This window comes from Comamonas odontotermitis (assembly GCF_040396735.1).
GTDB lineage: Bacteria > Pseudomonadota > Gammaproteobacteria > Burkholderiales > Burkholderiaceae_C > Comamonas > Comamonas odontotermitis_C.
Map to the genome: position 1 here is coordinate 114,129 of NZ_JBEBNZ010000006.1, position 56,434 is coordinate 170,562.

Below are 56,434 nucleotides of genomic sequence, written 5' to 3' on the forward strand. Positions count from 1 at the left end.
CCAGCACGATGCCAGCCTGGGCGAAATCGGCCTCATCAGCAGCGTGACGCACGCCTTCTGCCACGCCTGCAACCGCGCCCGCCTGTCCACCGAGGGGCGCCTGTTCCTCTGCCTCTTTGCCAGCGAAGGCTGGGATCTGCGCAGCCTGCTGCGCGGCGGCGCGAGCGACGAAGACATTGCCGCTGCCATCGCCCACATCTGGGGCCAGCGCAACGACAACTACAGCGAGCAACGCAGCCTGCACCCCGAAATCGCCCAACTGCGCAAGCGGGTGGAGATGAGCTATATCGGCGGCTGACGAGGCTGCGGCAGGCAGGCCTGCCTATATTGCATCAATGCATCAGGGATTCACATCAGTGATTCCGGCTTTTCCCCGCGCTCGTAGACCACATGGGCACGGCCCACGATCAGCGGGTCGAGCTTGCCGATCTGCCCTGCATCCTTCTGGGCATAAGGCAGTTTGTGCAGCACGTAACGCAGGGCATTGAGCCGCGCGCGCTTCTTGCAGTTGCTCTTGATCACCGTCCAGGGGTTGTCGGCGGTGTCGGTCTCAAAGAACATGGCCTCCTTGGCACGGGTGTATTCGTCCCATTTGTCCAGGCTTGCCTTGTCAATGGGGCTGAGCTTCCATTGCTTGAGGGGGTGGGATTCGCGCTCCTTGAAGCGACGGCGCTGCTCTTCGCGGCTGACGCTGAACCAGAACTTGATGAGGTGCACACCCGACTGCACCAGATGGCGCTCGAACTCGGGCGCCTGGCGCACGAAATCCTGGTACTCGCGGTCCGAGCAAAAACCCATCACCCGCTCCACGCCGGCTCTGTTGTACCAGCTGCGGTCAAACAGCACGATCTCCCCCGCTGTGGGCAGGTGCTGCACATAGCGCTGAAAGTACCATTGCCCACGCTCGAACTCCGATGGTTTCTCCAGGGCCACCACGCGCGCGCCCCGGGGATTCAGATGCTCCATGAAGCGCTTGATGGCGCCCCCCTTGCCTGCGGCATCACGCCCTTCAAACAGGATTACCACGCGCTCACCCGTGGCCTTGACCCAGCCCTGCAGCTTGAGCAGTTCCACCTGCAAATTGAATTTTTCCTTCTCGTAGACCGAGCGGCGCAACAGGTTCTGGTAGGGATAGCCGCCATCGCGCCAGCCGGGGGCCAGCTCTTCGTCGGGGTTGGTCTTGCCGATGTTTCGTGTTCGTGCACCACTGAATGCACGCTGCAGCGCTTCCCGGTCGTCTGGCGACGCACCATCCATCAGTGCACGCAGGCTCTTGGCACGCTCAGCGGCGCTTTGCCCGGTCTTGTTGTCAGCGATGTGCAATGCGGCCGACACCAATTCCTGCTGCGCGCCGGTGGTTGCCTTGTGCTCGACATGGGCAGCGATAGCCTTGCTGTTCAGGGCGGGAGCCGTATCGCCCTGGGCGGCGGGCCGCACGTCACGGGACGGGCGCCGAGTGGAACGGGCGCTGCCTGTCGCTCTTGCATTGGCCCGGGCAGATGTGGTTTTGGGTACGGTCGGCGGAGTTGGTGTTTTTCGCACGGTCATCGAAGTAGCCTTTTGAATTGAAATTTTCTATTGAAAGACTGTAGAGAACCCGCACGCACGGCATGTGCATGGCAGGCTCCTGATCGATCATCGTGCGCAGCAGCGAAAACCTGCTTGAGCTACATCAAATAGCGCCGCGCATCGCCTGTTGCAGGCGAGAAAGCGCAATCCCGGCGCGCCTGGCTACAGGGCATGGGAGCGCAGCGGGTGAGCATTCCAGTCAATCCTGCAGCAGCCCCAGCCCCGTCAGATTGCCATGGCGATCCCTGATTTGCAGAGCTGAGCCCGGGCTATTGGGCCGCATGATCAAGTTTGCTTTCTGCCACACCACCTTGTCATCGTAAACATGCATCCATTGGCAGGAAACCAGATGGAGCAAGGGCTCCTTGGGCGCGCGTTCACACCATGCAGTCTCATCGGCGTTGGCGGCCCTGCTTCCAAGATCGCGCGTCAGCGATACGATGGTGTCGTCTGACAGCACCCATTGGCCGAGCAGGCTTTGAGAGCCCTCCGCATCGGGCTCCAGCTCCATGCGAACCAGGCGACGGGTAGGTTCACCAGGAAGATCCAGCTTTGCCACGGTATGGCTTTCTATCGAAAACCTGCCCACGGTTTCCACAAATTCCAGACGCATGCTGCCCGCGTCTGCCAGCAGGGTGGCAGCCTGCCCAGGCCCACCCAGGTAGCGCCCGCCAGCATACTGGCCAAGGGGCAAGGTGACCGGTGTCTTGGGGGCATCCACGCTCCCCATGTGGAAGGTGGGCTGACCGCCGGGCTGGTAGTTGAACACCTGGGCTATCGCGACACCATTCTGGAAATCCAGCGCAAAGCCGCGTCCCGGCTTTCCGTCAAGCTCGCTCTCCACCACCCAGGTGCCGCTGACGGGAACCTTGTTGCCCATGCGACAGCCTCCAAAGGGCTCTGCATAGACCACCGAATATGGAGGACACTCCGGAATGCTTGCGCCCGTATCCTTCTTCATGCCTGTCACCAGCCTGCCCAGCAAGGAATACCGCTGAACCACTCCGTTCTGGATCACGTCCACAAATCCCTGCAGACCACCAGCCGAAATGCGCAACTCTATGGCATTGACAGGCAAGCGCGGGCTCGACAGCGACCGCACTATCGGCTCGGAACAGCTGTACATGTCGGCACCCGTTCGCAGGCAGGAGAAATCAGCGTATGCGCCGCCCATCTCCAGATTGACCCCATGCGTCGGGCTCTTCATGTGCCTTCCGATCGAGCCTCGCCAGTAAAAAACCGGCTGCCCTGCACCATCCAAGGCCACGGTTTGAAAGCTGCGCACCCCGCTCTTGGGCGCCAGGTAGTCGTCTTCGAACTGCGCAGACCTCACCTCAAACCTTTGAATGGGCAAGACCTTTTCACCGGGCAGTTGAATGCTCCCATGGAGGCCGTTGGTGAAGGAGACCGTCACGTCTCCAGCAGATCCGGCCTCGACGGCATCCCTTGCTTCACTGCCAAAGCTGCGGCCACCCTGGTACTGCATCAACGGCGCAGTCACGCGGTTGCCGTCCATCTGCCCGGTCGCGGTGTAGAACGTGGCATCGCCATTCTTTTCATACCCAAACACTTGCATGAAGAAGGTGTTGCCCTGCACGTCAATCGCGAGGCCCCGGCCGGGTTTGCCGTTGAGCTCTTCGCTGATGACCCAGGTACCAGCCTGCGGGGTGAAATCCCGTGCGGCCCAACTGCTGGCCACCGGAACTACCAGGCCAAGGACGGCAATGGCGGCGCGCACACTGCGCCCCTTAATATTGGTCAATGCTTTCACGGTACTCCTGATCGTTCCCTGGGTCATCGCCGCAGTATAGGCGGCTATTGCTTTTTCGAGGCAAAATGATCTCCAGCGCCCATTCATCAACCGCTTCCAGCTCATCAATCCATAGCACAATGCCAGCCACCCCCTTGTCCATTCCCCGCGAGCAGATCACCGGGCTGGTTTTGTCCGGCGGCCAGGGCTCGCGCATGGGCGGGGTGGACAAAGGCCTGCAACTGCTGGCGGGCAGGCCATTGGCGGAATGGGCGGCCGAGCGGTTGGCGGCGCAGACGGGCCAGGTACTGGTCAATGCCAACCGGTATCTGCAAGCCTATGCAGCGTTGGGTCACACGGTGATAGCCGATCTGGCGCCTGCCGCCTCACCGGCTGCAAACGCCCTCGCCGAACCCTACCCCGGGCCGCTTGCCGGGTTTGCAGCAGGGTTGGATGCCTGCCGCACTCCCTGGCTGTTGACGGTGGCCTGCGACACACCGTTCTTCCCGGCCGATCTGGCAGCCGAGCTGGCGCAGGCGGCCGTGCGCGATCAGGTGCTGGTCGCGATGGCCTGCACTCGCAGCCCCGATGGCCACCGCCTGCCCCAGCCTACGTTCTGCCTGCTGCATGCCAGCCTGGCGGCGAGCGTGCGCAGCTTTGTGGATTCCGGTGGCCGCAAGGTCCGCCAGTGGGCGGCGCAGCACCCGATGGTGATGGTCGAGTTCAACGATACCGCCGCCTTCTACAACGCCAACACGCTGCAGGAGCTGGAGACGCTGGCCCGCCAATGCCCTGCCAACGGCGTGGAAGGATGATCCGAGTCCGGCATGGGCGCAAAGCTGATGCCCGTAATCCGCTATCAGTTGAATAGCAGCAAATATGCTTAACCTGGAGACCGCATGACTTTCGCTAACCAGCATCTGGCGCAGGAGCCCAGCCGCGCCGAAGTGGACACGCTGCCCGGCCACACCGTGATTGAGTTTGGCACCCCCTGGTGCCCGCACTGCCTGGGCGCACAACCGCTGATCGAAGCGGCACTCTCCCCACGCACCGATATCCGTCACATCAAGGTGGAGGACGGCCCGGGCAAGCCACTGGGGCGCAGCTATCGCATCAAGCTGTGGCCAACCCTGGTCGTGCTCAAAGACGGGCAGGAAGTGGCGCGCGTGGTGCGCCCCACCGATGCCGCCGCCATTGCAGCAGCCTTGGCACCACTGGGCGCAGCGCCTTGAGCCGCACCCTTCTCCAGCTACACAGGCTTGATTGAAAAGGCGGCGCTGGGCGCTGTTGGGTCTTCGGGCGACACGCCAAAATACATGACCCCGGCGCCGTGCAGTTGCACGGTCTCGCGGCGCACCACAGTAGCGGGGCTGCTGCCAAAGGTCAACCAAGTGCCGTAGCGGCTCAGATCGGTGAAGATCAGATTGCCGCCGCGCCAGTCGATGCGGCCATGCTGGCGGGAGACGCGGCGGTCCAGAACCACCCATTCCGAATCGGAGGAGCGTCCGATGAAAATCGGCATTTCCTGGGTTTCGAAGACCCTTTCGACCCCGCCGCTGGCCAGACGCAGCCGCACCTGCACCACGGTTTCCTGCCGCATGGGCAGCGAGGAGTCGTAGGCGGTGATCACTTCCTGGGCTTCGGCATCGCTCCACTGCACCTGGTAGAGCATGTGCTGCTCGGATTTGCCGCGCACTTCCATCCAACCCATGGGCACGAAGGTGGTGTCGGCGCGGGAGCCTGATTCCATGGTCGACGCGCTGGCCCAGATTTCGCGGTGGCTGGCCTTTTCACACAGGCGCGAAGCCATGTTGACCGAGTCTCCGTAGCAGTCGCCCTCCATCAGCACGACCTCACCGGTGCTCATGCCCACGCGCACATGGAACTTCTGCGTCGGGGGCAGCGAATCCCATTGGCCGTAATGGCGACGCATCAGCATGGTCATGGCGCTCACAGCCAGCCCGCTGCTGTTGAAAATGGCCAAAACCCCGTCACCCAAGGTTTTGACGACCCGTCCGCCCGCTTGCACGACGACTTGCTTGAATGCATCCGTCATGCCTGCGACCGCCCGCGCAGCCCGCTCATTGCCCAAGGTTTCGAACAAAGCAGTACTGCCCGAGATATCGATAAATACCACGGTGGCGACAGTTGTCATGGATAGTTCACGCGGATGCGGTCACCTCCTCCCTCGGAGCGCCTACACCCTCAAAGAATTGTTATTCCGCATATTACACCGCAAACCGGGGTCCATATCCAAGCTGATTCGCTCGCACAGCATCAACAAATCTATGCGGCACGCCATGCCTTGCGGCAAATCCGCTGCCGCCACTGCATGACGCAGTGCAGCAATGCGGCGATACCGCTACATATGGCCCCAATAGATCAGTGCGTCGCGCCCTTCCACACTGAGCGAGACCTGTGCCCCGACTGGCAGCACCACCTTCGTCGGCACATGGCCAAACGGCAGGTTGGTGAACACCGGGATGGCAAGCTGATCGCGTAGCCATTGCACCACGGTGGCCAGCTTGTAGCCCTTGTCGTGCGCGTTGAGCTGGTAGTCGCTGAACTGGCCCAGCACCACCGCCTTCTGCTGCGCCAGGACACCCGCATGCAGCAGGGTGATCAACATGCGCTCGACCTTGTAGGGCGTCTCTCCCACATCTTCAATAAACAACACCCCGTTCTTGATCTTGGGCAGGTACGGCGTGCCCGCCAGCGACGCCAGCATGGCCAGATTGCCGCCCCACAGCGTGGCTTTGGGGATGTAGGTTTCCGCATCCGCAGATGGGCCCTGCACAGTACCCGCGCGCTCTGCCAGCGTGCGCCACCCAGCGCCTTCGCCCTGGCCCATCAGGAGGTCTTCAAAGCAATCGAGCATGATGTCGTCCATGCCCGCTTCTGCGCCAATGTCGGCCACCAGCGACGGCCCTGCCCAGGTCACCGCCTTGGTTCGGACATACAGGGCCATCTGCAAGGCCGTGAAGTCGCTCAGGCCCACCCATTGCGTGCCGGCCTCGATGGAGCGGGCAATCTGCTCATAGTCGATGCGGTGCAGCAGGCGCGAGATGCCGTAGCCGCCGCGCGTCATCATCGTCACATCGGCGCCGCTGGCCGCTGCACGCGCAATGGCCGCCAGGCGCGTGTCGTCGTCTCCGGCAAACCGTGTCCAGGAGTCGAGGGCCGCAGGGTCCACCTCCACCGCATGCCCCAGCTCCTTGAGCCTTGCAACGCCGCGGCGAAAGCCCTTTTTGTCGCGCACCGCGCCCGAGGGGGAATAGATGTAGATGCTGCGCGGGCCAGCCTGGTGGTTGTGGTTGCAATGGGCATGGTCGCATGGGCCGTCATGGCCATGGTCATGCGAGTGGTTGTCGTGCTGATGCATGGTGCGCTGTCGATAAAAGCATGGCAGACAGATCTGCCTGGATCAGGGAAAGAAGCTCGCAGCGCACACAATAGCGTAAGCGCCGCACTGCCAAAGAGGCCTGCCTTCAAGGCAGCAGCCATAGGCTCGTTTCAAGAATGGCTCGCATTATGCGCTCAGGCCACCTGGCCCGGTTGCCAGAACGTGTTTACGATCTAAGGCAACTTGCCGCGCGCAGCGGGCCTCACCGGATCTGGATCAGGCTGAAAACGCCGTGTACGCCGCTCACACCCTCCGTGATGGCGATGGCGCGGTCTCGCAGGTCGGACGAGGCAAGGGTACCTTGCAGCGTCACCATGGCATTGCCGGTTTCCACCTGCAGCATGCGCAGATCATCGTTTTGGGTGGCGGCCAGCGCATCACTCACCGCAGCGGATATCGCATCGTCTTCCGCCAGCACCCGCTGGCGGCTGGCGGTCTGCTCCACCGCGGCATTCACCCGTGCCCCGGATCTGCGCAGCCGCTGGTGCAGGCCGTGTACCCATTGCGCCACCTGCTGGCCGGTACCCATGGCATCCGCCTCGACAAGCCCCCACGGCGCAGCAATGCCCAAGGCGATGACCACGCTCAGACAGGCCCCCACCCACCACAAGCGGGCGCGCCCGGATTGCCGTGTCGGATCAGCGTTGGGCAAACGGTGAGGCGGGGCCATTCGGTGCGGAGGCATACAGTAAAAATGAGAGCGGATCGGTAATGAAAGCGCATTGAGTGTAGATTGTTGGCGATCCTGGCGGTCTTGCCCAGCCTTGTCCAGCCAAATGCTGCAACTGAAACCCCGGCTACACATTTGTCCACGATTTCTTCATATGGGTTGCCTCGGCAAGGCTCGCACAACACCCGGCAGCGTCCCTGAATCCGTGGAACCCTGTCGCATAAATCCACGGCTTGCGGCAGGCCTGCCCGCCATAAGGCGACAATGCGCCATGCTCGCGCCGCTGCTTTACCGACTTTTTCCGTTCCTCTCCTGGCCCCGCCCCACCCTGCAACTGCTGCGGGGCGAAGCCATGGCCGGCATCACCGTCGGCCTGATGCTGCTGCCACAGGGTGTGGCCTATGCGCATCTGGCGGGGATGCCGCTGATCACCGGGATCTATGCCTCCATCATTCCGGCGGCGGTGGCCATCCTCTTTAGCCCATCACCGCGCCTGGGCGTGGGGCCCACGGCGCTGTCCGCCCTTTTGATCGGCGCTTCGCTCACCGGCATGGCCGAGCCGGGTTCTGCCCAGTGGGTGGTGCTGGCGGCCTGGATGGCGATTCTGTCGGGCCTGGTGCAGCTGTCGCTCGGGCTGGTGCGCGCGGGGTGGCTGCTCAACCTGGTGACCTCGCCGGTACTGGCCGGCTTCACCCAGGCGGCGGCCATTTTGATTCTGGCGTCGCAACTGCCCAGCCTGCTGGGCATGAAAAGCGACTGGGCCACCGTGTGGGACAACCCGTCGCTCGGGCTGTTCGACTGGCGCTCGATCCTGTTTGGCGTCCTGAGCATTGCAGGCCTCGTGCTGGCAAAGAAGTGGCGGCCCGCGTTTCCCTCAGCCATCTTCGTCATTGCCATCACCGGCATCGTCAGCTGGGCAGGCGGTTTTGCGGACAAAGGTGGCGCCGTGGTGGGCCATCTGCCGTCGGGGCTGCCGCACTTCGTCTGGCCCGGCCTGCTGGGCTGGGACGAATTTGGCCTTCTGGTGATGCCCGTGCTGGTGATATCGCTGGTGAGCGCTTTGGAGACTGCATCCAGCGCCCAGGTGGAGCACCAGCAGGCCGGAACCCGCTGGGACAGCAGCCAGGAGCTGATTGCGCAAGGCATGTCCAAGATGAGCGCCGGCCTGTTTGGCAGCTTTGCTACCAGTGCCTCCTTCTCGCGCTCGGCGGTCAATCTGCTGGCAGGCGCCAAGACGGGTTACTCCAACCTGTTTTCCATCCTGCTGGTGGTGATCGTGGTGCTGTGGTTCATTCCCGCGCTCTACCATGTGCCGCAGTCGGCGCTGGCGGCCATCGTGATGACGGCCGTCGCCAACCTGGTCAAGCCCCGGGCGATTCTGCGGCTCTTTGCGATCTCGCGCATCGAGGGCGGCATTGCCGTGGCCACCTTTGCCATCACCATCCTCACGGCGCCACGCATCTACTGGGGCGTGCTGGCAGGCATTCTGCTGAGCTCCTGCTACTTTCTGTACAACCGGCTGCACCCGCGCATTGTGGAAGTGGGCCTGCACCCTGATGGCAGCCTGCGCGACCGCCACCTGTGGCACCTGCCGACCTTGGCCCCCGATGTGCTGGCCCTGCGCATGGATTCGGAGCTGGATTTCGCATCTGCCGCCGCGCTGGAAACCCGCGCCGCCAATGACTGGGCCCGCCACCCCCAGTACAAGCAGTTGGCCCTGCTGGCCCAGCCCATGAACCAGATCGACATCACCGGCGTGGAAGCCTTTGTGCGGCTGGAGCGCATGGCCGCCAAGCGCGGCGGCCTGTTGCACATCGTGGGCATGAAGCTGCCTGTGGAGCAGCGCTTGAAGCGCGCCGGCCTGCTGCAGGACAACCCCCACCTGCGCCTGTACCGCACCGACGCCGAGTTTCTGCAGGCCCTGGCGCAACACACGGCCAACGCCACGATTGAGTATTCGATATAAGTAAAATAGGCGCCGTGCGCCCACCTGGAGGGCGCCCTTCGCTATTAATTTGATAGATTCCCCTGCCGTGCCCGACATTCTGAACATCTCCTGCTACAAGTTCGTTCCGCTGCCCGATGCGCAGCAGCTGCGCGAGCTGCTGGCCGAGCGTGCGGCGCAATGGGCGCTCAAGGGCACGGTACTGCTGGCGGAAGAAGGCATCAATTTCTTTCTGGCAGGCCCGGCCCAAGCCGTGCATGGCTGGGTGAGCGCACTGCGCACCGACGCGCGCTTTGCCGATGTGGCCCCCAAGGAGAGTTGGTCGAGCACCGTGCCTTTTCGCAAGATGCGCGTGGTGGTCAAGCCCGAAATCATCCGCATGGACTACCCCGCGATTCGCCCTGCCAATGGCCGCGCACCCGCCGTCAAGCCCGCAGACCTGCAGCGCTGGCTGGCCCAGGGGCACGATGATGCAGGCCGCCCCGTGGTGACGCTCGACACACGCAACGACTACGAAGTGGATGAAGGCGCATTCACAGGCGCGATTGACTGGCGCATCCGCAAGTTCACCGAGTTTCCAGCCCAGTTGCGCGCCCACAAGGCCGATCTGGCGGGCAAGACCGTGGTGAGCTATTGCACCGGCGGCATACGTTGCGAAAAAGCCGCAATCCTGATGCAGGACGAAGGCATCGAGAACGTCTACCAGCTCGAAGGCGGCATCCTGAAATACTTTGAGGAAACCGATGGCACCGGTTACCAGGGCAGCTGCTTTGTGTTCGACGAGCGCCGTGTCGTGGATGATTCACTACAAAAAACAGAGCTTAAAGCGCAAGTCTGACAAACGCTGCAAGCCACTTCATGCATCACCCATAACAAAAAACCCTTTGCGTGGTGCAAAGGGTTTTTTTGTGAAGCCGCCTCAAGCTGTGGGCGGTAAATCCATGGAATCCATCATGCGGCTCTGCGCTTGGCGTCCATGCTCCAGGCACCGGCGCCAAAGGCTGCAAAGGCCAGCAAGCCGCCCACGATGGCAATGTTCTTGTTGAACAGCAACTGCGTCACCATGCGTGCTTCGGCGGGTACCGACCAGTAGGCATGGAAGAAGAAGCTGGCCACCAGGGTGAAGAATGCCAGCAGCAGCGCGGCGTAGCGCGTGCCCCAGCCCAGCAGAATGGCCAGGCCACCCAGAATCTCGACACACAGGCCGATGCCCACGGCAATCTCGGGCATGGGCATGCCGGCAGAGGCGGCATAACCAACGGCGCCAGCAAAGCCCGTGAGCTTGCCAAAGCCCGGAATCACAAAGAACCAGGCCACCAGAATACGGCCCAGCAAGGCCAGCGGATTTTGCAATGCATTCATTTAACACTCCTCTGGCCTTGCCCACCCGCGGGCTGCGGGCGGGGCTGGCCTCGTTACAAGGTTTTTGGAAGGATCAAGCTTCCAGGTCAAACACCAGTACTTCGGCATTTTTGGCCTGGTCCAGCTTCACGGCCGTTTCCTGGTCCATGTAGGCCGCATCGCCAGTGTGCAACGGCGTGCCGTTGACGGCAACCTCTCCCTTGACCACGTACACATACGACTTGCGGCCCGGGGCAATGGCCACCTCGGCGGTTTCCGCGCCATCGAGCAAGCCTGCGTACATGCGGGCATCGGCCGTCATGGACAGCGAGCCGTCGGCACCATCGGGCGACACCACCAAGCGCAGCTTGCCGCGCTTTTCGGCGTCGGGGAACGTCTTTTGCGCATAGCTTGGAGCAATGCCCGTCTTGCTGGGCTCGATCCAGATCTGCAGAAAATGCGTTTCCGCGCCCTCGGCATGGTTGAACTCGCTGTGCTGCACGCCGGTGCCTGCGCTCATCCGCTGCACATCGCCCGGGGGCAGCCCTTCGATGTGGCCCATGCTGTCCTTGTGCGCCAGGTTGCCTTCGAGCACATAGCTGATGATCTCCATGTCGCGGTGGCCATGGGTGCCAAAGCCCGTGCCAGGGGCAACGCGGTCTTCGTTGATCACGCGCAGATTGCCCCAGCCCATGAAGCGGGGATCGTAGTAGCCTGCAAACGAGAAGCTGTGGTTGGAGCGGAGCCATCCATGGTCGGCATGGCCACGATCGGCAGATTTACGAACCATCAACATTTTTGATCTCCTTCTTGTGAAACACCGCTGAAATGCCGTGTTCATCACCATGTCCGTTACTGTAAAACTGCGCCATCCTCCTGTGGGACTGCGGGTTTGATGGCATCATTCAAAAAAACTGATGGTGCTTTCCCATCCGCCCCTCCCTACGCCGAAGGACCCTGACATGGCCGTACTGCGCGACCGCGATGTACTCACCCCCGATACCCTGGCACTGCTGCAGCTGGTGGCCGACACCGGCAGCTTTGCCGCCGCTGCCCGCAAGCTGGGCCTGGTGCCCAGCGCCCTCACCTACCGCATCCGCCAGGTGGAAGACGCCCTCGATGTGCTGCTGTTTGACCGCAGTGCTCGCCAGGCTCGCCCCACCGAAGCTGGCGAAGAACTGCTGCGCGAAGGCGCGCGCCTGCTGCAGGAAGTGGATGCCGTGGCCAACCGCGTACGCCGCGTGGCCACTGGCTGGGAGCCAGAGCTGCGCATTGCGGTGGACGGTGTCATCTCGCGCACCACCCTGCTGGAGCTGGTCGAGGCCTTTTACGCCATTGCGCCACCCACGCGCCTCAAGATCATCGACAGCATCCTGGCGGGCACGCTCGAATCCCTCACCAGCGGCCGGGCAGACCTCGCCATCGGCATCGCGGTCGATGCCTCGAACGTGTCAGGCCTGCAACAGCTCGACCTGGGCGAGATCACCTTCCGCTACGTGGTGGCGCCGCACCATCCGCTGGCCGACGAGATCCAGCCCATCAGCGACGATGTGCTGCGCCGCCACCGCATCATCGCGGTGGCCGATTCGTCGCGCAGCGGCCAGGGCCAGACCATCGGCGTAATGAGCGGCCAGGACGTGCTCACCGTCGACACCATGCAGGCCAAGCTGCAGGCCCAGTTGCGCGGCATTGGCGCGGGCTTTCTGCCCGACAACATGACCCTGCCCTACCTGCGCAGCGGCCAGTTGGTGGAACGCGAGCTGATGCGCCCATTGCGCAAGATCAAGCTGCGCTACGCATGGTGCAGCAATGCGCCGGGCAAAGCCCTGCAGTGGTGGCTGGACAGGCTACAGTCGCAGGCAACGCGCGAGTCGCTCCTCAACAACCACTACGTGGGATAAATCCTGACCAGAATTGCCTTCCACAGCGTGTAGAGTGGATCGCTGAAAGCCCAGCTTTCGATTGCCACTGGAGTTTTTTGGAAACACTGATTCTTCCTTGTCCCGCTTGCCGAACCAGAACAGAAAGTCTCGCATGCCTTCTCGCATCCCTCCCAAGCCCAAACGATCCAAACAAACCCCAAAATCCGGTGCTCCGCGCCACTTTGCCGTCGTCGGTGCCGGTATGGCCGGTATCGCCTGCGCCCGCACGCTGCAGCAGGCGGGCCACCAGGTCACCGTGATCGAGGCACAGACCCAGGTCGGGGGCCGCATGGTCAGCCGCGATGGCAGCCACGGCAGTTTTGACCTGGGCGCGCAGTTCTTCACCGTGCGCGACCCGCGCTTCCAGCAGGCGCTGGACACCGCCCCCGGCGTCACCCGGCCCTGGAGCGTGAACGCCATCCGCACACTCGATTCGTCTGGCAAGGCGGTGGTCAGCCGGGCATCGATGGAGCCGCACCTGCTGGGCGTTCCCACCATGGACAGCCTGCTGCAGGTCTGGGCCGCGCCGCTGGCCGTGCGCCTGGGCGAGGAGGCCGTGGCTTTCGAGCGTGATGCGCTCAACCCCGATCAATGGCAGATCCGTACCGAAGACGCCGATGGCGGCGTGCATGTCTACGCCGGGCTCGATGGCGTGGTGCTGGCCGTCCCCGCCCCCGAAGCCGAAGTGCTGCTGGAGGAAAGCGACCTCACCCCGCCCGCCGACTGGAACCTGGGCGATGTGTACATTGCCCCCAGCTGGACCCTGCTGCTGAGCTTTGCCCACGCCGTGGACCCGGCCTTGACCAATATGGGCCCGCAGTGGAATGCCGCTCGCACCGAGCACCCGCGCATTACCTGGCTGGCACGTGAATCCTCCAAGCCCGGGCGCGGCAAGATGGAGCGCTGGACCGTGCAGGCCAGCCCCGACTGGGCCCGCAAGCATGAAAACGACGAACCCCAGCGCGTGGCCGCCAAGATGCTGCAGGCATTCTCCGAACTCACCCGCATCCGTGCTACGCCTACGGAGATGCGCGTGGTGCAATGGGGCTACGCCAAAACCATCAACCCGCTGCCCAAGGACGCACAAGGCAAGCCACGCAGCCACCTGTGGGATGCATCGCAGTGCGTGGGTCTGGCAGGCGACTGGTGCCTGGGCTACCGCGTGGAAGACGCCTTTGTCTCCGGGCTGGAACTGGCCCTGGCCGTACTTGGCGAAAAGGCCTGACACCTCGCCGGATACCTCTTCCGTTATCTCTGCCTGATAGCGCTTCTCATAGCGACATCAGACCGGTACCAGTGGCATCTACGGCCGCTGGTACTTTTTTCGCCCGAACAGTCCATGCACCAGGGCTGTCAAGTCTCGCTGGAGCCCAAGGCCAAATTGCCCACCGTGCGGCTTGCCAGCAGTGGATATGCGCTCTCCTGCCCCAGTTCCATCTGCGTTATCGACCAGGCCTGCTGCCATGGCGGCAGTTGGGCACAACCATGGGCCAGGGGCGCCAAAGGCACCGCCTGCCGGTAGCGAAACAGCGTGATGTGCTGAATCTGCGGCCGGTGTCTGCCGGGAAAACGGTCTCTGGCATGGTGCTCGATCTCGTCACGCAGGCGATCCATCGCAGCGGATGGCGAAAACTGCAGATAAATGGCCTTCTCCCCCACCAGAACCTGCCCCTGGTGCAGCACAAACGGCTCGTATCGCGAGGCCAGCGCCTGCAAGGCCATGAATGTTTCGGCCTCCAGCCCCAGCCACTCCTGCGGCCCGATGGCCACATGCTGCGTTCGCGCCCAGACGAGCTGAAAAATACTCAGGTGCAGCGTTGCCGCAGGCACACGGAGGAAGGCGCCCGCTGGCGCCAGCGCCTCGATCCGGTCCTGCAGCGCCACCAGCGCCTGCATCACATCTGGCGACGGCCTGACCACGATATTGATCGCAAAGGTGGGGTTGCCTATCTGGTGGTCGGGTACGGTCAAGCGGGTCATGGAAGAGGCACTGCGGTCAAGGCGGTTGAAAACGCGCCATTCTAGCCAGCCGCCTTGTGACTTGCGCCCTGCGCCACGGGTTGCCGCTGCTTCCTGCACAGCGGACAAAAAAATGCCACCTCGGTTGGCAGAGGTGGCACAAGGCCGGTAGAGCATGGAGTGCTTGGACTACCGACGAGGAGGTAGTGAAATGAGTGTTCTTCGTTTTACTGCAAAGCGTCAGAAAGCCGCAGGGCGCCACTTGAGCAAGCGTTTTTCCAGGCGAGTGAGCAGAAAATCCGCCCCCAGCGCAACGACAGCCAGCACGATCATGGCGGCAAATACACCGCTGGCATTGAAGGCACCCTGCGCGGTGGAGATCAACAGGCCGATACCTTCCTTGGCGCCGAGAAACTCGCCCACCACGGCGCCCACCAGCGCAAAGCCAAAGCTCACATGCAGGCTGGCAAGAATCCACGACATGGCCGACGGAATGACGACCGACATCGTCACCTGGCGCGGCGATGCGCCCAGAATCTGGGCATTGGCAATCATGTACTTGTCTGCCTCACGCACGCCCTGGAATGCGTTGGCAAACACCACAAAGAACACCATCACCACGGCCAGCGCCACCTTGGACGCCATGCCCAGGCCCAGCGCGATCACGAACACCGAACCCAGCACCACGCGAGGAATGGAGTTGGCGATCTGGATATAGATCGAAAACACATCGGAGAGCAGCTTGTTGCGGCCCAGCACAATGCCGCAGATCACGCCGGCAATAGAGCCAATCAAAAAGCCGATCACCGTTTCTTCCAGCGTCACCAGCACCTGCTGCCACAGCGGGCCTTGCGATGTGCCGTCGCGCATCCATTCCAAGATCTGGTTCCAGATCATGGATGGCATCGAGTAGAAGAAGGGATCGATCCACTTCATGCGGGCAGAGACCTCCCAGCCGCCCAGCACCGCGACGAGTACCAGCAGGCGCAACGCGATGATGACGGCCTTGCGGCGCTTGATGGCCGCCTGCGCAGCGATGGATTCCTGCGCCAGCGCAGCGTCGCTCACGGCAGCGGGGGTCTGGTCGGGCGCCACATGTGCGGGGGAAATGCCCGGGTTCAGGGTGAGTTCAGACATGGTGTATTCCTTCCCTCGTATTACTGGATATGGACTTCTTCGCGCAGGTCATCCCAGATGCGCTTGGACAGGTCGATGAACTGCGGGTCATAGCGCACCTCGCTCATGATGCGTGGGCGCGGCAGATCGATCTCGTACACACGCTTCAAGGTGGCGGGGCGCGCCGTCAGCACAAAAACGCGGTCGGCCAGGGCGATTGCCTCTTCCAGGTCATGCGTCACGAACACCACCGAGCCGCCGGAGCCCGACCACAGCCGCAGTAGCTCGTCCTGCATCAGGGTGCGGGTCTGCATGTCCAGCGCCGAGAACGGCTCGTCCATCAGCAGAATCTCGGGTTGGTTGATGAAGGTCTGGGCCAGCGCCACACGCTTGCGCATGCCGCCCGAGAGTTGGTGCGGGTAATGGTTGCCAAAATTGGCCAGGCCCACGCGGTGAATCCACTCGTCGGCCAGCTTGAGCGCCTGCTCGCACGGCGTGCCGCGAAAGATGGGGCCGGCAGCCACGTTATCGCGCACCGATTTCCAGGGGAAAACAGCATCGGCCTGAAAGACGAAACCGATGCGCGGATCAATCTGCTCCACCTTCTTGCCCATCACCCGCACCTCACCCACCGTGGGCTGCAGCAAGCTGGTGATCAGGTTGAGCGTGGTGGATTTGCCGCTGCCCGTGGGGCCGACGATGGCGATGAACTCGCCCTTGGCCACGCGCATCGAAAAGTTGCGCAGTGCCAGGGTGGCTGTGCCGTCTGGCGCAATGAAGCGCAGCGACACCTTGTCAAACTCAATCGCTGCATCCGCCTGTTGGGCGGGCGCTGCAGCACCTTGGGGCTGCAAAATGGTGGACGGCCGCGTGCTGGCAACCGCCTCGGTGGCGTAGGACATGAAATGCTCCTGGATGTTGGTGGATCGGCGCGCAGCGGGCAGCACGCGCCAAAAGGTGGCGCTCAGGTTCCTACTTCGCGTTCAGGTAGGCGTTGGAATAGGTCTTGGCCAGATCGATGTGCGCGCTCTTCACATTCGGCTTGTAGGCCGACAGCACCTTGAGCACGGTCTCCGGGCCGCCTTCTGGCATCTTCCCGTCCTTGGTGTACATGGGCAGCGAGGCCTTGAGCGCCGCCACATACAGCTCCTTGTCGTTGCCGTAGTAATCCTTGGGCATCTTCTCGGCAATCTCTTCAGCGCTGTGGCTGCTGATGTACTGCATGGTCTTGCCAAAGGCACGTGCCAGCTTGGCGGCCTGCTCCTTGTGGCTTGCGGCCCATTCGTTGCGCACGTACAGGCTGGCGGCAGGGTAGAGGCCGCCCAGCGCGGCCTTGGTGCCCTCTTCGCCGCGCATGTCCACCAGCACCTGCGCGTCACCCGTCTTGAGCATTTGCGACACGGTGGGCTCGGTCGTCATGCCAGCCTGGATACGGTCCTGTTTCATGCCGGCGATGAAGGAGTTGCCTGCGCCCACAGGCAGCAGCGAATAATCCTTGCTCGCCACGCCCTGCTTGTCGACCAGATAGCGGGTCAGAAACTCGGTGGACGAACCCAGGCCCGTGACGCCCAGCGTCTTGCCCTTGGCATCGGCCATGGACTTGAAACCCGCCGCAGCCGCCTTGGCAGAAACCAGCTCCACCTCACCCGGCACCTTGCAGAACACCGCAATCGCCTCGATTTCCTTGCCCTTGGCCTGCAGATCGATGGTGTGGTCGTAAAAACCCACCACGCCCTGCACGGCACCAGCGATCAACTGGTTTTCGGCATCCACGCCTGCGGGCTGCGACTGCAGTTCCACCTTCAGGCCCTCGTCCTTGAAGTAGCCCAGCGATTCGGCCAGCTTGGCGGGCAGATAAATGATCTTGTTGATGCCGCCCACCATGATGGTGACGGTGTCGCTGTCAGCGGCCTGCGCGGCAGGGCTTGCCATGCAGCAGACAGCGGCAGCCGCAATGGCAGCCAGCGCAGCACGGCGTGAAGTGTGGATGGTAGTCATGGTGCATCTCCTTGCGTTGTTGTCCGTGGTGCACCTGGGTCCGCTTGAGCGCCCGGTTGGGCGACCGCATAATGCACCGGATAGGAACAGAGTCTAGAAATGGCACCCTTTCAGTGCGCTTTCGCTGCACTGCAGCATTTTTAGTGGTTATCCCTGATCTCTTTTTTGGGTGCCTAGGGCGCCGTCGCATCTGATGAAAATTCTTCTGGTCGAAGACAACCTGGAACTGGCCCAATCCCTGGCGGAGCTGCTGCGCCAGCACGCCTTTGTGGTCGACCATGTGGACCGTGGCGACGCAGCCGACCAGTTGCTCACCCAGTCGCACTACGACCTGCTGCTGCTCGACTTGAACCTGCCGCAACTCACCGGCAAGGCCTTGCTGCGCCGACTGCGCGAGCGCGGCGACAGCGTACCGGTGATCGTGCTGACGGCCAGCGATTCGCTCGATCAGAAGGTGCTGTGTCTGGAGATCGGCGCCGATGACTACCTCGTCAAGCCGGTGGAAGTGCGAGAGCTTCTGGCGCGCATGCAGGCCATTGCCCGGCGGCAGATGCCCGGGCGCGACAACCACGTGCGCTGCGGCAACCTGCAGCTGGACCTGCGCACGCGCCTGTTCAGCGTGGCAGGCGAAGAGCTGGCCCTGCCACCGCGCGAGCGCAGCGTGCTCGAAGCACTGATGCTGCAGAACGGCAGCGCGCTGTCCAAACAACGGCTGATGGACGTGATCTACGGCATGGATGAAGACGCCAGCGCCGACGCCGTTGATCTGTACGTGCACCGCCTGCGCAAGAAACTGCAGGCGAGCGACACCACCATCATGACCCTGCGCGGCGTGGGCTACCTGCTCAAGCAAAAGCTGCCAGGCGGCGAATAGATGCTGCACAGCCTGCGCGCGCGCCTGGCCCTGTGGCTGCTGCTGCCGCTGGCGGTGCTGGTGGCCCTGTGCGGCTGGTTTGCACACGAACACGCCGAAGACGCGGCCGACTACGTGCAGGACCACGACCTGCTCTCGTCCGCCAAGATCCTCGCTGACCGCCTGATCTGGGAAGACGGCGACGTGCATGCCAGCGTGCCGCCCTCAGCACTCAGCCTGTTCATGTCACCCGCGCGCGACCATGTCTACCTGAGCGTGACCGATGCGCAAGGACAGCTGCTGGCAGGACAGCAGGATTTCCCCCAGCCGCAACAGTTGCAATTGAGCGGCAGCGACAACGCCCAGTGGTACGACGCGGTATGGCAGGGCCAGCCCATCCGCGCCGTCATCACGCGCCGCGCCATGTACGACGTGGCCGGCGCGCGGGAAATCACCATTCTGGTCGGCAAAACCACCCACAGCCGCGACAACATGGTGCAGACACTGTGGTGGCCCACCATGGAATACCTGCTATGGGCCTTGGCCGTGGCCGTCCTGGTGAGTGCCACCGCGCTGACCCTGGAGCTGCGACCCCTGCTGCGCATGGCGCGCCAGTTGGCCGCACGCCCCGCCAAGGAGCTGGATTTCCACCTTGATTCACGTCAATTGCACCAGGAGCTGCGGCCCCTCGCCGACACCGTCAACCAGTTTGCGCGCACCATCCGCGCCCAGGTGGCACGGCAGCGGCAGTTCATCTCGGATGCGGCGCACCAGTTGCGCACACCGCTGGCCATCCAGGCCCATACGCTGGAGCAGGCCCTGGGCCAGACGCCGGCAGCGCTGGCCGAGCTCTCCATCGCCCAGCGCCTGGCCATCCTGCAACGGCTGCAGCGCAGCAACCAGCAATTGGTAAACGTGACCAACCAGCTCCTCACCTTGGCACAGGCAGAGGCAGGCAGCACAACGCAAGCGGCGCAGTGGGTGGATTTGCGAGCCCTCTGCCTGCAGTGCCTGGAAGCCATGGCCCCCGCAGCCGACCAGAAACAGATCGACCTGGGCTGGGAGGAGAAAGAAGAAGCCGAGAGAAGCGAGACTGCACGCAATGCCACGCCAGCTACGGGCACCACGGCTACGAAGAGCGCCCCTCCGTTTTCCTTGTTCACCCCCAGCCGCCTGCTGCCCGAGTTGATTGCCAACCTGGTGGACAACGCCATCCGCTATACGCCGCCGCAAGGCCAGGTCACCCTGGGCCTGCACGCGCAGGCTGACAGCCTGCTGCTGTTTGTTGAAGACAATGGCCCCGGCATTCCCACCCAGAGCCGCGACCAGGTGCTGGAGCGCTTTTACCGCCTGGCCAACAACACGCCCGGCACGGGGCTGGGCCTGGCCATCGTGCAGGAAGTGGCGCAGGCCAGCGGCGGCACCCTGCAACTGGCCGACGCCCAACAATCCTACTCGCCCCCGTTTGGCCCAGGCCTGCGCATCAGCGTGCGCTTTGCGCGCAAGGCTGCGAGCTAGCCGCGCGTGCAGTACGCAGTACACTTTCGGCCCTATGAAACCTTCCACCTACGTGGGCCGCTTTGCCCCTTCGCCCACCGGTCCGCTGCATGCGGGCTCGCTGGTGGCGGCGCTTGCTTCCTGGCTGGATGCGCGTGCGCATGGCGGGCGCTGGCTGGTGCGGATCGAAGACATTGATCCGCCGCGCTGCCCGATTGGCATGGGGGAAGAAATCCTGCGCCAGCTCCTGGCCTGTGGCCTCGTTCCCGATGATCCACCTCAGTGGCAATCGGCCCGCCACCCACTGTATGCGCAGGCGCTGGCTCAGTTGCAGGCCGGAGGCTGGGCTTACGCATGTGGCTGCACGCGGCGTGACATGGAAGCCGCGCTGGTCGCCCAGGGCCATGTGCATGAGCGCCACGGCGAACGCCCCTACCCCGGCACCTGCCGTGATGGCCTGCATGGCAAGCCCGCGCGCAGTTGGCGCTTTCATACCGTGCGCTACCAGCAAAGCCTGGTTGCAACGACCGCCAGCACAGAACAGATCAGCGCAGTAACTCCCTTTTTCATGGCAAACCAGCAATTGCACTGGCACGACCGGCTGCTGGGTGACCTGCTCCAGGACGTGGCCTCGACGGTGGGGGATTTTCTGGTGCAGCGTGCCGACGGCCTGTGGGCCTACCAGTTGGCGGTGGTGGTGGATGATGCCGAGCAAGGCATCACCGATGTGGTGCGCGGCGCCGATCTGGCCGACAACACCCCACGCCAGATGCTGCTGCAGCACGCGCTGGGACTACCTACACCGCGCTATATGCATACGCCGCTGGTGCTGCAGGCCGATGGCGAAAAGCTGTCCAAGCAGTACGGCGCGCCGTCCATTGCGACTGGCAACGAGGCGCAGGCCCTGGCCGCATTGCAGCAGGCCGGGCGCTTTCTGGGGCTGGAGAGCCATGTTGGCCAACGCATCGGCCAGACGCTGGAACATTGGGTTCCGCAATGGGCGGCGCGCCATGTGGAGAAACCGGCGCCTCAATCGGTGCCCCAAGACGGATTGCGCCCTTAAATCCACCTACCGCCAACCACGCAGGCAGAAAACCTACAATACCGGGCTACGCACGCCTGTCTTGGCAGCGCCTGCAGATATATCAATTTTTCCTCAGTTCTGACAAAGCAGGCAGACCGGCCTCCATTTTCTTTGGCCCGCCGCGCCTGCCCCCGCGCTCACCATGCAAGATTCTTCGACGCCAGAGGCGAATCCATCCGCCGCCGAACCCATCGTCACCAATGCCGCAGACGCCAGCAGCACGCCCGGCCACGCACCAGCCGATGTTGCGCATCCCAAGACGATCCGGTCCTACGTTCGCCGCGCAGGCCGCACCACCACGGGGCAGGCCAAGGCATTCGAAGAGTTTGGCGAGCGTTACGTGCTCGAATACACCGGCCAGCCGTTCGATGCACAAACCGCCTTTGGCCGCTCCGCGCCTTTGATCCTGGAGATCGGCTTTGGCATGGGTGAAGCCACCGCGCACATTGCACGCGTGCGCCCCGACGACAATTTTCTGTGCTGCGAAGTGCACGAACCCGGCGTGGGCGCCCTGCTCAAGCGCATTGGCGAACAGGACATCACCAATATCCGTATCTTCCAGCACGATGCAGTGGAGGTGCTCGAGAACATGCTGCAACCCGGCATGCTGGACGGCATCCATGTCTTCTTTCCCGATCCATGGCACAAGAAGAAGCACAACAAGCGCCGCCTCATCCAGCCGCCTTTCGTGGCCAAACTGGTGGATCGCCTCAAGATTGGTGGCTATATCCACTGCGCCACCGATTGGCAACCCTACGCCGAGCAGATGCTGGAAGTGCTGTCGGCCAACCCGCAGTTGCGAAACACGGCAGAGGGCTATGCCCCGCAGCCCGATTACCGACCGCTCACCAAGTTTGAAAACCGCGGCCTGCGCCTGGGCCATGGCGTGTGGGATCTGGTGTACCGCCGCGCACAATAAACCGCGCAATCGTTTCAAGGGCTGCTTTGCAGCCCTTTTTACTGCGCCAACTCGTGGCAAAGACGCTATCGGGTGGATATACATCAATGCAGCATTTTCGGGTCGTTTCAGCGCTCAGCGACCGCCCAGAAAGCGCTGTCAGCTATAAAAATAATGCGCCAGAGGGCGGCATCGCTGCCAATCGGGTAGGATGGCTGCTGGCGTTGCACAGGCTGCGCCAATGGCAGGCCGCCGCCCCTCTGTGCCGCACATCCGCGCGCACCTTTGCAAAGGCCCATCCTTTGCCCCGCGCACGGCGCGGACCCGCAATACCGGCGCCCGCCATACACCTACCCATTGACTTGATATGACTGTCTCCAGCTTTCAACTCCAACCCGTGGACACCACCATCTCGGCCGACCAGCCCGAAGCATTGCGCAGCTACGGCTGGGCTACGGCCACCCCTGGCCCTTCGCTGCTGATCTTTGGTGCCGTGCATGGCAACGAGCAGAGCGGCACGCACGCCATCCGCCGCTGGATCGAGCGTTTTGAATCCGGCCAGGCGCGCCTCAAGCGCGGGCGCCTCACCATGGTGCCGGTGGCCAATCCAAAGGCCTTCATCAAGAACGAGCGCGAAGGCGATCGCAATCTCAACCGCAACTTTGTGCCAACCGACAAGCCCCAGAACTTTGAAGACCATGTCGTCAATGCGCTGGCCCCCTTGCTGGAGAGCCACGATGCCCTGCTCGACCTGCATTCCTACAGCGGCGACGGCGTGCCATTTGCGATGACCGGCCCCCTCAACAACACCGGCACGCTGGAGCCCTTTGCCCGCCAGCAGGAGGAAGAAGCCTTTGCCAAGGCCGTTGGCCTGCCCACCATCGTGCAGGGCTGGCTGGAGGTGTATGACAAGGCGGTCCAGGCCAGCAATGGTGCCATTCGCGCCGAGCACGGCATCGGCACCAACGAGTTCATGCGCAGCCGTGGCGGCTATGCGATCACGGTGGAATCGGGCTCCCACGCCGACCCGGAGGCCATCGAGATCGCCGACCGCTGCATTGCCGGTGTGCTGAATCTGCTGGACATGGCCGATGTGACCGTCGAGCCGGTGGCGCGCTACACCACGCACCACATGAAGGACGTCTTCATGCGTCAGCACAAGGACGACAAGATGACCCGCGAGTGGCAGAACTTCGACCCCTTCAAGAAGGGCGATCTGCTGGCCACGCGCGCCGATGGCACGCAGATCCTGGCGCCATTCGATGGCTGCATGATCTTCCCGCAAAGCGATGCGGAAGTGAACCGTGAATGGTTCTATCTGGCGCTGACCGACCACGCGTAAATCTGCCCTCCATAGCAAGCATAGTATGAAAGGCATGTTGCGCTTGCGCAGCATGCCTTTTTTGCTATCAATTCAGGATTAACCCGCAGATGCCGCGCCGGTGGCTGCAATGCATCATGCCGCCTGCTAAGCTCGGCAGGATTGGAGACACCATGAGCGATATGAACAACGACACCCTCCTGATTCCCGAATCGCAATTGCATGACCTGTCGATGCGCGTGCTGCAGCACCTGGGCCTGAGCGCGGCGCACGCCAGCGCCATGACGCGCATTGTGGTTGCGGGCCAGCGCGATGCCTGCCAGTCGCACGGCGCCTACCGCATTCTGAGCGCAGCGCAGACGATCCGCACCGGTCTGGTGGACCTGCAGGCAGAGCCCATCGTGCAACCCACACAGGGCGCGATCACGCGGGTGGACGCGCGCAAGGCATTCTCGCCGCTGGCACTGGAAGCTGGCTTGCCGCATCTGGTGGCGGCCACGCGCCAGCTCGGCATGGGCGCGCTGGTCATCAACCATTGCTTTCATTTCACCGCCCTGTGGCCCGAAGTGGAAATGCTCACCGCCCAGGGCCTGGCTGCACTGGTGATGACGCCCAGCCACGCCTGGGTGGCCCCCACGGGTGGCAAGCGCGGCGTGTTCGGCACCAACCCGATTGCCTTTGGCTGGCCGCGCCCGGGCCCGTATCCCTATGTGTTTGACTTTGCCACCAGCGCCATCGCACGCGGCGACCTGGAGCTGCACCGTCGCGCTGGCAAGCGCTTGCCCGAAGGCGCCGGGGTGGATGCAGACGGCGCCCCCTCCACCGACCCGGTGGCCGTAGCCAAGGGCGCCATGCTGACCTTTGGCGGCCACAAGGGGTCGGCCCTGTCCACCATGGTGGAGTTGATGGCCGGTGCGCTGATTGGTGACCTCAACAGCCAGGGCTCGATGGATTTTGATGCAGGCAAAGGCGGTGTGCCCTACCACGGCCACCTCCTGCTGGCCTTTGACCCGCAGCGATTTGCAGGCGGCGAGTGGCCTGCCTCGCAGGAGCGCGCCGAGGCCATGTTTGCAGCCATTACCGACCAGGGCGCCCGCCTGCCGTCAGAGCGCCGCTTCGCCGCCCGCGCCCAGAGCGCCAAGCAGGGCATCAGCATCTCGCGTGCGCTCTACAACGACATTGAAGCCCTGCTGCAGTGACACGGTGGTTGCGTTGATTCAAAAAGAAGAGCTGGCTGCGCTTGCGGTGATGAGGTTTAGACCCTTAAGGTCTATAAAACCCAATAAACGCAACCGCTACCAGCTCATTTTTCGATAGCTTTAGCTTCGCCAGGGCGTTGCCACCCCTATTGCGCCAACCGGCACGCAATCTCCGCAACCAACTGCTCGCCCAGCGCAGCCTTGCTGGCACGGGGCAGTTCCTGATGGCCGTGCGCATCCACCAGCAGCAAGGCGTTGTCGTCCTTGCCAAATGTGGCCGGGCCGATATTGCCCACCAGTAGCGGAATCTGTTTGCGGCGGCGCTTGGCCTCTGCGTTGGCCAGCAGGTTTTCACTTTCTGCCGCAAAGCCGACGCAGTAGAGCTGGCCGCTTTGGGCGCGCGGCAGTTGCGCCACGGTGGCCAGAATGTCGGGGTTCTCCACAAACGCCATCTGCGGCACCTGGCCGCTGCCATCTTTCTTGATCTTCTGGTCGGCAGCCTGGGCCGGGCGCCAGTCAGCCACGGCTGCGGTGGCAACAAAGATATCGGCGCCATCCACGTTGCTCAGCACGGCATCGAGCATGTTCTGCGCCGATTGCACATCGATGCGGCGCACGCCGCGCGGCGTGGGCACATGCACCGGACCAGCCACCAGGGTAACCTGCGCACCGGCCGCCTGGGCGGCCCGCGCAATGGCAAAACCCATCTTGCCGCTGGAGAGGTTGGTGATGCCGCGCACCGGGTCGATCGCCTCGAAGGTGGGCCCGGCGGTGATCAGCAGTTTCTTGCCTGCAAGCGATTTGGCGGCAAAGAAGTACTGCAGCTCTTCTTCGATCTCGGCAGCTTCGAGCATGCGGCCATCGCCGGTCTCGCCACAGGCCTGGTCGCCATTGCCCACACCCAGCACCACGGCGCCATCGGCCTGCACCTGGCGCAGGTTACGCTGCGTGGCCGGGTGTGCCCACATCTCGCGGTTCATGGCGGGAGCAAGAATGAGCGGCACCGTCCCCATGGGCCGCGCCAAGCACAGTAGGCTCAGCAGCTCGTCGGCCCTGCCCTGCACCAGGCGGGCGATGAAATCTGCGCTGCACGGCGCAATCACAATGGCGTCTGCCTCGCGGCTCAGGTTGATGTGCGGCATGTTGTTGTGTTCGCGCGCATCCCACTGCGATACATAGACAGGCCGGTTGGAGAGGGCCTGCATGGTCACCGGCGTCATGAACTGGGTGGCCGATTCGGTCATCACCACCTGCACGGTGGCGCCCGCCTTGGTAAGGCGGCGGCACAGCTCGGCCGATTTGAAAGCGGCAACGCCGCCGGACATGCCGAGGACAATATGTTTTCCATGGAGCTGGTTCATGCCCGCCAATGTAGCAGAGCCCCATGGCGCAGCGCCTGCCCGCCATGCAAAGGCGCATGCCAGCATGGCCAATCCCATGCATTTTGCAGACCATTGCCTGCACCTCGCGCACCGCCTTCGCAAGCGCCTTTATAATCAGAATTTCCCACCTCCCAAAAAGACATGACCAAATTTGTCTTCGTCACTGGCGGTGTGGTGTCTTCCCTCGGTAAGGGAATCGCCTCAGCCTCCCTTGCAGCGATTTTGGAATCGCGCGGACTCAAAGTCACCCTGATCAAGCTGGATCCCTACATCAACGTGGATCCAGGCACCATGTCCCCCTTCCAGCACGGCGAAGTGTTCGTGACTGACGACGGCGCAGAGACCGACCTGGATCTGGGCCACTATGAGCGTTTCATCGAAACGCGCATGCGCCAGTCCAACAACTTCACGACCGGCCGCATCTACCAGAGCGTGCTGGAAAAAGAACGCCGTGGTGATTACCTGGGCAAGACCGTGCAGGTCATTCCCCACATCACCAATGAGATCCAGGAATACGTCAAGCGCGGCGCCGGTATCGGCACCGACCACGCGGTGGACGTGGCAATCTGCGAGATTGGCGGCACGGTCGGCGATATCGAATCGCTGCCCTTCCTCGAAGCGGTGCGCCAGCTCTCGCTCAAGCTCGGCCCCAACAACTCGGCCTTCGTGCACCTGACCTACCTGCCTTACATTGCGGCGGCTGGCGAGCTCAAGACCAAGCCCACCCAGCACACGGTGCAGAAGCTGCGCGAAATCGGTATCCAGCCCGATGCGCTGCTGTGCCGCGCCCAGCATGCCGTCCCCGAGGAAGAGCGTGACAAGATCTCCTTGTTCACCAATGTGCAGTCCTGGGGCGTCATCAGCATGTGGGATGTGGACACCATCTACAAGGTGCCCCGCATGCTGCACGAGCAAGGCCTGGACGGCTTGATCTGCGACAAGCTGCGCCTGAACACGCCGCCCGCCAACCTCAAGCGCTGGGACGACCTGGTGTACGAGACCGAGCACCCCAAGGGCGAGGTCTCGATTGCCATGGTTGGCAAGTATGTGGAGCTGTCGGACGCCTACAAATCGGTCAACGAAGCGCTCAAGCACGCCGGCATGCAGAACCATGTGCGCGTGAAGATCACGCACGTGGATTCCGAAACGGTGGACGACAAGGCCGCTGCCGAAATGCTCAAGAGCTACGACGGCATTCTGGTGCCCGGCGGCTTTGGCTCGCGCGGTGTGGAAGGCAAGATCTCCACCGCCCGCTACGCCCGCGAGCACAAGGTGCCCTACCTGGGCATCTGCCTGGGCATGCAGGTGGCCACCATTGAATACGCGCGCCACGTGGCGGGCCTGGACAATGCCAACTCCACCGAGTTCGACCGCCAAACGCCCCACCCCGTGATCGCGCTGATCACCGAGTGGAAGGATGCCGACGGCACGATCAAGACGCGTGACGAAAACTCCGACCTGGGCGGCACCATGCGCCTGGGCGCGCAATCGTCCGATGTGCAGTCAGGCAGCCTGGCCCACAGCATCTACGGCGATGTGGTGACCGAGCGTCACCGCCACCGCTACGAAGCCAACACCCAGTACCTGGACAAGCTGCGCGACGCAGGCCTGGTGATTTCCGCGCTGACCCAGCGCGAGCACCTGACCGAAATCGTCGAGCTGCCTGCCAAGGTGCACCCCTGGTACATCGGCGTGCAGTTCCACCCCGAGTTCAAGTCCACCCCCTGGGCGGGCCATCCGCTGTTCAATGCCTTCATCAAGGCGGCCGTGGACCGCAAGAAGGTAGTTTCCAAGTAAAAAACAGGCGCCAGTGCAATCACTGCAGGCGCCAGGCGCTATGAAAAACAAAGCATCCACCGGTGCACACCGTTTTTCATGGCGCCTCACCACCCCTTATCGCTGAGGAGCCTTCCATGCAATTGTGCGGATTTGACATCGGCCTCGACAAACGCTTTTTCCTGATTGCCGGCCCCTGCGTGGTCGAATCCGAACAGCTGCAGATGGATGTGGCCGGCCAGCTCAAGGAAATCACCGCGTCGCTGGGCATTCCTTTCATCTTCAAGAGCAGCTTCGACAAGGCCAACCGATCCTCGGGCACGAGCTTTCGCGGCCCCGGCATGGAAAAGGGCCTGGAGATTCTCGCCAAGGTGAAAAAGGAGCTGAACGTTCCCATCCTCACCGATGTGCACACCGAGGCCGAAGTGCCGTACGTGGCCAGCGTTGTCGATGTGCTGCAGACGCCGGCTTTCCTCTGCCGCCAGACTGACTTCATCCGCGCCTGCGCGCAGTCGGGCAAGCCGGTCAATATCAAGAAGGGCCAGTTCCTGGCGCCGCACGATATGAAGAATGTCATCGACAAGGCCCGTGCCGCCGCCAAGGAAGCAGGCCTGCCCGAGGACAGCTTTCTGGCCTGCGAGCGTGGCGCCAGCTTTGGCTACAACAACCTGGTGAGCGACATGCGCTCGCTGGCCATCATGCGCGAGACGAATGCCCCTGTGGTGTTTGACGCCACGCACAGCGTGCAGTTGCCCGGCGGCAATGGCACCAGCAGTGGCGGCATGCGCGAGATGGTGCCCGTGCTGGCCCGCGCAGCCATTGCCGTGGGCGTGGCTGGCGTGTTCATGGAAACCCATCCCGATCCCTGCAACGCCCTGTCCGACGGCCCCAACGCCGTGCCGCTCAAGCACATGAAGGCGCTGCTGGAGACCCTGGTTGCACTGGACAATGTCACCAAGAAGAGTGGCTACCTCGAAAACAATTTTGGAGCATAAGCATGGCCTCTGCCTACATCATCGCGTCGGTCACCGTCACCAACCCTGAGCAGTACGAGGAATACCGCAAGTACAGCACCATCGCCATGCAAGCCTATGGCGCCGAAGTCTGCGTGCGCGGCGGCAAGGTGGAAGTGATCGAAGGCGACTGGAACCCTGGCCGCACCGTGATCCTCAAGTTCAAGGACGCCGAGAGCGCACATAAGTTTTATAACTCCCCGGAATACACCAAGGCCCGCGCGGCGCGCGAAGGTGCCGCTATCATGCGCATGGTTCTGGTCGAAGGTGTGTAACCGTTTGGGACGTTTTTTAGCCCCCAGCGCACGTATATCGCGCGGCTGCAGCTCCTCTTTTTGCAGCAACGCAACCCGTTTTTCAATCTCTGAAAGGCTCTAAAGTGAGTGCAATTGTTGATATCGTTGGCCGCGAAATTCTGGATTCGCGTGGTAACCCCACCGTCGAATGCGATGTGCTGCTGGAATCGGGTGTGATGGGCCGTGCGGCCGTGCCGTCGGGCGCCTCCACCGGCTCCCGCGAAGCCATCGAGCTGCGTGATGGCGACAAGAGCCGTTACCTGGGCAAGGGTGTGCTCAAGGCAGTCGAGCACATCAACACCGAAATCTCCGAAGCCATCCTGGGCCTGGATGCGGCCGAGCAGGCCTTCCTGGACAAGACCCTGATCGACCTGGACAACACCGACAACAAGAGCCGCCTGGGCGCCAATGCCATGCTGGCCGTGTCAATGGCTGTCGCCCGCGCCGCTGCCGAAGAAGCCGGTTTGCCGCTGTACCGCTACTTTGGCGGCATGGCAGGCGTGCAGCTGCCCGTGCCGATGATGAACGTCATCAACGGCGGCGCCCACGCCAACAACAGCCTGGACCTGCAGGAATTCATGATCGTGCCCGTGGGCGCGCCGAGCTTCCGCGAAGCACTGCGCTGGGGCGCCGAGGTGTTCCACGCCTTGAAGAAGATCATCGACAGCCGTGGCATGCCAACCGCCGTGGGCGACGAAGGCGGCTTTGCGCCATCGGTCGAAAACCATGAAGCAGCGATCCAGTTGATTCTGGAAGCCATCGACAAGGCTGGCTACACCGCTGGCGACCAGATCGCGCTGGCCCTGGACTGCGCTGCCTCCGAGTTCTACAAGGACGGCAAGTATGTGCTCGAAGGCGAAGGCGGCATCAGCCTGACGGCCGAGCAATGGACCGACATGCTGGCCGCCTGGTGCGACAAGTACCCCATCATCTCCATCGAAGACGGCATGCACGAAGGCGACTGGGATGGCTGGAAGGTGCTGACCGAGCGCCTGGGCAAGAAGGTGCAGCTGGTGGGCGACGACCTGTTCGTCACCAACACCAAGATCCTCAAGGAAGGCATCGACAAGGGCATTGCCAATTCGATCTTGATCAAGATCAACCAAATCGGCACCCTGAGCGAAACCTTTGCTGCCATTGAAATGGCCAAGCGCGCAGGCTACACCGCCGTGATCTCGCACCGCTCCGGCGAAACCGAGGACAGCACGATTGCCGACATCGCCGTGGGCCTGAACGCTGGCCAGATCAAGACCGGCTCGCTCAGCCGCTCGGACCGCATGGCCAAGTACAACCAGTTGCTGCGCATCGAGGAAGACCTGGGCGAAGTGGCCGTGTACCCTGGCCGCGCCGCCTTTTACAATCTGCGTTAAGCTTGCGGCTTTAGCCATTGTCTATTGATCGATCTGCGCTCATGATTTCCCGCATTGTTCCCTTTGTGCTGCTGGCCATCCTGGTCAGCATCCATGCCCAGCTGTGGAGCGGCCGGGGAAGCGTCCCGTACGTCAAGGACATGAAAGAGCAGATCGCCAAGCAAAAGACCGAGAACGAGGCCGCCGAGCGCGAGAATGTGCGCCTGGAGACCGAGGTGAGCGATCTCAAGCAAGGCATGGACATGGTGGAGGCCAAGGCCCGCAATGAACTGGGCATGGTCAAACCCAATGAGGTATTTGTGCAGTACACGCGCAAGTAGAAACACCGGCGGGATTGAATAGCGCAATCGGCTCCGACCGCGCTGGCGAATACAGCCCTCCCTGAAGCGCCTTCCTATCGAAGGCGCTTTCTTTTTCGCCGTATCATCGCGCCCTATGTCTGCCCTTCCCAGCACCCGCACCACGCCAGTATCGCCCTCCATGGCATGCGTCCATGTGGTGGCTTGCGCCGAGGAAGACGCTTGCGCATTGGCAGGCAGCCTGCAGCATGCGCTGGGTGCAGAGGACTGCTTTCACTTCCGCCCCAGCGCTGCAATGCAGCTCGATGCGCGCACACTCGGCGCCACCGATGCCCTGCTGCTGCTCACCCCGCCCCTGAGCGCCAGCAACACCCAGGGGCAGCACGCACAGGACGCGTTGATGCAGCTGCGCGCCGACCTGATCAGCCGGCGCCAGCCGTTTCAGGTCCTGTTCAGCCAGGGCACGCGCCTGCTGGACGACGCGCTCACCGCATTGTGCAACTGGTTTCCCGAGGCGCCGACACTGCAGGCGCGGCGCAGCGCCTTGCGGGAACACGGCAATCTGACACGGTGGAGCTGGAGCTGCGAAAAATGCAGCGATCCGGAATGTGAATTCCGCCTTTTCAAGGGACTGACCAGTTCCGAAAATCCGTGAGCGGATGCCCAGGCCTGGAATGGCGCCCAATGAAAAAACCACGCAATGCGTGGTTTTTTGCCAGGTACCGCAAAGCTGCAGACCTTTCTGGTCTTACTGCATGCGGTGGGAAGCTGGTGGGTCGTTGCCGGGTTCGGTAAACAGATGCGCAGTATCTACCGCATCAAAGCGGTACTGTTGACCACAGAATTCGCAACCCACCTCTATCAGGCCCTGCTCTTCCAGAATGCTGTCCACCTCTTCCTGACCCAGGTTGCGCAGCATGCCCGCCACACGGTCGCGGTTGCAGGTACAGGCAAAGTGCGGGCCGCCTTCACCGTCCTCCGGCACAAAGCGCAGCAGCTTCTCTTCCCAGAAGAGGCGATGCAGAATGGTTTCCACATCGAGGTTCAGCAGCTCGTCGCGCGTCAGGCTGGCCGCCAGGTGGGCGATGCGGTTGTATTCCTCATTCTGGTCGATCTGGTCGGCGTCTTCGGTGTTCAGGCTGCCGGCCGCCAGATTGGCTTCACCCTTGATCGGCATGCGCTGCACCATCAGGCCCGCCGCCACCTGCTCGTTCGCGGCAAGGACCAGCACGGTATCCAGCTGTTCGGACTGGCGCATGTATTGCTGCAGGATGGCAGCGAGGCTGTCCACCGGTTCGCCATCCAGGTTCACCAGCGGCACCACACCCTGGTAGGCTTGCTGGCCAGGGAGCTTTTCCTTGGGGTCGAGCGTGATTGCGCAGCGGCCCTTGCCATGCACGTTGACCATGTCGGTCAGGCTCGCATCGGTGGGCACTTCCGCACTGATGGTCACGGTGGAGCGCACGCTCAGGTTGGACTGCACCTCGGTCACCGCCAGCTTGACGGGGCCATCTCCGGATATCTGAAACACCAGCGCACCGTTGAACTTGATGTTGGACTGCATCAGCACACCGGCAGCCGTCATCTCACCCAGCAGCTCCTGCACCGGCAGCGGGTAGGCACCGGATGTAGTGTTGGCAGCGCGGCGCTTCAGGATCTCCTGCCAGGCTTCCGTCAGGCGCACGACAGCGCCACGCACGGGCAGGCCATCAAACAAAAATTTATGCAGTTCAGACACTCGTGATTCCCATCCTTGGTTCGCCGCGTGCACCCTGCGGTGCCCGGGCGATGGTTTGGAACATGCTTGCGACCTCTGTGCAGCCGCGTGGCGTGGGGATCGCAAACATGTTCTTACTCCGGTAATTTTCGCAGACCCGCCGCAAAGCGTCTGGCATTGGCCATATATCCCTGTGCACTGCGCTTCAAGCCTTCCATCTGCTCTTCGGTCAACTGGCGCACCACTTTGGCCGGGTTGCCGACGATCAGGCTGCCATCGGGAAACTCCTTGTTCTCGGTGACCAACGCCCCCGCCCCAACCAGGCAACGCTTGCCAATCCTGGCGCCATTGAGCACGATGGCCCCCATGCCGATCAATGACTCGTCGCCAATCGTGCAGCCATGCAGGATGACGTTGTGGCCGATGGTGACGTGGCGGCCGATATCCAGCGGCTTGCCCTTGTCGGTGTGCAGCACGCTGCCATCCTGGATATTGGAGCCCTCTCCCACCCGGATCGGATCGTTGTCGCCACGCAGGATGGCACCAAACCACACGCTGCTGTCTGCCGCCAGATGCACCCGGCCCATGACCTGCGCACTGTCGGCCACCCAGGCTCCGGCATCCACTTCGGGTTGCACGCCATCCAATTCATACTTCGCCATCATGTCTCCTGTTTTTGCACTGGAACGCCCCCTTGCCTGCAGCGGCCGAGGCGCTGCATCCGCGGGCTGATCCATAATTGTAGGGATGGAATTACGTCAAAGCGCCCTGCATGCCCTGTGCGTGCGCGATCCCGAAGAAAAATCTGCCCTGGCGCTTACCCTGCATGCGCAAAGCGCTTCGCTATCAATAGCAACCGATGCACCGCTGGAGACCCCGGTTGCCGTGGACTTGCCCGGCCACCCAGCCAGACCCGAACTCAAGCCCCACACGGCGGTTGCGCGCCGCTCACCCGCCACCCCTGAAGGACGCGCCATCCTTCTCCATGCGATCGCCCACATCGAGTTCAACGCCATCAACCTGGCGCTCGATGCCATCTGGCGTTTTCCTGGCATGCCGCGCCAGTACTACCTGGACTGGCTGCAGGTTGCAGCAGAGGAAGCCAAGCACTTTCGCCTGTTGCGCGCCCATCTGCAGAAATGGGGAGCCGACTATGGCGACTTTCCCGCACACCAGGGCTTATGGACCATGTGCGAGAAAACCGCTGGCGATATCGTCGCGCGCATGGCCCTGGTGCCTCGCACCCTGGAAGCCCGTGGCTTGGATGCAACACCCCAGATCCAGTCCAAATTGCAACAAACCGGTGCACCCGACGCCCTGGAAGCCGTAGCCATTCTGGACATCATCCTGCGCGAGGAAGTAGGCCATGTCGCCATCGGCAACCATTGGTACCGGCATGTCTGCGCAGCCCAGGGGCTCGACCCCGAGGCCCATTACAGCGATCTGGTGGCCCGTTACGAGGCCCCTCGCCCCAAGCCGCCCATCAATCTGGCAGCACGCAGCCAGGCCGGATTCAGCCCGGCGGAACTGGCCTGGCTGGAGGCACAGTTGTAACAAATAGGCGCTCATTGCTTTGTGGCTGAACGCGCAACTTGCTACAAAAACCTGTGCTTCTCATTCAACCTGTGTCAGTGCTTGCGCACAATATGGACGAAAATACTTCCAACCCCGAGACATAACGAATTGCAGATACCGCCTGCGCCGCCCACCCACTCACCAGGCAGCTTGCACAGACGGAAGTTCAGCTGTACATGCAACATACGAGCGCGCCATCCCCAGCTTCCAGTCCAGCGGCAGCCGCCATGGATTTCACCTCTCCAGCCCCCCCTATCGCATGGCAGTCCATTCGCGATGCCAATGGCATGCAAGTGGGACACGAGATATTCAACCGATCCCGCACGGCGTCCACCCACACCATCGACTCGGACCTGTCGCTTGCCCACTCGGTGCTCTCGCACCTCAAGCCCGCAGCGCTGCTCGATGATGGGCTGCTGTTTCTCAACACCACATACGAGAGCCTGCGCAGCCCGCATCTCGATCTTCTGCCAACGGGCAAGGTCGTCCTGGAGATTCCTTCATTGGGCCATGCGGCATCCAGCGAGGTGGAAGCCCGCCGCCCCGCGCTTGCGGCCCTGCGCGACAAGGGGTTTGCGCTGGCCTTCAACCATTCGGTGCTCGACTCCGCATATGCGCCCTGGCATGACCTGGTCAACTACCTGAAGATCGATTTTTCCGTGCTGGCTGCCGAGCGCGCCGTGCTGATGATCCGCTGGGGTCGGCGTATCCCGGGGGTCACCCTGATTGCCGACAAGATCGAGTCTGCCGCCCAGTTGCAGCTCGCGCAGGAAAATCAGGTGGACCTGCTGCAAGGCTATGCGGTTCGCCGGCCAGAGCCTGTACCTGCCCGCGTGGTGCTGCCCACCGTGAGGGAAGCCCATGCCCTGAGAGCCCAACTGAAGGCCAGCGCCGAGCCGGAGGCACTCACCCAGTTTCTGCAAGCCCAGCCCACGCTGCTTTTCAACCTGCTGCGCATGGCGCAGTCGCAAGAGTTGTCCAAGCGGCACATCTACACGTCGCTTCCCCAATTGCTCGCCAGTCTGCGCGTCGAGCAATTGCATGCCTGGGCAGGCATGCTGGACGCGGTTGCGCAGAACAATGCACCGCGCCCGCCCGATTGCATCGCTCTGTACCAGGAACACGCCATAGCACTCACTGCCGCAGCCGCCACGGCGTGGCCCGATGTGCCGCACGACAGCCTGATCCTGATTGCCCACTCCCTGCTGCTTGGCAAGCAATTGGGGCTGACGCTGCAGCAGGCCGTAGACCAGTTGCTGCCACCACCGCTCGCCACCCCGGTACTCGCCCTGGAATCGCAGTGGCAGGACCTGCTGCAAACCTATACATCCCCTGATTGATCTGGCCACGCTGGTCTCGCCCCGAAGCGTTAGCGGCAATAAAAAACCCGGCTCGCCATCCGCGCAGCCGGGTTTTTCATGGATGCCAGCACCTGTCTGGTTCAGCCCCTTCGTTTTCTAGCGGCCCATCAGGCATCCAGATGCTCTTCATGCGCCCGTTCGCGGATGAAGAACGAGGCGATGAGGCCCAGCGTCACGCCAAACATCACATAGAAGGCAGGCGACATCGTCGAGCCCGTCGTCTTGATCAACCAGGTGACGATGAACTGCGCGAACCCGCCAAACACCATCACGGCAATGTTGTAGGCCATGGACATGCCCACCGAGCGGACGTGGGCGGGGAACAATTCGGCCATCACCGTGCTGAACACACCAAAAAACACCGAAACAAAAACGCACACCACCACCTGTACGGTCATCAGCTTGGCAATCGTCGGGCCGTCGGTAAGCCACGCGTACAGCGGGTACAGCACCAGCAGGTAGCCAATGAGGGAGCCGATCATCAGCGGCCGGCGGCCAACGCGGTCCGACCATGCGCCCATGAACGGCATCAGCACCACCATCATCGCAGCGCCCACCATCTGCACCATGAAAGTGTCATGCAACGGCAGCTTGAGGGTGACCGTGGAGTACGTCACCAGATAGGTGAAGGTGATGTAGATCGACACCGTGGCGGTCACCACCAGGCCCATGCCCACCAGGGTTTCGCGCGCGTGGGTGCGCAGCATTTCCAGCACGCCCACCTGCTTGATGGTGCCGGCCTTCTGCGCGGCCTGCAGCTTCACGAAGGTTTCTGGCTCCTCCACATGGCGGCGGATGTAAATCGCCACCGGCACGATCAGCAGGCCCACGGCAAACGGAATGCGCCAGGCCCAGCCCATCAACTGCTCCTGCGTAAAGACATCGGTGATGAGCGTGCCCACGGCGGCGCCGATCAGCAAGGCAGCCATCTGTCCCGTCATCTGCCAGGAGCCGTAAAAGCCCCGCTTGCCCTTGGGTGCCAACTCGATCAACAGGGCCGTAGAGGTACCGAACTCGCCCCCCGCTGCAAAGCCTTGCAGCAGGCGCGCCAGCACGATGAAGATCGGCGCCCAGATCCCGACACCCTGGTAGGTCGGCGCAAAGGTGATCAGTGCAATCGCCACCGCCATGATGGCCGTCACCATCACCATGGCCGCCTTGCGGCCCTTGCGGTCGCCATACAGGCCCAGCAGGATGCCGCCCACCGGACGCATGAAAAAGCCCACGCCGAACACCGCCGTGGTCATCAGGATCTTGTTGAGGTCGTCGCTCGGATCGTTCGGATTGCTCGGAAAGAACAGCTTGGCCACGATGGGCGTCATGAAGGCGAAGACGAGAAAGTCATACCATTCCAGCGCATTGCCAATGACAGCGGCCAGAATATTTCTCTTGGATACAGCAGTAGATTGCACGCAGAAGTCCTAAAAACACAAGTCGCAGTCGGCGCGAGCGCAGCCGTTGCAGTTCACGAAAAAAGGGCTTGGTTCTGCGCGTGGCTGTGCGTTTTCCCATCCTTGGATTCCGCCGATGCGTATGGAGGGCTGCACTGTGGCGCCACAGTGCGCCACCCTACGCAAGGCAGGCGACGAAATCACGGGATCGGTAAATAAATCAAACCAGGCGTGCGAGCAGAAGTACCGGTAAATCCACAAGACGAGCTACGCAGCAGAGGTGGTCATGCAGAAAATGCATAAAACACCATCAAGACCCGTATGAAATTGTAGTTGTACTATGCAATCACTGCTGTCGAAAACCGGACATCCGGTGGGAAAACGCGGGTAAGCACGGAAATACGGGCCCGCACATACCCAGGGAATGGGAATGGCTGCCAGAAGAATCCGCCTGCGCCCTGCCCCAGCGGCGCTACGGCATACACATGCACAGCAAGAGGTCGGTCTCAGCGCCGATCTGCCAGCGCGTGGGCGATGGTGCCGAGGTCGACATACTCCAGCTCGCTGCCAATCGGCACGCCTCGCGCCAGACGCGTGAAGCCGACACCGCGGCGCTGCAGGGCTTCGCCCAGCACATGCGCGGTGGCTTCCCCTTCTGCGGTGAAGTTGGTGGCCAGAATCACTTCCTGCACCACACCGTCGCTGGCCCGCTCCAGCAATTGCTGCAGGCCGATGTCGCGTGGGCCGATGCCATCGAGCGGCGACAGGCGCCCCATCAGCACGTAGTACAGGCCCTTGTACGCTCCTGTGCGCTCCAGCGCCGCCTGGTCGGCGGGCGTTTCCACCACGCACAGGCGGGCCGCATCGCGCCCCGCATCCAGGCAGGTCTCGCAGATGGTGTTTTCCGTGAAGGTGTGGCAGCGCTCGCAATGGCGCACGCGGGTGCTGGCCTCATGCAAGGCACGAGAGAGCAACTCGGCGCCTTCGCGGTCATTCTGCAGCAGATGGAAGGCCATGCGCGATGCCGATTTGACGCCCACACCGGGCAGGCGGCGCAGCGCTTGCACCAGGGCTTCAAGGGTGCCGGTATCGGACATGGCAAATTCCAAAAGAAAAAGCACCGCAACGCTTATCCAGCGCGCGGTGCATGCTGTCAAAATAATTAGAACGGCAGCTTCATGCCGCCCGGGAGACCGGGCATGCCCGCAGTGATCTTGCCCATCTTTTCGTTGCTGGTCTCTTCCGCCTTGCGAACGGCCGCATTGAAGGCGGCAGCCACCAGGTCTTCCAGCATGTCCTTGTCATCGGACAACAGGCTCGGGTCAATCGTCACGCGCTTGACGTCGTGCTTGCAGGTCATCAGCACCTTGACCAGGCCCGCACCCGACTCGCCTTCGACTTCGATATTGGCCAGCTCGTCCTGGGCCTTTTTCAGGTTGTCCTGCATGGCCTGGGCCTGCTTCATCAAACCTGCGAGTTGTCCTTTGTTGAACATGAAAGATCCTTCTATTTGAAACTCTGCGGCACGCGCATCACTTGCACACGGCCCAACACATCATCATAGGGGCTGAATGCTGCCTGGCACTATTTTCGCGCCAAATTGCTGTATCAGAGACTGGACATAGGGGTCATTGCGCACCACATCTTCTGCGGCCCGCTGGCGCGCCTGCTGCGCATGCGCCTTGCGCCGTGCGGGGCAGTCTTCCACCTCACCCACGCTCACCTCGATCTTGCCTACCAGGCCCGCCGCCACCAGCGCAGTGCGCAAGCGCTCCACCGTACCAGGCTGCGCCAGCGTCTCCAGATCCACCCTCAGCCACCAGCAATCGGCTTCGCGCCGGATGAGCTGCGAGCGCAGTGCCAACTGGCGTGCCACGGCGGTAATCGCCTCGGTCTCGATCAGCTTGAGCACGGTCTCGTTCCAGAAGCCGCCGTCAGGTGTATCGGCAAACTCCGGGGGCACGCGGCCCAGGTTGTCGCCAAAGCTGGCGGGGCGGTCGTAATCGCTTGCCTGGTGCGCCTGCACAGGCAGGGCGATCAAGCCGGACTGCGCAGGCAGCTCATCGGTCGCCCGAAGGTCAGGCAGGGTCGGTGCCGATCCAGAAGGTGCCGCATCATCCAGGTAGGCGTCATCCGGTACGTCGTCAAAATACGGTGCGTCGTCAGCGTCCACCGGCGCCACAGGCACCGGGTCCTCGTCGTCATCCCCCTCTTGCGACGGCAGCGCCTCGTCGTCGGCAGCGGGCGGCTCGGCAGGGTGAGAACGCGCAGGAATCAGGTCTTCCGCCGTACGCACCGGCAGCCGCACGGCATCGACGGACATGCTGGCAGGTGAAACCGTGGATGCAAGGACAGGCGCTGCACCAGCCGCGACGGAATGCTCTACCGCGGAAGCGGGGGTGGTCTGCGCGATTGGTGCGGCAGGCGTGGCGGATGCGAGCGCAGCGGGGACAGCAGGCATTGCAGAGGCTGCAACAACGGCCTGCGCAGGCCCCTCCGGCTTCGGCTGGGTCATAGTCGGCGCCGCAACGGGCGCCACCGCCACGGGGGCTGCCTCCTGCAGAGCCACGGGTGCAGACACAGATGGCGTCGACCCTGCATTTTTGATAGCTGGCTGCGCTTGCTGTACGGGCGCTACCGGTGGTTTTGGTTGTGGTGCGGCGGCAGCAACGGCGCTATTCAGAGTTTTTTTTTCAGCCGCGCCCGCAGGCTTGAAAGCCAGCAAGCGCAGCAGCGCCATGGTCAGCGCTGCATATTCATCAGGCGCCAGCCCCAGCTCAGCCCGTCCATGCAAGGCAATGGAGTAGAGCAGCTGGGTTTCGTCCGCAGGCATCAATTGCGCCAGGCGCAGAACCTCCTGCTGCTCGGCATCGTCATTCGCAACGGCAGCCTGGGCCTTCTCTGGCACGGCCTGCAGCACGGCCATGCGCTGCAGCTGCACGCCCATGTCTTCCAGCGTGGATGCGGCTGACAGCCCCTGGTGGCGCAACTGATCAACGGTTGCCACCACCTCCGCACCATCACCGCGCGCCAGCGCATCAATCAGGCGGAACACATGGCTGCTGTCGACCGCGCCCAGCATCTGGCGCACACCCGCTTCCTGCAACTGGCCGCCAGCAAAGGCAATGGCCTGGTCGGTCAGGCTGAGCGCATCGCGCATGGAACCACGCGCTGCGCGCGACAGAAGGCGCAGCGCCTGCGTCTCGGCCGGAATATTCTCGTTGGACAGCACGCGCCCCAAGTGCTCCTGCACCGTCTCTGGCGCCATGGGCCGCAGGTTGAACTGCAGGCAGCGCGAGAGCACGGTCACCGGTACTTTTTGCGGATCGGTGGTTGCCAGAACGAACTTCAGGTACTCGGGCGGCTCTTCCAGCGTCTTCAACATGGCGTTGAAGGCGGTGTTGGTCAGCATGTGCACTTCGTCGATCATGAAGACCTTGAAGCGCCCTTGCACGGGTTTGTAGACCGCTTGCTCCAGCAGGCCCTGCACTTCATCCACGCCACGGTTGGAGGCGGCATCAAGCTCCGTGTAATCAGGAAAGCGGCCACTGTCGATCTCGACGCAGGCCGGGCACACCCCGCATGGCGTTGCGGTAATGCCTCCCGTGCCATCGGCACCCGTGCAATTGAGCGACTTGGCCAGAATGCGCGAAACCGTTGTCTTGCCCACCCCACGCGTTCCCGTGAACAAATAGGCATGGTGCAGGCGCTGCTGGGTGAGGGCATTGGTCAATGCCTGCACCACATGCTCCTGGCCCACCATTTCAGAGAAATTCCGTGGACGGTATTTGCGGGCGAGAACGAGATAGGACATAGGCAGGCATTCTACGGGCAGTCGGAGGCCCCGCCAGCCCGGCACTGTTTTGTGCAACCGACAACCGGCCAGACCCGCACCGTCATCACGCAGCAGGCACCGTTCTTTGGCCTTTCAAGCCAAAAGCCTCCATTTCTTTCGGTACAATGCATCCCTGACGGGCCTCCCCGCATGGGGAAGCGGCCAACCGGGTCAGGTGGGGAACCAAGCAGCCCTAACTGTGGATCCAGTGCCGGGGGTAAGGCTCGTCACCTCTCATTTCAAAAGCTCCTTGCATTGAGGAGCTTCAGCTCGTCCAGGGGCCTGTTCTCTCCAATTCCAGCCCTCCAACACGGAGCGCAAACACCGCTGGATTGCCAACCATGTCCACCATCACCATTCGGCCCGCCTTACCGGAAGACGCAGATGCCATCGTGCGGATTCTTGGGCAAACCTATGAAGCCACCTGGAAGCCGGTACTGACCCCAGCCGCCGTTGCACGCTTCGAAAGCTCTGGCAGTACGCTACGCTATGTGGACGAGCGCCTTTGCGCCATGCATGTGGCCGTGTCCGGCGCTGAGGTCGCAGGCCTCATTGACTGGGACGGCGATTTCATCGATGCCCTGCATGTGTCGCCCCGCCATCAAGGGCAAGGCATAGGCAGCCAGCTGCTGCGGTATGCCGAAACGGCCATGGTGGCGGCGGGCCATGCGCAATCGCGCCTGGAGACAGACACCTTCAATCAGCAGGCACGCGGGTTCTACGGGAGCCATGGCTACCAGGAAACCGGCTTCTGCCCCGATGAGGAGTGGCACAGCGGCCTGACCACCGTGCAGATGGCCAAGCAGCTGACAGCGGCATAGATCCTCCGGCTCCGCGTGAACCTGCCGAGCAGACCTACAGAGATGGTCATGCAGCCAGCCCCATGAATGAACGTAGAATGGCGCCAGGCCCTTTCTGCACCCTCTATGAAATACCTGCTGTGGCTGCTCAAGGCAGTCATTTTCTTCACGCTGTTTGCCTTTGCGCTCAATAACCAGCGCGATGTATTGGTGCACTTTTTCTTTGGCACCCAGTGGCAGGCACCTCTCGTGCTTGTGGTGCTGCTGGCTTTCAGCGCAGGCGTGATCGTGGGCATCGTGGGCATGGTGCCGCGCTGGTGGAAGCATCGCAAGGCAGCGCAGCGCGCTGCCGCACCTCCAGTGGCCGAGCCACCCGCAATCCCCGCCGCCAATGTGACCGACGCCTCTTTCAAGGCCGAACCGCTGCCTCCTCATGGAATTTGATATCTCCTGGATTCTGCTGGGCTTTCCAGCTGCCTTTGTGCTGGGCTGGTTGGCCTCCCGCTTCGACCTGCGCCAGATCCGCCGCGAAAACCGCAGCGCGCCCAAGGCCTACTTCAAGGGCCTGAATTTCCTGCTCAACGAGCAGCAGGACAAGGCCATTGATGCCTTCATCGAAGCCGTGCAGAACGATCCGGACACGGCCGAGCTGCATTTCGCACTGGGCAATCTGTTTCGGCGCCGCGGCGAGTACAGCCGGGCTGTGCGCGTGCATGAGCATCTGCTGCAACGCGCCGACATCGGCAAGGCCGAGCGCGACCGTGCACAGCACGCACTGGCGCTCGATTTTTTGAAGGCTGGCCTGCTCGACCGTGCCGAAGACGCCCTGGCGCGCCTGGACGACACCCCGTACGAAAACGAAGCGCGCCTCTCGCGCCTTGCCATCTACGAACGCGCCCACGACTGGCCGCAGGCCGTACAGATTGCACGGCAGATGCAATCCAATGGCCAGGGCGACTACAGTGTGCGCATTGCCCACTATCTGTGCGAGCAGGCCGTGGCCCAGCAGGCGCAAGGCAAACTGGATGCCGCCCGTGCGCTGTTGCACGAAGCCCAGTCCGAAGCGCCACGCGCGCCCCGGCCACGCATTGAACTGGCCCAGCTGCAGCACAAGCATGGCGAGCCCGCCTCCGCATTGAGCACCCTGCTGGAGTTGGCTGCCGTCTCGCCCTCCTCCGTGCCGCTGGTCGCCCCCCTGATGGTGGAACTGGCCAAGACCGATGACCGCAAGGCCGAGGTGCGCAACCTGCTGCGAGCCAATTACGCCAGCGATCCTTCGCTGGACGTGATGCAGAGCCTGGTGCAGATGGACGAGTTGGGCATGGTGCCTGCCGCCATACCGCCCCTGGGGCGCGAGTGGTACATCGAGCATCTGGCCCACGAACCCTCGCTCGTGGCCGCAGGCCGCTGGCTGGCAGAAGAGACCCTGTCTCACGAAGAGCACCACCCCGCCATTCAGCGCGCGCTGGACACCGCCGCCAAGCCATTGACGCGCTACCGCTGCGCAGCGTGCGGCTTTGAGGCACGTCAACACTTCTGGCAATGCCCCGGCTGCCAATCTTGGGACAGTTACCCGCCACGCCGCGTCGAAGAGCAGTAAGCCCGCTGAACTGACGGAAGCTCTGCTAGCATCGGATCTCGATCCCGGCGTTCGTCGGGATGCAGGAGGTTCTATGCAATGGCGTTGGAGTCTCGTCGGTTTGGCCCTGTGCACCCAGCTGGCATGGGCGCAGGTGGAGGCCAATGTGGCCACCGAAGCGCAGTTGGACGGCATCCATGGCATCGGCCCCGCTACGTCGGGCCGCATTCTGCAGGCCCGCCAGAGCGGGCCCTTCACGGATTGGGCAGACCTGATGCTGCGCGTATCCGGTATCGGGCAAAAAAAGGCGGCGCAACTGTCGCAGCGCGGGTTGACGGTGAATGGGAAAAGCTTTGCAGCGCCCGAGCCTCCGCTTCCCCCGGCTTCTCGCACTGCACAATAAGCAATGGCCTTTGCTGCCGTGTTTGCAGACGCACACATAGGATATTTGCTATCAGATAGCGAACGGCAATATCCTGAATTTGCTCGGGTTTTCGTAGCAGCAAAAGATGAGCTGGCTTGTAGAATTTACAAAAAATGGCACTCTCTTACCTGATCCTTCTTCCCTTCATCGGCAGCGCAATTGCAGCGCTGTTGCCAGCCAACGCCCGCAATACCGAATCAACGCTGGCCGGGGCCATCAGCGTTTTCTGTGCTGTTCAGGTGGCACTGCTCTTTCCGGAGACGCAGAACAATGGCGTCGTCCACCAAAACGTGGCGTGGCTGGGCCAGTTGGGGCTGGACCTGCATTTCCGCATGGATGGCTTTGCCTGGATGTTCTCCATCCTGGTGCTGGGCATCGGTTCGCTGGTGGTGCTGTACGCGCGGTACTACATGTCGCAGGCCGATCCGGTGCCGCGCTTTTTCTCGTTCTTCCTCGCCTTCATGGGCTCGATGATGGGCGTGGTGCTGTCGGGCAATCTGATTCAACTGGTCTTCTTCTGGGAGCTGACAAGCCTTTTCTCGTTCCTGCTGATCGGCTACTGGCACCACCGCAAGGACGCTCGCCTGGGCGCGCGCATGGCGCTCACCGTCACCGGCACGGGCGGCCTGTGCCTGCTGGCAGGCGTCTTGTTGCTGGGGCATATCGTCGGCAGCTATGAGCTGGACAATGTTCTGGCCGCGGGCGATCAGATCCGCGCCCATGACCTGTATACGCCTACCCTGGTGCTGATTCTTCTGGGGGCGCTGACCAAGAGCGCGCAGTTTCCTTTCCATTTCTGGCTTCCACGCGCCATGGCGGCGCCCACGCCGGTCTCCGCCTACCTGCATTCGGCCACCATGGTCAAGGCGGGCGTGTTTTTGCTGGCACGCCTGTGGCCAGCCTTGAGCGGCACCGAGGAATGGTTCTGGCTGGTCGGCGGCGCGGGTGCTGCCACCTTGCTGCTGGGCGGCTATATCGCCATGTTCCAGCACGACATGAAGGCGCTGCTGGCGTATTCGACCCTGTCGCACCTGGGCCTCATCACGCTGCTGCTCGGCCTGAACAGCCCGCTGGCAGCCGTGGCTGCGGTTTTTCACATCATGAACCATGCGACCTTCAAGGCCTCGCTCTTCATGGCGGTGGGCATTGTGGACCATGAATCCGGCACCCGGGACATCCGGCGCCTCTCCGGCCTGCGCAGGATGATGCCGATCACCGCCACGCTGGCTATGGTGGCCAGTGCAGCCATGGCTGGCGTGCCGCTGCTCAACGGCTTTCTGTCCAAGGAAATGTTCTTTGCAGAGACGGTGTACATCAACACCACGCCATTCCTGCAAACCGCCCTGCCTGTTGCGGCAACGCTGGCCGGTGTTTTCAGCGTCGCCTACTCGCTGCGATTCACGGTCGATGTATTCTTTGGCCCACCGGCCACCGACCTGCCGCACACGCCCCATGAGCCCCCCCACTGGATGCGTGTGCCCATTGAATTGCTGGTACTGATCTGCATGCTGGTCGGCATTTTTCCGGCCTGGGCTGTCGGCCGCTATCTGGATGCGGCAGCGCTGCCCGTGGTGGGCGGCACCTTGCCTGAATTCAGTCTGGCCGTCTGGCATGGAGTGAACGCCCCCCTGGTGATGAGCGTCGTCGCCATGTTGGCGGGTATTCTTCTCTACCTGCTGCTGCGCCAGTTGCGTGCAAAAAACTATGTGGACCATGCGCCGGTCGCCAGCTGGTTCAATGGCCAGCGCGTATTCCTGGGCGTGATGGCGCTCATCACGAACATGGCGCGCAACCTGCGCCGATTGCTGGGCACACGGCGCTGGCAATGGCAGGCGCTGTGGCTGGTGCTGGCGGCGCTGATCACTGCCACCCTCCCCCTGCTGATCCATGGTTTGCAATTGGGCAACCGCGCATCCCAACCCCTGTCTCCGTCATTCGTGCTGCTGTGGGTGATCGGTATCAGCTGCTCGCTGTCGGCGGCGTTCCTGGTCAAATACCACCGCCTGGCGGCGCTGGTCACCCTGGGGGGTGCGGGCCTTGCAACCTGCCTGACCTTCCTGTGGTTCTCTGCGCCCGACCTGGCCTTGACGCAGCTGGTCGTCGAAGTGGTCACCACGGTACTGCTGCTGCTGGGCCTGCGCTGGTTGCCCAAGCGTGACAAGCGCCTGAAGAAGGTATCCCAGCAAGGGGCCATGGTGACGGTGCGCCGTTGGCGCGACATGCTGATCGCCATTCTGGCGGGCGGCGGTATGGCCTGGCTCTCGTTTGCGATGATGAGCCGCCCATTTCCCGAGAGCACGTCCAGGTTCTTCCTCGAGCGCGCCCTCACCGAAGGGGGTGGCTCCAACGTGGTCAATGTGATGCTGGTGGATTTCCGGGGTTTTGACACCTTTGGCGAAATCGTGGTGCTGGGCATTGTGGCCCTGACCGTGTACGCGCTGCTGCGGCGTTTCCGCCCGGCGCCCGAAGCCATGGATGTACCCGAGCAGCAGCGTTTCCTGCCTGCCGACCTGCACACCGACCTGCTGAACCCGCGTACCGCCACCGACACGGCCATCGGCTACCTGATGGTGCCCGCCGTGCTGGTGCGCCTGCTGTTGCCATTTGCCGCCGTGGTGTCCATGTACCTCTTCATGCGCGGCCACAACGAACCCGGAGGCGGCTTCGTTGCAGGTCTCACGCTGTCCATCGGCCTGCTGCTGCAATACATCATCTCGGGCACGCACTGGGTGGAGTCGCACATGCCGATCTACCCACGGCGTTGGATTGCAGCCGGCCTGCTGTTTGCGCTGGGCACCGGGGTGGGCAGCTGGTATTTCGGCTACCCCTTCCTCACCAGCCATACCGCGCACCTCACCTTGCCGTTGGTCGGCGACATCCATGTCGCCAGCGCCCTGTTCTTTGATATTGGCGTGTTCTCGCTGGTGGTGGGCTCCACCATGCTGCTGCTCACCGGTATTGCTCACCAATCGGTACGGGGCTTCCGCTACCACGAACGCCAGCAGGGCGAGCGTGATGCAGACGCCGCGGCACAACAACCATAAGGAAGCGACCGATGGAAATCGTTCTTGCCATTGCCATTGGCGTGCTGACCGGCTCCGGCGTCTGGCTGTTGCTGCGCCCGCGCACATTCCAGATCATCATGGGATTGCTGCTGCTGTCGTATGCCGTCAACCTGTTCATTTTCAGCATGGGCCGCGTGGGCCTGGCCGTGGACCGTGAGCCCATTCTCCAGCCCGGCGTCCCCACCGATCTGATGCATTACGCCGACCCCATGCCGCAGGCCCTGGTGCTGACAGCCATCGTCATCGGTTTTGCGATGACGGCGCTATTCCTGGTGGTGCTGCTCGCCTCGCGCGGCATGAGCGGCACCGACCATGTGGACGGCTCGAACTCCAACGACGTGCAGGAGATGCATTGATGTCGTTGCTTGCGTTGACCGAACGTCTGATGCCGCACCTGCTGCTGGCCCCCATCCTGCTGCCCATGCTGACGGCAGCACTGATGCTGACCTTGAGCGAGCAGCACCAGCGCATCAAGCTGCTCATGAACATCACCTCCTGCACCCTGGGCCTGGCGATTGCCATCGCCCTGGTCAAATGGAGCAACCAGGAAGGCGTTGCCAACACGATGAGCGTCTACCTGGCCGGCAACTGGGCGGCGCCTTTCGGCATCGTGCTGGTTCTCGACCGGCTGTCCGCACTGATGCTGCTGACCACCAGTGTGGTGGCCACCTGCGCCGTGATCTATTCGGGCGCCCGCTGGCACCGCGCAGGCGTGCACTTCCATGTGCTGTTCCAGTTCCAGCTCATGGGGCTGGCAGGGGCCTTTCTCACGGGCGACCTGTTCAACCTGTTCGTGTTCTTCGAGATCATGCTCGCGGCGTCCTACGGCCTTCTGCTGCATGGCTCGGGCAAGGCGCGCGTGCAGCACGGCCTGCACTATATCGCCATCAACCTGGCAGCGTCCTCGCTCTTCCTGATCGGCGTGTCCATGCTCTACGGCATCACCGGCACGCTGAACATGGCCGACCTGGCACGCATCATTCCCAGTGTTTCCGGCGCCGACCGGGGCCTGCTCCATACCGCAGCCGGCATTCTGGCCACCGCGTTCCTGATCAAGGCCGCCGTCTGGCCGCTCAACTTCTGGCTCGTGCCTGCCTATGGCGCGGCCACCGCACCGGTAGGCGCCATTTTTGCGCTGATGACCAAGGTGGGCATCTACACCATCCTGCGTCTGTGGACGCTGATGTTCAGCACCGAAGCCGGGCCATCGGCGTACTTTGGCAGTGCCTGGCTGATTCTCGGAGGCCTGGCCACCATGGGCTATGCAGGCGTTGCCATGCTGGGCACCCAGCGCCTGGGCCATGTGGCCGGCTATGCGGCCATTCTGTCGGCGGGCACCCTGCTTGCCGCAACAGGCTTCGGACAGAACCTGATGACCGCTGCGCTGCTGTACTACCTGCCGAGTTCGACCCTCGCCGTCGCCGTGCTCTTCCTGCTGGCCGACCTGATCGACCGCTGGCGAACCGAAGGCAGCGATGTGGTGCGGTTTGACGATGAAGAAGCCCCCTTTCTCACCCCCGAGCTGCTGCCGCGTGAAGGGCTGAATCTGGATGAGGACGAGGAGGTGCTGATCGGTCGGGTGATTCCGGCCTCCATGGCGTTCCTGGGCCTGTCGTTCGTGGTCTGCACCCTGGTGATCTCGGGCCTGCCGCCGCTGTCGGGCTTTGTCGGCAAGTTTGCCATGCTCGACGCGCTGCTCAATCCCCTGGGCCTGGGCTCATCGGCAGGCAACAAGATCGGCTGGCTCGGAGGCCTGTTCATGGCGGCACTCATCGGCACCGGCCTGATGGCCCTCACGGCGCTGGTGCGCATCGGCATTCGTGAGTTCTGGTCCAGCATCAGCCGCAAGCCACCCAAGCTCAAGGTGATCGAGGGCCTGCCCATCGGTCTGCTGCTGGGCTGCACCGTGCTGATGGTGGTCTACGCGGGAGACGTGATGCGCTATACACAGCGCGCTGCCAACAACCTCCACTCTCCGGGCAACTATATGCGCTCGGTGCTGGACAAGGAGCCGCTGCCTTCGCCCAGCGCTGCCCCTTCGCACCTCCCGGCGGCGCCAGATGCCCTCCCCGGCGCCATGCCTGCGCCTGCTGCACCCACCTCCGGAGGTTCTGCGCCATGAAACGCCTTTTTCCCGCGCCGCTTCTGTCCGTGTTTCTGTGCCTGGTGTGGCTGCTGCTCAACCGCAGCGCCAGCGCCGGACAGATCATTCTCGGGGTACTGTTTGGCTGGCTGATTCCGATGCTCACGCAAGGCCTGCGCCCGCGCCAGGTCAGCATCAAGAAGCCCTGGACCATCATTCGCCTGGGGTTGCGCGTTGCCCGCGATTCCCTCAGCTCCAACCTGGCAGTGCTGCGCCTGCTGCTGATACCGGGCAGCCGCAAAAAGCCAGCAGGATTTGTGCATGTGCCCCTGCAACTGCGCGATCCCAACGGCCTTGCCGTGCTGGCCATGATTGTCTGCATCACCCCGGGCACGGCATGGGCCGAGGTTTCGCGCGACCGCTCGATCCTGCTGCTGCACGTGCTGGAGGCCGACGATCCGCAAGGCATCATCGACCACATCAAGGCCTGCTATGAACGGCCACTCATGGAGATTTTCGAATGAACACCATTCTTGCCTGGACCATGCCGGCAGCCCTGTTCATCCTGCTGCTGGCCATGCTGTTTGCCATGATCCGCCTGCTCAAGGGCCCACAGGCGCAGGACCGTGTTCTGGCGCTCGATTGCATGTACCTCATCGGTATGCTGGTCATGCTGGTGCTGGGTATCCACTATGCCTCGGTCAATTATTTTGAAGCAGCCCTGCTGATTGCCCTGTTCGGTTTTGTCAGCTCCACTGCCATGGCCAAATTCCTGTTGCGCGGCGAGGTGATCGAATGACCGAAATCGACCTGCCCATCTGGGCACAGATCGTGGTGTCCGTGCTGGTGCTGACCGGGGCGCTGATCGCGCTGGCCGGGGCCCTGGGCCTGTTCCGCCTGCCCAGTTACTACGAGCGGGTGCACTCGCCGGCCATCATTGCCACTGCGGGCTGCTGGTGCATCGTCTGGGGCTCGATCATCCATGTCACGCTGCAAAGCCATGCCACCGCGCTGCACGCCCTGCTGATTGCGGTGTTCATTGCGGTCACCGTGCCCGTCACCACCATCTTCCTGATGCGGGCCGCGCTGTTCCGCGACCGGCGCATGGGCAAGGATGTGCCCGCGAGCGTGAGCCGCATCGTTGCGGCCGACCCCGATACCAACGACGCCTGAGAACCTGGTCAAGAACGGGTTCGCAAATATGTGCCGGGGAGACAGCAAGGGCACTGCGCTTGCCCTATGCTGATGGATTGCAAGAATCCATTCTTCTCTCCCCGCCATGACCATTCTGCTCTCCAGCACCATCGATCGCACGCTCACCCAGTGGGTTCAGGAGCGCCTCGCCGACCCGCAGCCCGACGTTTTCTGGCAGCTCTGGTGCTTTGAAGGCGTTCAGGCGCGCCGTGCCGCCGAGCAGCAACTCGCTGCCCAGGGCATCCGTGCCCGCATCCGCAGCAGCTACAAGCCCCTGGTGCATGCGCTGCTGGAAGAAGTGCAAATGGATGGCCTGCGCGCTGTGGAGTTGCACTACCCCGTGCATGCCGATGCCGCCAGCAACCGGTTTTTGCTGGAAGCCTATCCGCTGGCCGCCATGCTCTCGCACATCGATCTGAAGATGCAGGCCAACGCCCCTGGCAGTGGCGACGACCATTACAGCCTGCACCTGCATTACCGCGGAGGCCGTCACCAGCAGATGCATGTGTTTGCCCCCAACCGCCGTTTCGAGACCGCACATGGCGGGCACGGTATCACTCCGTGCGGCTGGGAGCGATCGCAGGATTCGCAAGGCGCCTTCATGCACGATGCACCGCTCTCCACCGATTACGAGCTGGCCTACCAGCAGGCCATGCAATGCATTCGCCAGCAACCCTGGCCTGCCGAGGAGCCCTACTTCGGCCGCCTGCACATCCACATGGAACTGCCAGGCTTCGAGCAACCCATCAGCGGCACGGGCCAAGTGATGAGCACGCCCGAGGCCATGCACGAGGAGCTGTATTTCTCTCTGTTGGAGCATTTTCAGCATCTGTCGGGCCGCCCTGCCGGTGACCGGCGCCTGCAGCCCGGGCAAATGGTGCCCGATATCCGCATGGCAACCGGTGCCGATCCATTGGCGCTGCAGCACCTCTCGGTACGCATTGAAAGCCAGGCCCTCCCGCTGCCTGATCCGCTGGGTCAGCGCGCCGCTGCGTTTGCAAACGCAGAGGCGGCCGCCCAGTCTGCGGCTGCACTGGAGCAAGCCCCGAGCCTGGCGCAGATTGCCGAGCTGACGCAACCATTGTTCGACACCTATGGCACCGCCTGGCAAGGGCGCAGCGTGCAAGGCCGCACGATTGCCGCCACTTATAAAAAGGGAAGCAACCACGCCGTGCTGCTGAGCGGCGGCCAGCATGCCAACGAGATCTCTGGCGCCCACGGTGCGCTGCGTGGCGCACTGGCGCTGGCAACCCAGCCTGACAGCCACTTTGCCTACATTCCCGTCGAAAACCCCGATGGCTATGCCTTGCACGAGTGGTACCGCAGCTACGCGCCCGAGCAGATGCACCACGCCGCACGCTACACCGCGCTGGGCGACGACCTGGAATACCGCGACTCCGCGCCCTGGTACGAAAGCGCCGTGCGCCGCGATGCGCTGGCGGGCAGCGGCGCGCAGCTCCACCTGAGCCTGCATGGCTATCCGGCACACGAATGGACACGCCCGCTCACCGGCTACATACCGCAGGGCTTTGACCTGTGGACCGTGCCCAAGGGCTTTTTCCTGATACTGCGCTACCACGACGGCTGGGAGGACGCAGCCGTTGCGCTGGCCGAGCAGGTGGCCCTCGCCCTCACCCAGGTGCCGGGCCTTGCGGCCTACAACGAGCGCCAGCTGTACCACTACCAGCAGCACTCCGGGCTGCAGCCTTTCACATTGCGCCACGGCACGCCCTGTACCATCAGCGCCCATGCAGCGTCGCCAGCGCCGGTCACCCTGATCACCGAGTTTCCTGACCAGACCGTCATTGGCGACAACTTTCGCCTGGCGCACACCGCGCAGCAGGCTGCGGTGCTGGCCGCCTATGCGGCATGGCAGGAAATCATGCAAAATAGATAGCAGGCAGTGCATGCTCCGTGTGAGCAAGCAGCGGATTCTTTGGCTGTATGATCAAAACCATTGTTGCTGCTTCGCTGAAAAACACCATGTGGAACATCCTGGGTATCTCCGTCGGTGCCGTGCTGGGCGCTCTTGCACGCTGGCAATTGGGACGCTGGTTCAACCAGCCCCATGCCTTGCTGCCCTGGGGCACGCTGGCCGCCAATCTGGTGGGCGGCTACACCATCGGCCTGCTGGTGGCGCTGTTCCAGAACATGCCGGGCATCGATCCCGTCTGGCGGCTGGTGCTGATCACCGGCTTTCTGGGTGCGCTCACCACCTTTTCCAGCTTTTCGGCAGAGACGGTGTCGATGCTGCAGGCCGAGCGATACGGTCTCGCCCTGCTGCAATGCAGCCTGCACCTGTTCGGATCGCTCGCGCTGACCGCGCTGGGCCTGGCAACCGGCAACGCCCTGTGGGCCCATCGATGACGGCTGCCCTGCATAGTCGCATTCCTGCGCTTTGAAGACGCGCCGAGGGATTTTTGACATTTTTCGCGTTCGGCCCCTGTCAAAACGCTATATATTCAGTAGCTATCAGCGCTTGAAAATCTTGCGTTGATGGCTTTTTTGTTTCAAGCATTGCTCCGGTGCCCGGGCTGCGGCCTGCACCAAGTCAGAGGGAGACACCATGGACGCCAATACCCAGCTCGATGAACAAGTCATGGCGCATGACTGGAATCTGTTCAGCAAGGGCCCCGCAGACGACGTCGCGATGACGCGCGATTCCTACCGCCTCGCCTTTGCCGACCCCGAGTTTCTCAGCCGCCGCGAAACCCGTGCCATACGCTTTCAGCTCGAAATGCTCAAGCCTGATCTGGAGCTGAGCGCGCAGGGCATCAACAACACGGTGGTGGTATTTGGCAGCGCCCGCTTTGTCTCGCCCGAAGAGGCCGAGCAAAAGCTGGAGGCTGCCAAGGCCCAGGGTGATGCCAAGGCCATCGCCATTGCACAGCGCGCCATGGCCAACAGCCGTTACTACGATGCGGCGCGCCGCTTTGCGCGGCTGGTTGCCAAGTTCAGTGAAACGCAAAAGCTCGAAGACCGGCTCTACATCTGCACCGGTGGCGGCCCCGGCATCATGGAAGCGGCCAACCGTGGCGCCCATGAGGAGCATGCCCCCAACGTAGGCATGAACATCACCCTGCCTCACGAACAATCAGGTAACCGCTACATTACACCGGAGCTGTGCTTCAAGTTTCACTACTTTGCGCTGCGCAAGATGCACCTGATGATGCGCGCCAAGGCACTGGTCGTCTTTCCTGGCGGCTTTGGCACCATGGACGAGCTGTTCGAGGTGCTGACCCTGGTGCAGACCCACAAGGCCAAGGGCGTGCCCATCGTGCTGTTCGGCTCCGATTTCTGGAGCCGCATGCTGAACTTTGATGTGATGATCGAGTACGGCACCATCTCGGCCGACGACGTCAAGCTGTTCCACATCACCGACGATGTGCACGAAGCCTGCCGCCTGATCCAGGCGTTCTACCAGGATTGAACGGCCAGGCGGCTTCTCGCCACCCAACCCAACCAGCAAAAAGCAGCCAACCGGCTGCTTTTTGTCTGTGGGAGCCACAATATCTCAAGTTACTTTGGTTTCTTGGGCTCCACATCGGTCACCCCATCATCGCTGGCCGCATGCGCCTGGGGCAGCGCCACTTGCACCTCGATGGGCGTAAACGTGGGCAATGGCGTGCGGCCCAGAACCCAGGCCATGCGCGAGCCCGCCCCCACCAATGCGCCCATCACCCAGAACACGCCGCCCACGCCGATGGCCGCGCCCGCCGCGCCAAACATCAGCGGCATACACACGCTCGAGCCGTTGATCAGCATCAACCGCAGACCCACAGCCTCGCCATGGCGCTCTTCAGGGGTGATCTGGTGCAGCATGCTCATGGCCATGGGCTGCACGCTGCCCAGCGCAAGACCCAGGAGCGCCGAGCACACCGCCATGGCCAGGGCGCCGGGCATCAGCGGGTAGATGGCAAACACGGCAGCGGTCAGCAACATGGCCACCATCACGACACTCATTTCGCGCATGTGGCGCGAGATGCTGGGCAACAGCACGCGGATGACAAAGGCGGCCAGGGCAAACACCCCCAGCACCGTGCCGATCTCAGAAGCCGACAACCCTTTTTCATGGCCCAGAAGCGGCACCACGAAGGTGTGCACATCCCAGCAGGAGGCCACCAGCCAGTTCACCAGCAGCAGACGGCGAAAGCTCTGCTCGCGCAGCAGATCCCAGGCGTGGTGCGGCTGGCCATCGCTTCTGGGGGCAGCGGTCGGCAAGTCGTGCGCCCCGCGCACGCACCACCAGGCCACCACGGAAAACAGCGCCAGCACCGCAAAGGCGATGCGGTATGACAGGTTGTCTCCCGCCTGCCTGGTGGAGTGATCGATGATGAGCCCCGTGACCATGGGCCCCAGAAAATTGGCCACCGCAGGCCCGAGCGACAGCCAGCTGAAGATCTGCCGCAGCTCGCTCGCCTCGTGCGCCACACGGCCCGCATGGCGCTGCAGCGCAATGATCGAGATACCGCAGCCCGCCCCCGTCAGCAGGGCCGATACGCACAGCACGTCAAAGCGCGGAAACGCCACCCCAATGGCCGTGCCCGAGAACGCGAGGCCAATGGCGATCAGCATGGGCTTCATGAAACCGTGCTTGTCCGCATACCGGCCCGCTGGCAACGAGAGAAACACCTGCGTCAGCGCAAACAGGCTGAGCAAAAAACCCACGGCGCCGGGGCTGTAGCCGTCGCGCAAGGCCAGCAATGGAGCGGCCAGCCGCGTGCCTGTCATGCAGGAATGGACAAAAAACTGGCCGACGATCAGCCGTATCAACTCGCGGTTCACGCACTCCCCTTGGCTGGTCCGCATTCCCGGCGCTACCGGTCTGTCAGCAGCGGCTTGGCGGCTGCTGACATCCGGCCATGCATAAAAAATAGCTGATTGCGCTCAGCTGTATTGGTTTTCAGACAGGAAAGACGCTAAAAACCAATACAGGTATGCGCTGCCAGCTCTCATTTTTTGGTAACACTGCACAGCGCATTTCCCGCCGGCCCCCACCGGAGGCACGGAAAGATATGTTCATGCGGACTTGTCCTGCATTGTCATCTGCGGCGCGGGCTGCTGGCTGTCGCCTCCGTCGCCGGCGTCTGCGGCAATGCCTGCAGTGTCGGAATTGGGCAACTCATGCACGCCCGAGAGGCTGCGCTTGATGGCCCGCGTGCGCACATCCACCTGTTCGAACTTCTTGGCCGCCTGGTCGATGGATTTGCGCGTGGCCTCCACCGCTTCGCCAAACTTGTTGAACTCGGTTTTGACCTGGCCCAGCACGGCCCACACCTCGGAGCTGCGCTTTTCAATGGCCAGGGTCTTGAAGCCCATCTGCAGGCTGCTCAGCATCGCTGCCAGGTTGGCAGGCCCGGAAATCATCACGCGGCAGTCGTTCTGCACAGCTTCCACCAGGCCGGGGCGGCGCATCACCTCGGCAAACAGGCCTTCGGTGGGCAGGTAGAGCACGGCAAAGTCGGTGGTGTGGGGCGGCGCCACATACTTGCTGTGGATCTTGCGCGCCTCCAGGCGGATCGAGGTCTCGAAACCATTGCTGGCCGACTGGATGGCGGCCTTGTCCATGCTCTCCTGCGCATCCAGCAGGCGCTGGTAGTGCTCCACCGGGTATTTCGAATCGATCGGCAGCCACACCGGCGCGTCGTCGCGCTTGCCCGGCAGGCGGATGGCAAACTCCACCATGTCGTCGCTGCCCGGCACGGTCTTCACATTCCTGGCGTACTGATCGGCCGTGAGCACGTTGTCGATGATCATGCCCAGTTGCAGCTCTCCCCAGGTACCCCGCGTCTTGACGTTGGTCATCACGCGCTTCAGGTCCCCCACGCTGCCGGCCAGAGACTGCATCTCGCCCAGGCCCTTGTGCACCTGCTCCAGCCGGTCACTCACCAGCTTGAAGGATTCGCCCAGGCGCTGCTCCAGCGTGGCGTGCAGCTTTTCGTCCACGGTCTTGCGCATCTCCTCCAGCTTGCTGGCGTTGTCGGTCTGAATGCTGGCCAGCCGCTCGTTGAGGGTGCCGCGCAACTGTTCGGCCTGCTGCTGGTGGCCCTGCGCAAGCTGGGCCAACTGGCGGCCTACGCCGTCTTGCAGGCCACTCAGGTGCGCCTGCACATCGGCCTTCAGGCCCGAGAGGCTGTGCTGGTTGGCGCTGGTGAGGGCATCCACCCGCTGGGTCAGCGAGCTGTCAAGCGCCGAGAGCCGCTGGCTCACCGCCGCATCCAGATGCGCCAGGCGCTGCGCCAGCTGCGCCTCAAACCCCGCCAGCGCCTGCTGCAGTTCCTGCCGGCCCAGGCGCGATTCAGCCACACTTTGCGCGAGGCGCGCCTCCAGCGACTCGCGAAACTCGCCCATCGCCTCCAGGCTGCCCTGGTTCAGCTCACGCAACTGCAGGTTGAGGTGCTGCGCCAGATGGCTGAATGCCCCTTCGTTGCGGGCCAGCGCCTGCACCGTGGCCTGCAGGTCGCGCCCCTGCTGGCCCAGCTGCTGCGCCCAGGGGTCGCTCAGATCCACCCGGGGGCGGCGCACCAGCAGGATCAGCACAATGGCGAGCGCCACCGCCAGCAAAAGCGCAAGCAAAATCAGTTCCAGAGTCACAATCGCATCCTGCAGAGCAAAACTACAAAAATAATAGCTGCTTGCGCCCGGTGCATGAGCGCAAGCAGCTATTTTTACCCGAAATTAGCGCGGTTATTTGCGCAGGTGTTACTTTTGGCGGCGGGTGGTGGCATCCAATTGGTTGACCGGCGTGA

General features: G+C 62.8%; 55 protein-coding genes and 1 other RNA gene (2 of these 56 only partly in view). 35 read left to right on the top strand and 21 right to left on the bottom strand.

What is annotated here, in order from left to right:
• A protein-coding gene (moaA, locus tag ACH2DG_RS08105) for a GTP 3',8-cyclase MoaA (protein WP_395025355.1) crosses the window boundary here: on the top strand, window positions 1-298 show its 3' end. It extends 857 nt beyond the left edge of the window; only the last 298 of its 1,155 coding nucleotides appear in the window; its start codon lies off the left edge, out of view; its stop codon occupies window positions 296-298.
• A gap of 50 nt (window positions 299-348) precedes the next feature.
• Here moaA and ppk2 read toward each other — a convergent pair whose 3' ends face one another.
• On the bottom strand, window positions 349-1,548 hold the full coding sequence (ppk2, locus tag ACH2DG_RS08110) for a polyphosphate kinase 2 (RefSeq protein WP_395025356.1): 1,200 nt from the start codon (window positions 1,546-1,548) through the stop codon (window positions 349-351).
• A gap of 220 nt (window positions 1,549-1,768) precedes the next feature.
• Window positions 1,769-3,340, bottom strand: a complete 1,572-nt coding sequence (locus ACH2DG_RS08115; protein WP_395025357.1) for a hypothetical protein — start codon at window positions 3,338-3,340, stop codon at window positions 1,769-1,771.
• A 119-nt stretch (window positions 3,341-3,459) separates the two neighbouring features.
• Between ACH2DG_RS08115 and mobA the strand changes: the two genes are divergently transcribed.
• Entirely contained in the window at window positions 3,460-4,134 is a 675-nt protein-coding gene (gene mobA / locus ACH2DG_RS08120) for a molybdenum cofactor guanylyltransferase MobA (RefSeq protein ID WP_395025358.1), read from the top strand.
• A gap of 84 nt (window positions 4,135-4,218) precedes the next feature.
• Window positions 4,219-4,551 (top strand): thioredoxin family protein, encoded by a 333-nt coding sequence (locus tag ACH2DG_RS08125; protein WP_395025360.1) that lies wholly within the window; start codon window positions 4,219-4,221, stop codon window positions 4,549-4,551.
• Between the two features lie 17 nt (window positions 4,552-4,568).
• On the opposite strand, the gene ACH2DG_RS08130 is transcribed toward ACH2DG_RS08125, so the two are convergent.
• From ACH2DG_RS08130 to ACH2DG_RS08140, 3 genes are all read right to left on the bottom strand, one after another.
• On the bottom strand, window positions 4,569-5,474 hold the full coding sequence (locus ACH2DG_RS08130) for an adenylate/guanylate cyclase domain-containing protein (RefSeq protein ID WP_395025362.1): 906 nt from the start codon (window positions 5,472-5,474) through the stop codon (window positions 4,569-4,571).
• Window positions 5,475-5,681: 207 nt separating this feature from the next.
• A complete protein-coding gene (locus ACH2DG_RS08135) occupies window positions 5,682-6,701 on the bottom strand; it encodes an LD-carboxypeptidase (protein ID WP_395025364.1) in 1,020 nt (339 codons plus the stop codon).
• Window positions 6,702-6,924: 223 nt separating this feature from the next.
• Window positions 6,925-7,392 (bottom strand): BON domain-containing protein, encoded by a 468-nt coding sequence (locus ACH2DG_RS08140; protein ID WP_395025366.1) that lies wholly within the window; start codon window positions 7,390-7,392, stop codon window positions 6,925-6,927.
• A gap of 271 nt (window positions 7,393-7,663) precedes the next feature.
• On the opposite strand from ACH2DG_RS08140, the gene ACH2DG_RS08145 reads away from it, so the two are divergent.
• Both ACH2DG_RS08145 and ACH2DG_RS08150 read left to right on the top strand, forming a co-directional pair.
• Window positions 7,664-9,358 (top strand): SulP family inorganic anion transporter, encoded by a 1,695-nt coding sequence (locus ACH2DG_RS08145; RefSeq protein WP_395025368.1) that lies wholly within the window; start codon window positions 7,664-7,666, stop codon window positions 9,356-9,358.
• 67 nt (window positions 9,359-9,425) lie between these two features.
• Window positions 9,426-10,175 carry a sulfurtransferase gene (locus tag ACH2DG_RS08150; protein ID WP_395025370.1) on the top strand — a complete coding sequence of 250 codons (750 nt, stop codon included), beginning with the start codon at window positions 9,426-9,428 and terminating at the stop codon, window positions 10,173-10,175.
• Window positions 10,176-10,288: 113 nt separating this feature from the next.
• Here the strand turns inward: ACH2DG_RS08150 and ACH2DG_RS08155 are convergent, their stop codons facing one another.
• Both ACH2DG_RS08155 and ACH2DG_RS08160 read right to left on the bottom strand, forming a co-directional pair.
• Window positions 10,289-10,699, bottom strand: coding sequence for a DoxX family protein (locus ACH2DG_RS08155; protein ID WP_395025372.1), 411 nt, complete (start codon window positions 10,697-10,699; stop codon window positions 10,289-10,291).
• 73 nt (window positions 10,700-10,772) lie between these two features.
• Window positions 10,773-11,474, bottom strand: a complete 702-nt coding sequence (locus tag ACH2DG_RS08160) for a pirin family protein (protein ID WP_395025374.1) — start codon at window positions 11,472-11,474, stop codon at window positions 10,773-10,775.
• A 166-nt stretch (window positions 11,475-11,640) separates the two neighbouring features.
• Here ACH2DG_RS08160 and ACH2DG_RS08165 point away from each other — a divergent pair, with 166 nt between their 5' ends.
• Both ACH2DG_RS08165 and ACH2DG_RS08170 read left to right on the top strand, forming a co-directional pair.
• On the top strand, window positions 11,641-12,579 hold the full coding sequence (locus ACH2DG_RS08165; protein WP_395025376.1) for a LysR family transcriptional regulator: 939 nt from the start codon (window positions 11,641-11,643) through the stop codon (window positions 12,577-12,579).
• 133 nt (window positions 12,580-12,712) lie between these two features.
• The gene (locus tag ACH2DG_RS08170; protein WP_395025378.1) at window positions 12,713-13,825 is read left to right on the top strand and encodes an NAD(P)/FAD-dependent oxidoreductase; all 1,113 of its coding nucleotides are present in this window, start codon (window positions 12,713-12,715) and stop codon (window positions 13,823-13,825) included.
• 128 nt (window positions 13,826-13,953) lie between these two features.
• Here the strand turns inward: ACH2DG_RS08170 and ACH2DG_RS08175 are convergent, their stop codons facing one another.
• The 4 genes from ACH2DG_RS08175 to ACH2DG_RS08190 form a co-directional block, all read right to left on the bottom strand.
• Window positions 13,954-14,580 carry a 2'-5' RNA ligase family protein gene (locus ACH2DG_RS08175; protein ID WP_395025380.1) on the bottom strand — a complete coding sequence of 209 codons (627 nt, stop codon included), beginning with the start codon at window positions 14,578-14,580 and terminating at the stop codon, window positions 13,954-13,956.
• A gap of 219 nt (window positions 14,581-14,799) precedes the next feature.
• Window positions 14,800-15,696 carry an ABC transporter permease gene (locus ACH2DG_RS08180; protein ID WP_395025382.1) on the bottom strand — a complete coding sequence of 299 codons (897 nt, stop codon included), beginning with the start codon at window positions 15,694-15,696 and terminating at the stop codon, window positions 14,800-14,802.
• A 20-nt stretch (window positions 15,697-15,716) separates the two neighbouring features.
• The gene (locus ACH2DG_RS08185; RefSeq protein ID WP_395025384.1) at window positions 15,717-16,577 is read right to left on the bottom strand and encodes an ABC transporter ATP-binding protein; all 861 of its coding nucleotides are present in this window, start codon (window positions 16,575-16,577) and stop codon (window positions 15,717-15,719) included.
• A gap of 70 nt (window positions 16,578-16,647) precedes the next feature.
• Window positions 16,648-17,607, bottom strand: a complete 960-nt coding sequence (locus tag ACH2DG_RS08190; protein WP_395025444.1) for an ABC transporter substrate-binding protein — start codon at window positions 17,605-17,607, stop codon at window positions 16,648-16,650.
• A gap of 259 nt (window positions 17,608-17,866) precedes the next feature.
• On the opposite strand from ACH2DG_RS08190, the gene ACH2DG_RS08195 reads away from it, so the two are divergent.
• From ACH2DG_RS08195 to ACH2DG_RS08220, 6 genes are all read left to right on the top strand, one after another.
• The gene (locus tag ACH2DG_RS08195) at window positions 17,867-18,547 is read left to right on the top strand and encodes a response regulator (protein ID WP_395025386.1); all 681 of its coding nucleotides are present in this window, start codon (window positions 17,867-17,869) and stop codon (window positions 18,545-18,547) included.
• Entirely contained in the window at window positions 18,548-20,044 is a 1,497-nt protein-coding gene (locus ACH2DG_RS08200; RefSeq protein WP_395025388.1) for a sensor histidine kinase, read from the top strand.
• 34 nt (window positions 20,045-20,078) lie between these two features.
• Window positions 20,079-21,086, top strand: coding sequence for a tRNA glutamyl-Q(34) synthetase GluQRS (gene gluQRS, locus ACH2DG_RS08205; RefSeq protein WP_395025390.1), 1,008 nt, complete (start codon window positions 20,079-20,081; stop codon window positions 21,084-21,086).
• Window positions 21,087-21,249: 163 nt separating this feature from the next.
• Window positions 21,250-22,026 carry a tRNA (guanosine(46)-N7)-methyltransferase TrmB gene (gene trmB / locus ACH2DG_RS08210; RefSeq protein ID WP_395025392.1) on the top strand — a complete coding sequence of 259 codons (777 nt, stop codon included), beginning with the start codon at window positions 21,250-21,252 and terminating at the stop codon, window positions 22,024-22,026.
• A 346-nt stretch (window positions 22,027-22,372) separates the two neighbouring features.
• A complete protein-coding gene (locus ACH2DG_RS08215) occupies window positions 22,373-23,347 on the top strand; it encodes a succinylglutamate desuccinylase/aspartoacylase family protein (protein ID WP_395025394.1) in 975 nt (324 codons plus the stop codon).
• Between the two features lie 161 nt (window positions 23,348-23,508).
• Window positions 23,509-24,525, top strand: coding sequence for an Ldh family oxidoreductase (locus ACH2DG_RS08220; RefSeq protein ID WP_395025446.1), 1,017 nt, complete (start codon window positions 23,509-23,511; stop codon window positions 24,523-24,525).
• Window positions 24,526-24,671: 146 nt separating this feature from the next.
• On the opposite strand, the gene coaBC is transcribed toward ACH2DG_RS08220, so the two are convergent.
• Window positions 24,672-25,886, bottom strand: a complete 1,215-nt coding sequence (coaBC, locus tag ACH2DG_RS08225; RefSeq protein WP_395025396.1) for a bifunctional phosphopantothenoylcysteine decarboxylase/phosphopantothenate--cysteine ligase CoaBC — start codon at window positions 25,884-25,886, stop codon at window positions 24,672-24,674.
• 162 nt (window positions 25,887-26,048) lie between these two features.
• On the opposite strand from coaBC, the gene ACH2DG_RS08230 reads away from it, so the two are divergent.
• The 6 genes from ACH2DG_RS08230 (at window position 26,049) to ACH2DG_RS08255 (ending at window position 31,316) form a co-directional block, all read left to right on the top strand.
• Window positions 26,049-27,704 (top strand): CTP synthase, encoded by a 1,656-nt coding sequence (locus ACH2DG_RS08230; RefSeq protein ID WP_224152280.1) that lies wholly within the window; start codon window positions 26,049-26,051, stop codon window positions 27,702-27,704.
• Window positions 27,705-27,820: 116 nt separating this feature from the next.
• A complete protein-coding gene (gene kdsA / locus ACH2DG_RS08235; RefSeq protein WP_395025398.1) occupies window positions 27,821-28,678 on the top strand; it encodes a 3-deoxy-8-phosphooctulonate synthase in 858 nt (285 codons plus the stop codon).
• A gap of 2 nt (window positions 28,679-28,680) precedes the next feature.
• Window positions 28,681-28,971 carry a DUF1330 domain-containing protein gene (locus ACH2DG_RS08240; RefSeq protein ID WP_184709287.1) on the top strand — a complete coding sequence of 97 codons (291 nt, stop codon included), beginning with the start codon at window positions 28,681-28,683 and terminating at the stop codon, window positions 28,969-28,971.
• 104 nt (window positions 28,972-29,075) lie between these two features.
• A complete protein-coding gene (eno, locus tag ACH2DG_RS08245; RefSeq protein WP_224152277.1) occupies window positions 29,076-30,362 on the top strand; it encodes a phosphopyruvate hydratase in 1,287 nt (428 codons plus the stop codon).
• A gap of 41 nt (window positions 30,363-30,403) precedes the next feature.
• Window positions 30,404-30,682: a septum formation initiator family protein gene (locus ACH2DG_RS08250; protein ID WP_224152276.1), complete on the top strand. Its 279-nt coding sequence runs from the start codon at window positions 30,404-30,406 to the stop codon at window positions 30,680-30,682.
• Between the two features lie 115 nt (window positions 30,683-30,797).
• Window positions 30,798-31,316, top strand: coding sequence for a hypothetical protein (locus ACH2DG_RS08255; RefSeq protein WP_395025401.1), 519 nt, complete (start codon window positions 30,798-30,800; stop codon window positions 31,314-31,316).
• 93 nt (window positions 31,317-31,409) lie between these two features.
• Here the strand turns inward: ACH2DG_RS08255 and ACH2DG_RS08260 are convergent, their stop codons facing one another.
• Complete coding sequence (locus ACH2DG_RS08260) at window positions 31,410-32,399, bottom strand: Hsp33 family molecular chaperone HslO (RefSeq protein ID WP_395025403.1); 990 nt, start codon at window positions 32,397-32,399, stop codon at window positions 31,410-31,412.
• 113 nt (window positions 32,400-32,512) lie between these two features.
• Window positions 32,513-33,040 carry a gamma carbonic anhydrase family protein gene (locus ACH2DG_RS08265; RefSeq protein ID WP_395025405.1) on the bottom strand — a complete coding sequence of 176 codons (528 nt, stop codon included), beginning with the start codon at window positions 33,038-33,040 and terminating at the stop codon, window positions 32,513-32,515.
• An 85-nt stretch (window positions 33,041-33,125) separates the two neighbouring features.
• Between ACH2DG_RS08265 and ACH2DG_RS08270 the strand changes: the two genes are divergently transcribed.
• Window positions 33,126-33,932: a ferritin-like domain-containing protein gene (locus ACH2DG_RS08270; RefSeq protein ID WP_395025407.1), complete on the top strand. Its 807-nt coding sequence runs from the start codon at window positions 33,126-33,128 to the stop codon at window positions 33,930-33,932.
• Between the two features lie 248 nt (window positions 33,933-34,180).
• A complete protein-coding gene (locus ACH2DG_RS08275; protein ID WP_395025409.1) occupies window positions 34,181-35,293 on the top strand; it encodes a hypothetical protein in 1,113 nt (370 codons plus the stop codon).
• Between the two features lie 128 nt (window positions 35,294-35,421).
• Here the strand turns inward: ACH2DG_RS08275 and ACH2DG_RS08280 are convergent, their stop codons facing one another.
• The 4 genes from ACH2DG_RS08280 to dnaX all read right to left on the bottom strand — a co-directional run bounded on the left by ACH2DG_RS08280 (window position 35,422) and on the right by dnaX (window position 40,519).
• Window positions 35,422-36,726 (bottom strand): MFS transporter, encoded by a 1,305-nt coding sequence (locus ACH2DG_RS08280; protein WP_395025411.1) that lies wholly within the window; start codon window positions 36,724-36,726, stop codon window positions 35,422-35,424.
• Between the two features lie 485 nt (window positions 36,727-37,211).
• Complete coding sequence (gene recR, locus ACH2DG_RS08285) at window positions 37,212-37,802, bottom strand: recombination mediator RecR (RefSeq protein ID WP_395025413.1); 591 nt, start codon at window positions 37,800-37,802, stop codon at window positions 37,212-37,214.
• Window positions 37,803-37,867: 65 nt separating this feature from the next.
• On the bottom strand, window positions 37,868-38,200 hold the full coding sequence (locus ACH2DG_RS08290) for a YbaB/EbfC family nucleoid-associated protein (protein ID WP_395025415.1): 333 nt from the start codon (window positions 38,198-38,200) through the stop codon (window positions 37,868-37,870).
• Between the two features lie 63 nt (window positions 38,201-38,263).
• A complete protein-coding gene (gene dnaX / locus ACH2DG_RS08295; protein WP_395025417.1) occupies window positions 38,264-40,519 on the bottom strand; it encodes a DNA polymerase III subunit gamma/tau in 2,256 nt (751 codons plus the stop codon).
• 156 nt (window positions 40,520-40,675) lie between these two features.
• Between dnaX and ffs the strand changes: the two genes are divergently transcribed.
• The 14 genes from ffs (at window position 40,676) to ACH2DG_RS08365 (ending at window position 53,115) form a co-directional block, all read left to right on the top strand.
• Window positions 40,676-40,772, top strand: an RNA gene (ffs, locus tag ACH2DG_RS08300) — signal recognition particle sRNA small type.
• Between the two features lie 109 nt (window positions 40,773-40,881).
• Entirely contained in the window at window positions 40,882-41,361 is a 480-nt protein-coding gene (locus tag ACH2DG_RS08305) for a GNAT family N-acetyltransferase (RefSeq protein WP_395025419.1), read from the top strand.
• A gap of 105 nt (window positions 41,362-41,466) precedes the next feature.
• A complete protein-coding gene (locus ACH2DG_RS08310) occupies window positions 41,467-41,784 on the top strand; it encodes a lipopolysaccharide assembly LapA domain-containing protein (RefSeq protein ID WP_395025421.1) in 318 nt (105 codons plus the stop codon).
• Entirely contained in the window at window positions 41,774-42,940 is a 1,167-nt protein-coding gene (lapB, locus tag ACH2DG_RS08315) for a lipopolysaccharide assembly protein LapB (RefSeq protein ID WP_377779430.1), read from the top strand. The genes ACH2DG_RS08310 and lapB overlap by 11 nt, the downstream gene beginning before the upstream one ends.
• A gap of 73 nt (window positions 42,941-43,013) precedes the next feature.
• Window positions 43,014-43,322, top strand: a complete 309-nt coding sequence (locus tag ACH2DG_RS08320; protein WP_395025424.1) for a ComEA family DNA-binding protein — start codon at window positions 43,014-43,016, stop codon at window positions 43,320-43,322.
• Window positions 43,323-43,456: 134 nt separating this feature from the next.
• Window positions 43,457-46,387, top strand: coding sequence for a monovalent cation/H+ antiporter subunit A (locus ACH2DG_RS08325; protein WP_395025426.1), 2,931 nt, complete (start codon window positions 43,457-43,459; stop codon window positions 46,385-46,387).
• An 11-nt stretch (window positions 46,388-46,398) separates the two neighbouring features.
• The gene (locus ACH2DG_RS08330) at window positions 46,399-46,764 is read left to right on the top strand and encodes a Na+/H+ antiporter subunit C (protein WP_224152263.1); all 366 of its coding nucleotides are present in this window, start codon (window positions 46,399-46,401) and stop codon (window positions 46,762-46,764) included.
• Window positions 46,764-48,530 carry a monovalent cation/H+ antiporter subunit D gene (locus tag ACH2DG_RS08335; protein WP_395025428.1) on the top strand — a complete coding sequence of 589 codons (1,767 nt, stop codon included), beginning with the start codon at window positions 46,764-46,766 and terminating at the stop codon, window positions 48,528-48,530. Before ACH2DG_RS08330 ends, ACH2DG_RS08335 begins: the two co-directional genes overlap by 1 nt.
• A complete protein-coding gene (locus ACH2DG_RS08340) occupies window positions 48,527-49,015 on the top strand; it encodes a Na+/H+ antiporter subunit E (RefSeq protein WP_395025430.1) in 489 nt (162 codons plus the stop codon). The genes ACH2DG_RS08335 and ACH2DG_RS08340 overlap by 4 nt, the downstream gene beginning before the upstream one ends.
• The gene (locus ACH2DG_RS08345) at window positions 49,012-49,290 is read left to right on the top strand and encodes a K+/H+ antiporter subunit F (protein WP_224152260.1); all 279 of its coding nucleotides are present in this window, start codon (window positions 49,012-49,014) and stop codon (window positions 49,288-49,290) included. The genes ACH2DG_RS08340 and ACH2DG_RS08345 overlap by 4 nt, the downstream gene beginning before the upstream one ends.
• The gene (gene mnhG / locus ACH2DG_RS08350; protein ID WP_224152259.1) at window positions 49,287-49,664 is read left to right on the top strand and encodes a monovalent cation/H(+) antiporter subunit G; all 378 of its coding nucleotides are present in this window, start codon (window positions 49,287-49,289) and stop codon (window positions 49,662-49,664) included. Before ACH2DG_RS08345 ends, mnhG begins: the two co-directional genes overlap by 4 nt.
• A gap of 106 nt (window positions 49,665-49,770) precedes the next feature.
• Window positions 49,771-51,582, top strand: coding sequence for a M14 family zinc carboxypeptidase (locus ACH2DG_RS08355; RefSeq protein WP_395025432.1), 1,812 nt, complete (start codon window positions 49,771-49,773; stop codon window positions 51,580-51,582).
• 86 nt (window positions 51,583-51,668) lie between these two features.
• Window positions 51,669-52,052, top strand: coding sequence for a fluoride efflux transporter CrcB (gene crcB / locus ACH2DG_RS08360; RefSeq protein WP_395025447.1), 384 nt, complete (start codon window positions 51,669-51,671; stop codon window positions 52,050-52,052).
• A gap of 199 nt (window positions 52,053-52,251) precedes the next feature.
• Window positions 52,252-53,115 (top strand): TIGR00730 family Rossman fold protein, encoded by an 864-nt coding sequence (locus ACH2DG_RS08365; RefSeq protein ID WP_395025434.1) that lies wholly within the window; start codon window positions 52,252-52,254, stop codon window positions 53,113-53,115.
• 89 nt (window positions 53,116-53,204) lie between these two features.
• On the opposite strand, the gene ACH2DG_RS08370 is transcribed toward ACH2DG_RS08365, so the two are convergent.
• The 3 genes from ACH2DG_RS08370 to ACH2DG_RS08380 all read right to left on the bottom strand — a co-directional run.
• Entirely contained in the window at window positions 53,205-54,470 is a 1,266-nt protein-coding gene (locus ACH2DG_RS08370) for an MFS transporter (RefSeq protein WP_395025448.1), read from the bottom strand.
• Window positions 54,471-54,704: 234 nt separating this feature from the next.
• A complete protein-coding gene (gene rmuC / locus ACH2DG_RS08375) occupies window positions 54,705-56,279 on the bottom strand; it encodes a DNA recombination protein RmuC (RefSeq protein WP_395025435.1) in 1,575 nt (524 codons plus the stop codon).
• Between the two features lie 108 nt (window positions 56,280-56,387).
• Window positions 56,388-56,434 carry the 3' portion of a 2-hydroxyacid dehydrogenase gene (locus ACH2DG_RS08380; protein WP_395025437.1) on the bottom strand. Its footprint extends 949 nt past the window's final position, so only the last 47 of its 996 coding nucleotides appear in the window; the start codon falls outside the window, past its right edge; it ends in the stop codon at window positions 56,388-56,390.

Coding starts and splice junctions, on each gene's coding strand:
- ACH2DG_RS08305 (WP_395025419.1), top strand. CDS start 40,882: ATGTCCACCATCACCATTCGGCCCGCCTTACCGGAAGACGCAGATGCC.
- coaBC (WP_395025396.1), bottom strand. CDS start 25,886: ATGAACCAGCTCCATGGAAAACATATTGTCCTCGGCATGTCCGGCGGC.
- ACH2DG_RS08255 (WP_395025401.1), top strand. CDS start 30,798: ATGTCTGCCCTTCCCAGCACCCGCACCACGCCAGTATCGCCCTCCATG.
- ACH2DG_RS08220 (WP_395025446.1), top strand. CDS start 23,509: ATGAACAACGACACCCTCCTGATTCCCGAATCGCAATTGCATGACCTG.
- ACH2DG_RS08365 (WP_395025434.1), top strand. CDS start 52,252: ATGGACGCCAATACCCAGCTCGATGAACAAGTCATGGCGCATGACTGG.
- ACH2DG_RS08155 (WP_395025372.1), bottom strand. CDS start 10,699: ATGAATGCATTGCAAAATCCGCTGGCCTTGCTGGGCCGTATTCTGGTG.
- ACH2DG_RS08270 (WP_395025407.1), top strand. CDS start 33,126: ATGGAATTACGTCAAAGCGCCCTGCATGCCCTGTGCGTGCGCGATCCC.
- ACH2DG_RS08215 (WP_395025394.1), top strand. CDS start 22,373: ATGACTGTCTCCAGCTTTCAACTCCAACCCGTGGACACCACCATCTCG.
- ACH2DG_RS08335 (WP_395025428.1), top strand. CDS start 46,764: ATGTCGTTGCTTGCGTTGACCGAACGTCTGATGCCGCACCTGCTGCTG.
- ACH2DG_RS08265 (WP_395025405.1), bottom strand. CDS start 33,040: ATGGCGAAGTATGAATTGGATGGCGTGCAACCCGAAGTGGATGCCGGA.
- ACH2DG_RS08340 (WP_395025430.1), top strand. CDS start 48,527: ATGAAACGCCTTTTTCCCGCGCCGCTTCTGTCCGTGTTTCTGTGCCTG.
- crcB (WP_395025447.1), top strand. CDS start 51,669: ATGTGGAACATCCTGGGTATCTCCGTCGGTGCCGTGCTGGGCGCTCTT.
- ACH2DG_RS08250 (WP_224152276.1), top strand. CDS start 30,404: ATGATTTCCCGCATTGTTCCCTTTGTGCTGCTGGCCATCCTGGTCAGC.
- ACH2DG_RS08240 (WP_184709287.1), top strand. CDS start 28,681: ATGGCCTCTGCCTACATCATCGCGTCGGTCACCGTCACCAACCCTGAG.
- ACH2DG_RS08180 (WP_395025382.1), bottom strand. CDS start 15,696: ATGTCTGAACTCACCCTGAACCCGGGCATTTCCCCCGCACATGTGGCG.
- dnaX (WP_395025417.1), bottom strand. CDS start 40,519: ATGTCCTATCTCGTTCTCGCCCGCAAATACCGTCCACGGAATTTCTCT.
- ACH2DG_RS08135 (WP_395025364.1), bottom strand. CDS start 6,701: ATGCATCAGCACGACAACCACTCGCATGACCATGGCCATGACGGCCCA.
- kdsA (WP_395025398.1), top strand. CDS start 27,821: ATGCAATTGTGCGGATTTGACATCGGCCTCGACAAACGCTTTTTCCTG.
- ACH2DG_RS08275 (WP_395025409.1), top strand. CDS start 34,181: ATGGATTTCACCTCTCCAGCCCCCCCTATCGCATGGCAGTCCATTCGC.
- ppk2 (WP_395025356.1), bottom strand. CDS start 1,548: ATGACCGTGCGAAAAACACCAACTCCGCCGACCGTACCCAAAACCACA.
- ACH2DG_RS08125 (WP_395025360.1), top strand. CDS start 4,219: ATGACTTTCGCTAACCAGCATCTGGCGCAGGAGCCCAGCCGCGCCGAA.
- ACH2DG_RS08345 (WP_224152260.1), top strand. CDS start 49,012: ATGAACACCATTCTTGCCTGGACCATGCCGGCAGCCCTGTTCATCCTG.
- ACH2DG_RS08185 (WP_395025384.1), bottom strand. CDS start 16,577: ATGTCCTACGCCACCGAGGCGGTTGCCAGCACGCGGCCGTCCACCATT.
- ACH2DG_RS08160 (WP_395025374.1), bottom strand. CDS start 11,474: ATGTTGATGGTTCGTAAATCTGCCGATCGTGGCCATGCCGACCATGGA.
- ACH2DG_RS08190 (WP_395025444.1), bottom strand. CDS start 17,607: ATGGCAAGCCCTGCCGCGCAGGCCGCTGACAGCGACACCGTCACCATC.
- gluQRS (WP_395025390.1), top strand. CDS start 20,079: ATGAAACCTTCCACCTACGTGGGCCGCTTTGCCCCTTCGCCCACCGGT.
- ACH2DG_RS08145 (WP_395025368.1), top strand. CDS start 7,664: ATGCTCGCGCCGCTGCTTTACCGACTTTTTCCGTTCCTCTCCTGGCCC.
- ACH2DG_RS08355 (WP_395025432.1), top strand. CDS start 49,771: ATGACCATTCTGCTCTCCAGCACCATCGATCGCACGCTCACCCAGTGG.
- ACH2DG_RS08310 (WP_395025421.1), top strand. CDS start 41,467: ATGAAATACCTGCTGTGGCTGCTCAAGGCAGTCATTTTCTTCACGCTG.
- ACH2DG_RS08170 (WP_395025378.1), top strand. CDS start 12,713: ATGCCTTCTCGCATCCCTCCCAAGCCCAAACGATCCAAACAAACCCCA.
- mnhG (WP_224152259.1), top strand. CDS start 49,287: ATGACCGAAATCGACCTGCCCATCTGGGCACAGATCGTGGTGTCCGTG.
- recR (WP_395025413.1), bottom strand. CDS start 37,802: ATGTCCGATACCGGCACCCTTGAAGCCCTGGTGCAAGCGCTGCGCCGC.
- ACH2DG_RS08175 (WP_395025380.1), bottom strand. CDS start 14,580: ATGACCCGCTTGACCGTACCCGACCACCAGATAGGCAACCCCACCTTT.
- ACH2DG_RS08320 (WP_395025424.1), top strand. CDS start 43,014: ATGCAATGGCGTTGGAGTCTCGTCGGTTTGGCCCTGTGCACCCAGCTG.
- ACH2DG_RS08290 (WP_395025415.1), bottom strand. CDS start 38,200: ATGTTCAACAAAGGACAACTCGCAGGTTTGATGAAGCAGGCCCAGGCC.
- ACH2DG_RS08200 (WP_395025388.1), top strand. CDS start 18,548: ATGCTGCACAGCCTGCGCGCGCGCCTGGCCCTGTGGCTGCTGCTGCCG.
- ACH2DG_RS08325 (WP_395025426.1), top strand. CDS start 43,457: ATGGCACTCTCTTACCTGATCCTTCTTCCCTTCATCGGCAGCGCAATT.
- trmB (WP_395025392.1), top strand. CDS start 21,250: ATGCAAGATTCTTCGACGCCAGAGGCGAATCCATCCGCCGCCGAACCC.
- ACH2DG_RS08195 (WP_395025386.1), top strand. CDS start 17,867: ATGAAAATTCTTCTGGTCGAAGACAACCTGGAACTGGCCCAATCCCTG.
- ACH2DG_RS08165 (WP_395025376.1), top strand. CDS start 11,641: ATGGCCGTACTGCGCGACCGCGATGTACTCACCCCCGATACCCTGGCA.
- ACH2DG_RS08140 (WP_395025366.1), bottom strand. CDS start 7,392: ATGGCCCCGCCTCACCGTTTGCCCAACGCTGATCCGACACGGCAATCC.
- ACH2DG_RS08230 (WP_224152280.1), top strand. CDS start 26,049: ATGACCAAATTTGTCTTCGTCACTGGCGGTGTGGTGTCTTCCCTCGGT.
- lapB (WP_377779430.1), top strand. CDS start 41,774: ATGGAATTTGATATCTCCTGGATTCTGCTGGGCTTTCCAGCTGCCTTT.
- ACH2DG_RS08130 (WP_395025362.1), bottom strand. CDS start 5,474: ATGACAACTGTCGCCACCGTGGTATTTATCGATATCTCGGGCAGTACT.
- ACH2DG_RS08330 (WP_224152263.1), top strand. CDS start 46,399: ATGGAAATCGTTCTTGCCATTGCCATTGGCGTGCTGACCGGCTCCGGC.
- mobA (WP_395025358.1), top strand. CDS start 3,460: ATGCCAGCCACCCCCTTGTCCATTCCCCGCGAGCAGATCACCGGGCTG.